This is a genomic window from Pseudoalteromonas sp. T1lg24, from assembly GCF_002964745.1.
GTDB classification, from domain to species: domain Bacteria; phylum Pseudomonadota; class Gammaproteobacteria; order Enterobacterales; family Alteromonadaceae; genus Pseudoalteromonas; species Pseudoalteromonas spongiae.
In genome coordinates, this window is record NZ_PQCB01000016.1 from 192,437 (window position 1) to 250,107 (window position 57,671).

Sequence of the window (57,671 nt, forward strand, 5' to 3'; positions counted from 1 at the left end):
AGGGAGTCATTATGTCTATGTACACAAGGAGTCCCTGTGAGTATTAAACATATCTTTTTAATCTTTGTAGCCTTTACTTGCTCAGCCTGTACAACGTCAGGGCAACTTTATTATGTTGATACTAAGGGTAATAAAAAACTTGGTTGTGATGTTGAGTTTATTGGAATGCCAAGTGTAGATAAATTTGCGGTTGAGTATGCTTTAAGCCTTTGTGCCAAAAGTATTGTAAGAAAAGGTGGTGTTGTTCAAGAACAAGATATCTATCTTCTAAAGGTTGATACCGCTATTCCTGCGGCACCTTGTGGTAAAGCTTGGAATCATGATTTAGCTAAGCAACAGTTTCAGTCTAAAGAATTATCTAAAAAAGAGTATGGTTATATTGTTGCCAATATTGATTTAGAGTTAGCAGAAATCAACAAATGCACATAACAAGCCAATTAGATTGATATCCTTATCGCACGCTTAAACTCATTAAGCACAATATTTTCACATCTTTTTTTAACTTCAATTCTCACATTTACTACGGGCTATAGATTACTTTTAATAACAAAGCGTCATAGCTAACCTGTTGTTTAATAATACGCGATATGTTGAGATGTATCGGTATTTATATCAATGTTGCTGGAGAGTTTATGAGTAATGACCTGTTTCAAAAAGTCCGTTTTGTAATTGCTAAAATCTTTGTGTTTATATTTTTAGGCATGGCGTTAGCTTTGTTGTACTCACTTGGAAAATCGACATTAAGCGGCATTTTGGCAGGTGAAGACGTTACCCAAATCTTCTTAAACGGCATTAATACAGGCATTATTGCGTTGGCAGTGTTTGAGCTAGCCTTAGTGATCCATAAAGAATACTCGGTGGCTGAAGAAAGTAACAATGCCATTGAGAGTTTGCGTGGCACAATTCCGCGTTTTATTGGTACTGTGAGTATCGCGCTTTCATTAGAGGGGCTGATTATGGTTATTAAATACAGCCAACTTGAACTAGCAGGTAACTTGTATTATCCCGTAGCCATTATTATTAGCACCGCGTTTTTACTAGCATCTTTAGGTGTGTTTTTATATTTAACGCGGGACACAACAAATAATAAAACGTAGCAATTTTGTGATAGCCCAAACATTTAAATAGTTGGGCTATTTTTTTGCAATAAGCTTATTACTTAGCGATAGAAAGCCAGCGAATTTGGCCTTTAAATTTTGGGCGAAAAGGACAACACGCACTAATAACTCATTAATATTTTTATACAATTTTGATTTGCTGAGTGTAATTAAGCAATAGATACTAAGCACCATCTAACGCTATGCAAAAACAGGGAACTTAATTGTGTTAACAGCAAAAATTGCGTCTGCGACTATAGGGCTTGCCTTATCTTTTAGTCTTAATGCTAAAGAACAGCCCACAACACAAACAACAAAAAGCGCTATCGAAAGCGTAATTAACAGTTACGTATCACATGGTGCATTTGAAGGAGTGTTACTGGTTTCTCAATCGGGCGAAAAAATATTTGAGCGGGCGTATGGCTTTGCCAATTATGACAATCGTACACCACTTAGCGTAAACAGTTCGTTTCAAATTGCATCGCTTAGTAAACCCATTACAGCCACATTAGTGCTTAAACTTAAAGAGCAAGGTAAACTAAAGCTTGAAAGTACATTAGCCGACTACTTTACTGAATTTGATAATGATATTGGCCGAAAAATCACATTACATCATTTATTGAATCATACATCGGGTATACCTAATCACTTTACGCTCAATAACTGGTTTAATCGTGACTTTCACAACGTAACCACTGAGCAGGCATTTGTTGATGTTATAGCCAATATGCCGTTAAGTGCTGAGCCTGGTGAAGAGCACAATTATTCAAACCCTGCGTACTTTCTGTTAGGTAAAATCATTGAAAAAGCCACAGGGCAATCATTTGCACAGAGTCTAAAAACCAATATTTTAGCACCACTTAATATGACGCATTCGGGTGTCGCCCCTGTTAATACACAAAGTGCTCACGTAATTAAAGCGCATCAATGGCAAGATGCTGGTGGCTATACACGTGAACCAGACAACAACTACAAATTATTTGGTGCAGGAGCCGCCATTTATAGTAGCGCCGATGATTTATATCGATTTGATTTAGCGCTTTATGGCACAGAACTAGTTAATGCACAAAGCAAGCGCCAATTGTTTAACCCTGATTTACCTTACAGTTGGCGAGTAGGTAAATTGCCAATTAGAGAGTCACGTAAAGTGAATGCCCATATGTATGATGGCAAAATAAAAGGCTACAGCAGCATGGTGCTGCGTCTTATAGATGATAAACACAGCGTTATTCTACTTAGCAATAATGGTATGAGTTATCAGTTGAAACGCCAACTAGTAGGGGATATTGCCAAGGTGCTTTATGGCGAGCAGGTACCAAATCGTGAAAATGATGTTGCGCTTGCATTAACCAAAGCGATTACCACTGGCACCTTTGAAAAGGTATTAACCGATATTAAAGCCAACAAATACACATTAGATGAAGGCATGATGACATCGTTTGCCTATGAGTTACTTTGGTCAAACCTAGCAAGTAAATCGTTACAGTTATTTGCTGTGATCGGTAACCATTTTAAACAATCGGAAGATGCGAAACATCATTTTGCAAAGGCGTGTAATCACAGATTAGTTAAGAATTTAGAAGAACGAAACTCTATTTGCGGTGCAACACTTTAAAGGCCTTTAATAATTAACAGGCGTTATGTGAACGAACTTAGGTGTAGGTAGCGTGTTTAGCGATGGCCTACATTTTTTTCGGTGTAGAACGTGAATTATAAGGGCTCTTTTAATCAAGCGGCTTAATGAAGTGATTTACATTAAGCGTTAATTGCACAAGGGTTAGTTAATAGTCGTTATACGTTAATAGCGGAACGCTCTCCGAAGTATTTCTTATTCTCTATTGTCGACAATCAACACCGCTTTAGTCTAATTTAATAAAATTAATTGCCAAAATTGTCGACAATCTGTTGATCTCTTCGTGAATCACTCCTATATTACTCCTAGTTATTGTCGACAATAGTTAGGTTTTAAATTGGAAAATGAAGTAAAAACAGCGTCAGATAAAGTTTTTGTCGACATTCGCCAAGCCATTGTGGAAGGCGAAATAGCGCAAGGCTCAAAAATTTCTGAGCCAGAACTCTCCAAAAAGCATCAAGTTAGTCGCGCAACCTTGCGTGAGGCGCTTAATCGTTTAGAAAGCTGTCATTTAATCGAGCGCAAAGCCAACGTGGGCTGCCGTGTAATTTCGCTTACCCCAGAAAAGTTAGATGAAATTTATCAAGTACGTAGCGCCCTTGAGGGCTTAGCGTGTCGTTTAGCAGCAACCAATATGACAAACGACGAAATCAATCAGGTAAAAGCGTTACTTGATGAGCATTTGTCGACACAACGGGTGCGCCAAGGAGAGTCTTACTACCAAGAAGAAGGTGACTTAGATTTTCACTACCGCATTATTAAAGGCAGTAAAAACAGCCACTTAATTAATCTATTGTGCAACGAATTATACCAATTAGTGCGAATGTACCGAGTGCAAATGGGCATGAATGGCCCACGTGTTAGTAAAGCATTTGATGAGCACTTGGCTATTATTAATGCCATTGCAGCGCGTGATGGCGAATTAGCCGAATTATTAATGAAAAGACATATCGCGGCGTCAGGTAACAATATTGAACGTAAGTTTCAGTAATGTGTGATGCCAATAAAAGTGTAAACAAATTTAGTTAGCGTAACGCTAGCGTACAAATATAAAAATACCGTTCAAAGGAGACATACATGTCAGCAGGTTTGAAGTTTCGCCAAGCATTAGCAGAGAACCAACCGCTTCAAGTGGTCGGCACTATCAATGCCTATACTGCAATGATGGCAGAGAAGGTAGGGCATAAAGCCATTTACTTATCAGGCGCAGGGGTTGCCAACGCAAGTTACGGTTTACCCGATTTAGGCATGACCAGCTTAGATAATGTGCTTGAAGATATTCGCCGTATTACCAGCGCATCTGATTTACCACTACTTGTAGATGCAGATACAGGCTGGGGTGGTGCATTTAATATTGCGCGTACAGTAAAAGAAATGACAAAAGCAGGGCAGCAGGTTTTCATATTGAAGATCAAGTCGCGCAAAAGCGTTGTGGCCACCGTCCAAACAAAGAAATCGTAAGTCAGCAAGAAATGGTTGACCGCATTAAGGCGGCGGTTGATGCAAAAACGGATGAGCATTTTTACATTATGGCGCGTACCGATGCGTTTCAAAAAGAAGGGTTAAATGCTGCAATCGACCGCGCAGCTGCGTGTATTGAAGCAGGTGCCGATGCAATCTTTGCAGAAGCAGTGCACGACCTTGCTGACTATAAAGCATTTAGCGATGCGCTTAATGTACCAATTCTTGCTAATATTACTGAATTTGGCCAAACACCAATTTATTCAAAAACACAATTAGAAGAAGTGGGTGTAGGCATGGTGCTTTACCCACTAAGTGCGTTTAGAGCAATGAATAAAGCGGCACTTAATGTGTACAACACTATTTTAAGTGAAGGCTCGCAAGCAAGCGCAATTGATTCAATGCAAACCCGCGCCGAGTTGTATGACTTCTTAGATTACCACTCGTTTGAAAACACACTTGATAAACTTTTTCAGAATAACAAATAAGGGGCAGGAAAATGGTAGATAAAGCATTAGGCGGAGCAGGATTACGTGGTCAAGTTGCTGGTGAAACAGCGTTATGTACAGTTGGTAAATCAGGCAGTGGTTTAACGTATTGTGGTTATGATATTTCAGAGCTTGCAGATAAAGTTGAATTTGAAGAAGTATCGTACCTTTTAAGCCGTGGCGAATTACCAAATCAATCACAACTTGATGAGTACAAGGCAAAACTAAAATCACTACGTGGTTTACCTGCGGCACTTAAAACCGTTCTAGAATCTATTCCTAAAACAGCGCACCCAATGGATGTAATGCGTACCGGTTGTTCAATGTTAGGTAACCTTGAAATGGAAACCGATTTTAACGATGTGAACGACCATATCGACCGTATGGTTGCGGTTTTCCCAAGTATTATTTGTTATTGGTATCGTTTCTCGCACGACGGTGTACGTGTTGATGTTGAAACTAATGACGATTCAATTGGTGCGCACTTCTTACATTTATTACACGACAAAGCACCAAGCGAGCTATTTGCTAAGGTAATGAATGTATCACTAATTTTATACGCAGAGCATGAATTTAACGCGTCAACTTTCACAGCGCGCGTATGTGCTTCAACGCTGTCTGATGTGCATTCATGTGTAACGGGTGCAATTGGTTCACTGCGTGGCCCACTGCATGGCGGTGCAAACGAAGCCGCAATGGAAATGATTGAAAACTTTACAAGTGCTGATCAAGCTGAAGAAGCACTGATGGGCATGCTTGAACGTAAAGAAAAAATCATGGGCTTTGGTCACGCAATTTACCGCGAGTCTGACCCGCGTAATGTGATCATCAAAAAGTGGTCTGAATTACTTGCAAAAGAAGTAGGCGATGACGTGCTTTATCCAGTATCTGTTCGCTGTGAAGAAGTAATGTGGCGTGAGAAAAAGCTATTTTGTAATGCTGATTTCTTCCATGCATCGGCATATCACTTTATGGGTATTCCAACAGCGTTATTTACGCCAATCTTTGTAATGAGCCGTGTAACAGGCTGGACAGCACACGTGAAAGAGCAACGTGCTAATAACCGTATTATTCGTCCAAGTGCTGATTACACAGGCCCTGAAGCACGCGAAGTACCACCTATTTCAGCGCGTTAATGTCGCGTTACATCAAGGCATGCCTAGCATGCCTTTACTCCGAGTTTGTTGTGGAGCCCATATGAATACCCAATACCGTCAAAAGCTAGGCAATACCGGCCTAGATTATTTTAATGTTGAAGCTGCGGTGAATGCCATTTCACCGGGTAGCTATCAACAATTACCTTATACCTCAAAAGTACTAGCTGAGAACCTCGTTCGCCGCTGCGAACCTGCAATGCTAACTGATTCGTTAAAACAACTTATTGAGCGCAAGCGCGACCTTGATTTTCCATGGTTTCCAGCACGCGTGGTGTGTCACGATATTTTAGGCCAAACCGCACTGGTTGATTTAGCAGGCCTTCGTGATGCTATCGCAGAGCAAGGCGGCGACCCATCACTAGTTAACCCTGTAGTACCTACACAGCTGATTGTTGACCACTCCCTTGCGGTAGAGCACGGTGGTTACGATAAAGACGCGTTTGAAAAAAACCGCGCGATTGAAGATCGCCGGAATGAAGACCGCTTCCATTTTATTAATTGGACTAAAACGGCATTTAAAAATATTGATGTGATCCCACCGGGTAACGGTATTTTGCACCAAATCAACCTTGAGAAGATGTCGCCGGTTGTACAAGCCCGTGATGGCGTTGCCTTCCCAGATACTTTAGTGGGCACAGACAGCCATACACCCCATGTAGATGCATTAGGTGTTATTGCCATTGGTGTTGGTGGCCTTGAAGCTGAAAGCGTAATGTTAGGTCGCGCATCGTATATGCGTTTACCTGACATTGTCGGGGTTGAAATTATCGGTGAGCGTAAGCCAGGTATTACAGCAACCGATATTGTGTTAGCAATTACCGAGTTTTTACGTAACGAAAAAGTGGTGTCTACTTACCTTGAATTCTTCGGTGAAGGTACGCAGCACTTAAATTTAGGTGATCGTGCAACCATTTCAAATATGACGCCAGAATACGGCGCAACAGCGGCCATGTTCTACATTGATGAAAAGACCATTGATTACTTAAAGCTAACAGGCCGTGAAGACAGTCAAATTAAGCTAGTAGAAGAATACGCAAAAACAACAGGCCTTTGGGCATCAGAAATGACTGAGGCGAAATACGAGCGTGTATTAACCTTTGATTTAAGTTCGGTTGGCCGTAATATCGCAGGGCCTTCAAACCCGCATCGCCGCGTAGCAACCAACGAGCTGAAAAACACCGACTTACTGGGTGATTATTCGCATACAGATACACAAATGCCAGATGGTGCGGTAATTGTGGCAGCTATCACTAGCTGTACCAATACATCAAACCCACGCAATATGATTGCAGCAGGTTTAATTGCGCGCAATGCCAATAAACTTGGTTTAACCCGTAAACCTTGGGTTAAATCTTCGCTTGCGCCGGGTTCTAAGGTGGTTAAAAGCTACTTGGAAGAAGCAAACTTACTACCAGAGCTTGAAAGCTTGGGTTTTGGTGTCGTGGGTTTTGCCTGTACATCGTGTAATGGTATGAGTGGTGCGCTAGACCCTGTTATTCAACAAGAAATTATTGAGCGCGATTTATACACGACGGCAGTACTTTCAGGTAACCGTAACTTTGACGGTCGTATTCACCCTCATGCTAATCAAGCGTTTTTAGCGTCGCCACCACTGGTTATTGCTTATGCAATCGCAGGAAGTATTCGTTTTGATATTGAAAACGATGTACTGGGTGTATCGGCTGAGGGTAAAGAAATTCGCTTAAATGATATTTGGCCAAGCGATGAAGAAATTGACGCGGTAATTGCAAAAAGCGTTAAGCCAGAGCAATTTAACGCGGTTTATACGCCAATGTTCGATTTAACCGTGGATTACGGCGAAGACAATAACCCACTATACGATTGGCGCGAAATGAGTACCTATATTCGCCGTCCGCCATATTGGGAAGGCGCACTTGCCAAACCACGCACTATGACAGGCATGCGTCCGCTTGCTGTACTTGGCGATAACATTACAACCGATCATTTATCACCGTCTAATGCTATTCAAGCAAGCAGTGCAGCAGGGGAATACCTAGCCAAAATGGGGTTACCAGAAGAAGACTTTAACTCGTATGCAACGCACCGAGGCGATCACTTAACGGCGCAGCGAGCTACTTTTGCCAACCCTAAGCTGTTTAATGAGATGGTGACAGAGAACGGCGAAGTAAAACAAGGGTCACTTGCGCGTATTGAGCCAGAAGGCAAAGTAACGCGTATGTGGGAAGCAATTGAAACCTATATGGAACGTAAACAACCGCTAATTATTATTGCCGGTGCTGATTACGGCCAAGGTTCATCACGTGACTGGGCGGCAAAAGGTGTGCGCTTGGCAGGGGTTGAAGCCATTGTGGCAGAGGGTTTTGAGCGTATTCACCGTACAAACTTAATTGGTATGGGTGTCATGCCGCTTGAATTTAAAGCTGGCACAACACGTAAAACACTGTCAATTGACGGTACTGAAACCTTTGATGTAAAAGGCGAGCCTGCGCCAGGGTGTGATTTAACGCTGATTATCAATCGCGCAAATGGCGAAGTAGTAGAGGTGCCGGTTACCTGTCGTTTAGATACAGCGGAAGAAGTCTCTATTTACAGTGCGGGTGGTGTATTACAACGCTTTGCACAAGACTTTTTAGCGGAGACAGCAGCGAGTTAATCGCTGCTATACCTCACTATGACAACAAAATACAAAGTCCCTGCAACTTATATGCGTGGCGGCACCAGTAAAGGGGTGTTTTTTAAGCTAAGCGACTTACCGCCTGAAGCACAGGAGCCAGGTGAATTTCGCGATAAGTTACTAATGCGTGCGATTGGCAGCCCAGATCCGTACGAGAAACAAATCGATGGTATGGGCGGTGCAACGTCCAGCACCAGTAAAACAGTAATTGTCGCTAAAAGTGATAAAGCGGATCACGACGTTGATTACTTATTTGGCCAAGTTGCAATCGATAAACCAAGTGTTGATTGGAGTGGTAACTGCGGTAACTTAACGGCCGCCGTGGGCGCATTTGCCATTAACAATGGTTTAGTAGGTGCTGCACGTATTCCGCAAAATGGCGATGTTGAAGTGCGTATTTGGCAAAAAAACATCGAAAAAACGCTGGTGGTGCAAGTACCCATAAAAGATGGTGAAGTTAACGAGGTTGGCGACTTTAAACTTGATGGCGTCGCATTTGCGAGCAGCGAAATTAAAGTACAATTCCTTGCGCCATCCCCAGTGGGCGAAAACATGTTCCCAACCGGGAATTTGGTCGATACGTTAACGGTTGAGGGCTTAGGGGATATTCCAGCCACCATGATTAATGCCGGTATTCCAACTATTTTTGTTAATAGTGATGATATTAACTACAGTGGTGTGGAGCTGCAAGAAGACATCAATGGTGATAGTGACAAACTGGCTTTTTTTGAAAAGCTAAGAATCGCAGGGGCGCTTAAAATGGGTCTAATTAGTGACCCAAGTGAAGCGAAAACGCGCCAGCATACACCTAAAATTGCGTTTGTTTCACCTTCACAAGATTACATTAGCTCAAGCGGTGATATGGTAAAAAGCGCTGACATTGATTTAAATGTGCGTGCGCTTTCTATGGGTAAACTGCACCATGCGATGATGGGCACAGCAGCAGTTGCGATTGCCTGCGCTGCTGTGACAAAAGGCACATTAGTAAATTTAGCTGCTGGTGGCGGTGATATTGCTGATGTGAACTTTGGTCATCCATCAGGCACCATGAAAGTCGGTGCAAAAACAGTTGAAACTGACGCTGGCTGGCAAGCAGAATTTGCTAGTATGAGCCGAAGTGCAAGGGTAATAATGGAAGGGGTGTTACACGTACCTTTGTAAATGTACTGTAAATCATTAATTTTAAAGGGAGCTGTGGCTTCCTTTTTTCGTTCTATAAGCGGGTATTTTGTCTTAAAGTCGTGTAAGAGATCTCTACAGTGCGAGATAATAAATAAACGCGATTGTAAATACGGTGTTAAATCTGATTAAAAAGTACTAAGTCTATGAATAGAAAGGGATACTGTTGACTTAATGTAAATGGCGCTATGGTTGTCCGTGATTCAATGCTTTCTATAATATCCACCGTCGAGAAAATTACTACACAAGGAAAGTAGCATGAAAAAAACATTATTAGCGAGTTTAGTTACGCTTACATCATTTGCAGCCTGTGCAAATGAATACCAGTCAATTTCAAATGCGTCATATGCAGATACGGACTACGATGAAATTGTAAGCATTGGTTCTGTATATTATTTTGATGCGCGTAAAGCACTTGGCCCATACAATGAATTTTCTTACATCAATACCAAGTCGAACATTGGTGCGTTTTATAACGACAATGATGATGTCGATACAATTGGTGTGCACGGTGAATATTTCTTCAATAACTTTGTAGCTGGTGGTAGCTACAGAAATTCAGATTCAAATTGGGGCGATATAGATTATTATGAGGCGTCATTTGGTTATTTATTTACACCTGATTTAATTGCACGTATTCACTACCGTGACTCTGACGCGCGAGGTATAGATGGCAGCTTTTATGCAACAGCACAGTATAATTTAAGCTTAAACACAACGGATTATGTTGGATTTACGGCATCTGTTGACGACGAGTTTGATTACTTAAGCCTAGATACAAAATATTATGCAGAGCTTGGGCAAGGCCGTTATCTAACTGTAAACCTTGATATTAATGCAGGTGATTTCGATCATTGGTTATTAGGCTCAAACTATTATTTCAATGAAGGTTTATCAGTATTTGCATCAGTTAATAAATCAGATGATATTCAAATTGGTGGACGTTATTACTTTAATACCAACTGGGCTTTATCGGGTAGTTATGGTACAAATCTAGATAGCGATTATGATTACGATATGTATCAAATCAACCTAACAGCGCAGTTCTAAAGAGCCGTTGATTGTAATCTTGTAAAAGGGAAGCATTCGCTTCCTTTTTTAATGTGAAAAGATTTTAGTTAACCTGAATGTGGGTTGAGAAACTAGCTAAGCATCTGAAATATAATAACCATCTTGTTTTATTCCTTCTGGAAAGTAATTTGTTATCCCTAGCTCAGGTTAATTAGTCATTCAGTCGTAGACATCACCTTGTTTAATAGCGATAATTTAGCCTAAAGCCAATTTATAAGTAAGGAATACTATGACCCGCGAATTAACCCTATTAGAAGGTCAAACCTTGTTTCAACAAGGCGACAAAGCAGAGCGTATGTATGTGATCCGCTCAGGTAAAATTAAGCTGGTCAAGTCAAAAATGGGACAATCCGTGGTATTAAGTTACTTAGGCGAGGGGGAGTTTTTAGGTGAGATGGCGATTATCACAAACTCATTGCGTAGTTGTTGTGCCATTGCTACGGAAGATACTGTATTGCAAGTATACGAGCGCGAACGCTTTGAAGAAATGTTAGCGAATAACGCGGGTATTGCCGCACGCATCATTGAAGGTTTAGCGCTCCGTTTAGAAAAAACCACAGAACGTTTAATGGAACCTGTCACCCTGTTAGAAGCGGAAGGCGAATAAACGTACAGTAAAGTCAAACTTTGCGTAAAATAGACTAGCACAACGCGTGAACCCATATTTCAAGGTTAATTACTTGTATGTTTAATCAGGTTAGCAAAAAGTGGTTGTTGTATAGCCTGTTATCGTCGTTAATAAGTGTGTGTTGTGTGTACGTTTTGTCAAAAAGTGATGCTTGGCAGCAACTTGAAAACACGGCATTTGATGCACAATCCAATATTATTCCCGCCACAGTCAGTAAAACTGACGTTGTAATTGTCGCAATCGACGAGCAAAGTTTTGCCCACTATCAATCTAGTTGGCCTTGGCCTGCAGGTTATTACACTAATTTACTAAAACGGTTAAATCAGGCAGGCGCACAAGCGGTTGTATTAAATCTACCTATAGATGCTTTACCTAATGAAAGTGAGAAAGAAGCTTCTAATTTGGCAAGCAGTATAACAGCTAGCAATTTACCTGTTTATCTTGCAAAGAGTCAAAGCGGGCAGGACGATTCTTTATTAAATTATTATCGAGATGCGGGTGCAAAAATTAAGTCTTTTGAATTGTCATCTGATCTTGATGGTGTGATAAGACATTTACCGCATAGTAGCAGTATAAGTTACGCGTTTAGCGCACAAAACCCCACAAATAATACCCGAATTCACTTTATTGGCGATACAAACAGCTTTGTAACGATACCTTTCGTCAAGGCTACAAGTGCAAATCTGTTACCCGATCATATTTTTAAAGACAAAATTGTATTAGTAGGCATCGATATTCTTGCCAATACGCGTTTTGGTGACACGGCCATTGACCGCTATCGTACGCCTTTTACTTGGTTATCTGGCAATACAATGTCGGGTGTAGAGGTGCATGCTAACGCGATTGTTAATGTACAAAACGGGTCAAGCATTTCAACGTTAACTGTATTGCAAACCGCATTTTTAGCTTTGTTGGTTGCATTGTTTGCAAGTTATCTATTTACTGCAGCGTCGTTGAAAAAATCACTACTAGGTTTGGCTAAGTTACTTGGTTTCATTGTGATTATTTCACTTTTTGCGTTTTATCATGGTGTTTCGCTGCGAGTAGTAAGTTTGTGTGCAATAGCAATCAGTAGTTATTTATTTTACTTTGTCCTTGGCTTTCGAAAACAGCAAAGACAGCAGCAGTTTATTACTAATGCGTTTTCACGTTATGTATCCGATCAGGTATTGCATGAGCTTAAAGACAACCCTACAACGTTAGAGCTTGGTGGTGAGCGTAAATTTTTAGCGATTTTATTTGCTGATTTAGCTGGGTTTACCAAGCTCGCAGAGCAAACTCAGGCTGAACAAGTTGCTGATATTTTGCATCAGGTGCTGACAGCGCATAGTCGCATTATCGTAAAACACGGGGGCACGCTTGATAAATATTTAGGCGATGCGGTAATGGCATTTTGGGGTGCACCGGTAGCCTGTGAAAACTCGGTTGAAAAAGCGGTTGCTGCGGCAATTGAAATGAATGCAACTTGCGTAAAACTCAGTGAAGAATTGCAACGCCAGGGGTTGCCTGAACTGAAACTGCGTATAGGTGTAAATTATGGCGAAGTTATCGTTGGTCATCTTGGCTCAGATATTTTATTCGATTACACCTGCATTGGCGATGCGGTAAACCAAGCGGCGCGCCTGGAAAGCGTTAATAGATTGTACGGCAGTGATTTATTGATTGGACAAGCTGTTTATGAGCAACTGAATGACAAATCCCACTTTACCTTAATTGATAAAGTTGTTTTAAAAGGTAAATCGCAGGCCATCAATATCTATTGTTATTTCGAAAGCCCATTGCACCAACAGAGATTAGCACAGGCATTTTCAGCGTATTGCGATAAGGATTGGCAAAAAGCGCACACCTACTATCAATCACTTTATTCTGAACCAGAGTTAATGGTTTTATCTACGTTGTTTCTTGAGCGTATCGAAGAATATAAACGGCAAGCACTCCCAGCATCATGGGGTGGTGAGTCATATTTAGATAACAAATGACAGGCTATAATACATTTATGCTAGCGCACCTGAGTACGAGGAAAGATTAGTGCGCTTCCTCACATTTATGGATTAATAAATATGGCGCTATTGTGACAATTAAAATGCACTAATTAGCACTTTTTACTGGTTTTAGTAATTGTTCATTAAATAAGCTTGTCAAACAGGGTTGCTTTCTTTATGTTCAAACAAAAAGGAGGATCGTAATGTCAAATATGGCAGAACACGCATTGTTCCATTGTCAAAAAAGCGAACAAGCACAAAGTGAAACGGAAGTGAGTTGCTTTGAGTGCACCAACTGTTTTCATCTTAGTAGCGAATGTTTAATTGATGTATGTCCGCATTGTGGCGAAGCATTAAAAGAGCGTAGTTTACGACCCAGTGAATTACTTGAAACACAAGAAAGTCACTGTAGTCGTAATGTATCAAAAGACGATGGTACAGTATTTTATGACGACTCAAAAATAGCTTAATACTCAGTAGTAAATAAGCGACCGTGTACCTTTATGGCGTATTCATCGGTCATTGATGAGATGTAATCGCAAAGTTGACGGTAGCCGGTTTCGCCGTTTTCGAGCGCCGCTTGGTAAATTGTTTGACGAGTATGAGGTAACAACCTTAGCGGATCGCTGGCAAACGCGGCAAATAAATCGGAAATAATTTTTTGTCCTTTAAATTCAATTTGCTGCATTTCTGGATGGCGAATTACGTTACGAAACACAAATTGCTTTAACCCTTCAAGTAAAATAAATAACTCTTTCTCTAAATATACCGAGTGGTTAAGCAATGGGCTGTCAAATACGCCAAGCTTTTTCACTTTTGCCTGTGTAATAAATAAATTAACTAGTTCACCAATTACTTCTTTTAAATCGGCTTCATCGCGTGAGAATAGTTGAGCAGAAATGCGTGGTAAATTGGTTTTAAGCCAACCATCTTCTAACTCACTCAAATGATTAGCTACAAACTCATGCCATTGATGCTGACTTACCATGCCTGTGGCAATCGCATCTTCTAAATCATGCACGCCATAGGCAATATCATCGGCTAATTCCATAATGGCACAGTCGAGTGATTTATATTGGGTGCGAGCAACGCCATTGGCATTTTCGGCAAATGATGTAAATATGCTTTTGTCTGTATCTGAAAGCGGTGCTAATACCCAATCAAACACCGCGCTTTCTTCGCAATAAAGCCCTTTTGCGGGAAGCCAACGAGTAGAGTTGATGAATTTATCTGTGCCATCATCATGCGGAATTTTCCACAACGATTTGATCAGCTGTGGGTATTTTATAAACCCTAATAAAGTGCGGCGTGTTAGATTCATACCGTAGCCTTTACTGTAAGGCTCTAGTTTAGCCACAATTCTCAGTGTTTGGGCGTTACCCTCAAAACCACCGTGCGCACGCATCATGTAATTGAGAGCTGTTTCACCTCCGTGACCAAAAGGCGGGTGACCAATGTCGTGTGCTAGTGATAACGTTTCGATAAGACTGCGACAAGGTAAGCATGCTGAAAATGATGCATTGCTCGGATTTGCTCTTAGTTGACCTAAAATACCACTGGCAATTTGTGCTACTTCGAGTGAATGGGTTAATCGGGTGCGATAAAAGTCATTTACGCCAATGCCCATAATTTGGGTTTTTGCTTGTAAACGCCTAAAAGCGGCTGCGTGAATAATGCGAGAGCGGTCTTTTTGATACGGGGAACGTTTATCGTCGGGACGATGTTTGTTTTCTTGATAACGTCTAGCAAGCCATTCTTCAGTCATAAATCCAGTTTAATCTACTTCTATCATAGTGTTATTTTAGACATAAATTGCAACAACTTAAAACACTATTAAGGTATAAGCTGTGCCATAGTTAAAGCTAGGGTGATATTTGGAGTGAGATTATGCCATTACCAATTTTGCTTGGCGTTTCAGCGGCCGCAGTGTTAGCAAATTCGTTTTATCGAAGTGAGATAGAAAAGCAAGATAAACAACGTAAGTTAGGTTTAAAGGCACGCAGTGCGGTCGGTCGCTATCCGTGCGATCATCTACCAAGTGAATTTAAAATAACGCCGGAAATTGGCAGTATAGTGTGCTGTGGAGTGTACAACGGGTTTATCCACACAGGCTTAGTAATTGACGATGATCTTGTGTTAGAGCTACACGGTTCTGGGTTATCGCGCGCCATTAGTTTTAAGCGCTTTTTACAAGACCGCAGTGGTCAGCATATTTTTGTTGCGACAGACGCGCTTGCCAACCCAATCATATTTGATTTTGACCAAGAACACGTTGCTCGTCAGGTGTTTGCTTATCACGATTATCATGTGAGTAAACGCAATTGTTATTCACATTCTTGGTACTGCTTAACGGGTAAAATGACGCCGTTTGCGAGTTTCGAATTATTTAATAAAGCACTCAGTTCATTAGTGGGTCACAGTATTTATTGGGATAGGGCAAAGATTAAAAAGCTTACGTCCTAGTATGCATTAGTGTAGAATTGTTCCTTTTTTTAGACATTTCTAAACTACTTAAATTTTATATGAAGTTATTATTAAAACTAATTATAGTGTGTTTGTTTGGTTACATGTTGGTCGCTCCTTGGCTCACTGACTCTGACAAACAAGCCGAATCTAAAGATAAAGCAACGCAAGTAAAAAAAGTGGTTGTTGAAAAGCCGCTGCATAATGTGAAATTACCCGATTTTGCGAAAATTCGTGATGTGAAAGCGCGTAAAAAAGCATTTTTTGATTTGTTGAAGCCACATGTAATCGCGGAAAACAAACGCATACTAAAGCAACGGGAAAAAATTGATTTAGCCTTAACCGAGCTAGAACTCGGCTTTGCCATTCCCGATGCACAAATCAAACCGTTAAAGAAAATTCTTGTTGAATATAAACTCGACGATACAGTTAACGAAGAAAACTTAACCCGTGCATTACGCCGTGTTGATATGATTCCACGCGCCATGGTGCTAACACAGGCGGCTAACGAGTCAGGATGGGGAACCTCGCGTTTTGCACGTATTGGCTTAAATTTCTTTGGCTTATGGTGTTTTAAAGAAGGTTGCGGCATGGTACCTAATAAGCGTAATGAAGGGCGTAGCCATGAAGTTGCGGCATTTAAAACACTTGAGCAAAGTGTGCGCGCCTATTTCAGAAACATTAATACGCACCCTGCATATCAACAACTTCGTGATCTAAGGCAAAGCAATCGCTACGACGAGCAGATTATACTAGCCGAGAAGTTATTGAATGGTCTTGGCAGCTACTCAGAACGCGGTCAGGCCTATATTGATGAACTAAATCACATGTTAATGACGAATCAAAGGTATTTCGGTGAATAAGATTTTAGTAGCGGCAGGCATTTTTGCATCAACACTTTCGTTAGCAGCAAATGCGTCTGAATTTGTTGTCTCGTATGATGGCTTTTATGACCGTTTAAAAGTGATGTCGAAAGGGGATTACGCAAGCGCAGATGTTGGTTTTTATTTGATTAACCAAAACGCCAATCCCTGTACGATTGAAAGCGGCAGTATTATTACTAAAACCAATGAGTATCCGCTTAATTATACGAAAACCAGTAAATTGCTGTTACCGTACGACGAAACGCTCGATAAAGACAAAGCACTTATCGTGGTACAGCCAAAATCGGGTGAGCAATGCCAGTTAAAATTGCAGATGGAATCAAGCCAAGATTATGGTGACAGTGTGTCGTTAAAACAAATGGCTAAGCTGCAAACTGAGTTTGATGATTTAATTGGCCGTTTGTCTGGCTTTTTTATGCGTACACTGTTCTCGTTTATGATGCCAGAAGTGAAAGGTGTCACCTTAGTGTTTGATAACACAGTAGCTGCACCAATGGGCGCGGGTGATGAAATTAAGTGTAAAGACAATCGCTGTACAATTGAATCGCTTGATGTGGAAGGGGAAGACAAGCGTTTAACGTTTTCACAACCAATTAAACAAGTGATCCCATATATCGCAAAATAATACCAATTCACTTAAGTAGCTGATCATCCTAGCGGACTAAATATCATGTTAACTGCGTTAGAATTTATCAATGTAGAACAACTACATAAGAAAAATTCAGCCTTGTTACCATTTCATTTATCCAGCGTTATTCTTAATCACATACTTAACAGAATTGGTATAAGCGATTTATTAATTGTTAAAAACAAAAAAACCAGTTCATTTGAACTGGTTTTTTTATATTAATTTCGGCTTAATCTACCGTAACTAACTTAAGTGTATTTGTTGCACCAACAGTTTCCATCGCATCGCCGTGGGTCAAAATTACTTTATCACCAGATTGTAAGTAGCCTTTGCTTACTAATGTCGCTAGTGCTTGTTTTACCAATGAACCTGAATCGTATTCTGTTGAATCGAAATACACCGGATAAACACCACGATAAAGTGCTGTTTGACCAAGAGTGCGGTTATGGCGAGATAGCGAATAAATTGGTAAACCAGAGCTAATACGCGACATTAATTTTGCCGTGCTACCCGATTCAGTTAGTGCAACTAGTGCTTTTACAGAATCTAAGTGGTTTGCTGCGTACATTGCTGATAGAGCGATTGTTTCAGATGTGTTTTCAAACATTGAATCTAAGCGGTGCTTAGAAATAGCAGTTTGTGGCTGAGACTCTGCACCTAAACAAACACGCGCCATAGTCTCAACTGTGATAGCAGGGTAGTCACCTGCTGCTGTTTCAGCTGATAGCATTACCGCATCGGTGCCATCAAGTACGGCGTTGGCAACGTCCATTACTTCTGCACGAGTTGGCATTGGGTTATCAATCATTGATTCCATCATCTGTGTCGCAGTGATAACAGTGCGGTTTAGCGTACGTGCGCGGCTGATAATTGCTTTTTGCTTACCAACAAGCGCCGCATCACCAATTTCAACACCTAAGTCACCACGGGCAACCATAACAGCGTCAGATGCTAATACGATATCGTCAATGGCTTCTTCCGTTTCAACGGCTTCTGCACGTTCAATTTTTGCAAGTAGTTGCGCTTTTGAACCGGCAGCTTCTGCAAGTGAACGTACATAACGCATATCATCGCCAGAACGAGGGAAAGAAACCGCAATGTAGTCAACGTCGATTTCAGTTGCAGTGATTAAATCTTCTTTGTCTTTGTCTGTAAACGCTGGCGCTGTTAGTCCGCCACCTAAACGGTTGATACCTTTGTTGTTTGATAACACACCACCAACAGTTACAGTGGTGTGCACTTTTTTACCAACAACTTCATCAACAGTTAATTGAATTAAGCCATCATTTAATAGCAATAAGTCACCCGATGACACATCTTGTGGTAACTCTTTATAATCAATACCTACACCATCGATGTCGCCTTGACCTTTTTCCATTTCAGCATCAAGAATAAACTTTGCGCCTACTGCTAAGTCAACTTTACCTTCTTTAAACGTTGAAACGCGGATTTTAGGGCCTTGTAAATCGGCAAGAATAGCGATGTGTGTATCTAATTTTTTAGCAATTTCACGTACTTTTGCTGCACGATCTTTATGATCTTGTGCGACGCCATGAGAGAAATTTAGGCGTACTACATTGGCACCTGCTTTTATTACTTTTTCTAAATTATCGTCTCTATCTGTAGCAGGACCGAGTGTGGCAACGATTTTGGTACGTCTTGGCATTTAGTAGCTCCCGTTGGCTATTTCTATATATTCTTTGTATTACACAACAACTAAGCTAAAGAGGCTAGCTTAATATACTTGCTTTTTGTGTGGTTAGTAGATTATGACACCGGTGTCATGTTGGCGTCAACTGATTGCACACTAGATTTAGTATGAATAATATTTATGTAAATTTTATTATACGCCTTTTAAATTATCTTAATAGCCCTCAAAAAGGACATAAGTCCGCTGAAATCGGTCGTTAGACGATTGATATTCGGTAGAGAATTGAACAAATCGAGTAAAATTAAGGCCTAGCAAAGAAATTATATTCTATAATTTTTTTAATAATAAAATTGCATGCTGGTCGAAAAGCCATATAATGCGCGCCATTACCGCTTAACTAATCTAAAAATCCAGTGTAAACATCGCACTGACTAAAATTTAGATTAGCAATGAATTCACACCTAACAGTTAGGAGATTTTATATGCAAGTCGCATTAGTTGGCTTAGGCGTTATGGGTAAGAACCTTGCCTTAAATTTAATTGAGAAAGGTTTAAATCTCGTCGCTTATGACAAAAACCCAGATGCAGGCGAAGATTTACTGAGCTTAGCGAAAAAAGAAGGGTTTGCCGAACGACTGCATATTGTAAGCGACTTATCCGATATGGTTCGTCGTCTTGAAACACCGCGTTCAATTTTACTTTTAGTACCAGCAGGCGAGTTGGTAGATAAAGTGTGTTCAGAATTAATCGAAGCGGGCGTTGATATTAACGATATTATTGTCGATTGCGGTAACAGTAATTATAAAGACGGTATTGCCCGTAAACTGAAATATCAAAATAAGTTTGAGTTTGCCACTATGGGTATTTCGGGCGGTGCTGAAGGAGCGCGTCATGGTCCGGCTATGATGGCATCGGGCTCTGAAGGCGGTTGGGAACGCATTATTCCTTTCTTTGAAAAAGTAGCGGCAAGTCATAATGGCGAATCGTGCTTTGCTCGTGTTGGTCAATCGGCATCAGGTCATTTTGTAAAAATGGTTCACAATGGCATTGAATATGCGTTAATGCAGTTAATTGCAGAAGTGTATCATTTACTGCGTTTAGGCTGCGGTAAATCAAATGATGAAATTGCAGCGCTTTTTGATACTTGGTCTGAAGGTGAACTAAACAGTTACCTACTGTCAATTTCAAGCCATATATTAAAGCTTAATTCGAGCGACAACACACCGATCGTTGATTTAATCGATAACAAAGTTGGTGCAAAAGGCACAGGCCTTTGGACTGCGCAAAATGCCCTTGAATTAGGTATTGCGGTACCGTCGTTAGTCGCAGCGGTTCAAGCTCGCCACTTAACCAATACGCAAGATACCCACGCAGCGTTAGAAATGACTTACGCAGCAAAGCAACCTGCGAAAGTAGACATTGATCTAGAAGAATTACGCAAAGCATTCCATTTAGCGAGCCTTTTATGTTACCGCCAAGGTTTAGCCTTGATTAAAGGTGCATCACGCTCACATCAGTGGAAGGTGGATTTAGCTAAAACGTTACAAACATGGCGTGCAGGCTGTATTATTCGTGCAGATTACTTAGATCAAATCGCAGAAGGTAACGGGTTTATTGATGGTTTAAATGATGAAGTGATCGCACTTCGTAACATTTCCGCTGACGCAGTAAGATCAGGCCTCGCGTTCCCAGTACTTGCAGCTACGCAAACTTACTATGCAACGCTTACAACACCAAGCAATGGTCATTTAGTGCAAGCACAACGCGATTACTTTGGTGAGCATGGTATTAAAACGCACGAAGGCGAAACTTGTCATTTAACTGACTTAACTCATATTTACGCAAAAGTACGATAATGGATAAAAAATGGCAAACACACCTTACCGACGCACAAAAGCATGTGTGCGTTGATGGGGGCACTGAATACCCATTTACGGGAGAATATAACGACTTCTTTGAGTCGGGTGATTATTATTGTGTTTGCTGTAATGCTTTGTTATTTAAATCGGAAGATAAATTTCAATCTGGTTGTGGTTGGCCAGCTTTTAGTTTCAGTGAAAAAGAAAGTATTCGTTACTTACGTGATAGCTCACATGGCATGGAACGCATTGAAGTGCGTTGTAAGCAGTGTGATGCGCATCTTGGTCACGTATTTAATGATGGTCCGCCGCCTACGGGTACGCGCTATTGTATTAACTCAGTGTGTTTAGATTTTAAAGCAAAGTAATTACAAGTTAGTTAACAAAAAAGCGCCGTAGGGCGCTTTTTTACTGGCATATTACATCTGCTCTAGCGAGAGAGCTCACCTTTTAGGTTGTCTTGCATTAAATGACGTACCGTTTCAACTTCTAAGTTTTGACTAAGTAAGTAATGTAGTTTTGTAAGACAGGCTTCTAATGTCATATCGTAACCGCTAATTACGCCCGCATTTAGTAGTGCGTTACCGGTTGCATAACCACCCATATTAACACTGCCTTGAATACATTGAGTAAGGTTGATAATTACTAACCCTGCTTGTGTTGCGCTACTAAATAATTCAAGCATTTCAGGGTTTTGAGGTGCATTACCTACACCGAAACTCAATAGTACAAGTGCTTTTAAAGAGTCTGTCATCATACTTTTAATCAGGTCGACAGAAATGCCTGGATACAAGTGCAATACGGCAATTTGCTGAGGCGTAATTTTAGTGACGTCCAGTTTATTGTTTAAACTTGGGCTTAATTGACCTGCAACTAACTCAATATTAATGCCTACCTTAGCAAGCGGCGACATGTTAGGTGAACCAAAAGCAGCAAAACCATCGGCATGCATTTTGGTTGCACGGTTACCACGGTAAAGTTGATTATTGAAATATAAACTTACTTCACCGATAGGGTAATTAGCCGCTAGATACATTGCGTTGAGTAAGTTAACTTGACCGTCTGAGCGCAATTGCGATAGTGGAATTTGCGACCCAGTAACAATCACCGGCTTGGTTAAATTTTCCAACATAAAGGAGAGGGCAGATGCGGTATAGGCCATGGTATCGGTACCGTGTAGTACGACAAAACCGTCGTACTCTGCGTATTTTGCTTTAATATCATCAGCGATTTGCTGCCAATGCATCGGGCTCATATCAGAAGAATCAATTAACGGGCAATACTCGTGAATATCAAATAATGGCATTTCTTCACGATTAAATTCAGCGCTGGCTTTAACTGTTTGAGTAAGAAATCCTTCAGCTGGAATATAGCCTTTGCTTGATTTCTTCATACCTATGGTACCGCCTGTGTAGGCGATATATATTTTCTTTCTTTTCATAAAAATAGCCCGGTAGTTGTACCGGGCTATTATAGTGTAAAAGTTAGGGTATAAGTAGCGTTTAGTAGCTAACTGTACACACTAAACATTTAGCATAAACGCCATTTGGGTCGTTAAACTGCTCTAAGCTTGATACCTGCTGTTTAAGACCATGAGCTGTTTGCATTATGCTGTTTTTAACTGGCGCGTAATCGTCTTTGCTAATGTACGCTTTAACAAATGCAGCCGCTTGAGATTCGCCAAAAATCTTTTGCACTAGCATTTCTTGCTCAGTTAATTGATGCTCAATAGTGATAACATCGTACATCGATAAGCTAGCAAGCTCAGCTGCGCGTTTAATTGCATCTTGCTTATTACCAAGAGCATCTACAAGACCAAGCTCTTTTGCTTTTGTACCGATCCAAACGCGACCTTGTGCTACTTTATCGACTTCCGCTTTATCCATGCCGCGTGCTTCAGATACAACCGTTAAGAAGCGGTCATACGCACTTTCTACAGACATTTGAATAACGTCAGCTAGTTTTGGCTCAAGTGGGCGCAACATAGAAAACGATGCCATATCGGTTGTTGCTACACCATCTGAATAAACACCTAACTTAGCGAGGGTCTTTTCAAATGTCATCATAGTACCGAATACACCGATTGAACCAGTGATAGTACTTGGCGCCGCCCAAATTTCATTAGCGTTTGCTGCAATCCAATAGCCGCCTGAGGCAGCAACAGAGCCCATTGATGCAATAACAGGTTTACCTGCGTCTTTTAACGCTAACACTTCTGCACGAATAATTTCAGATGCGAACATGCTACCGCCACCTGAATCAATACGCAGCACAACGGCTTTTACTTTGTCGTTTAAGCGAGCGCGACGCAGTAGTTTCGCTGTTGAATCACCACCAATTTCACCTGCTTTACGTTCGCCATCTACAATGTTCCCTTTTGCAACAACCACAGCAACTTTGTCCGTAATTGGGTTTTCAATTGGGAACGGAGGTTTTAACGTTTTTAAATATTTGTTAAATGAAATCTGTTTAAATGATTTACCTGATTCATTGCTGCCTACTTCTGCAATTAGCTTTTGGCGTAATGCCTCTTTGCTAACTAACTGGTCTACCCATTTATATTGCAATGCGAATTGACCTGAATGACCATTAACCTTGGCAAACTTTTCTTTGTACGTTTCCATATCTTCGTCAAAGTTTGTTATTTCAAAACCACGGTGTGCTGCAACGTCTGTTTTATATTCAAGCCAAAGCGCGTCTAGCCATGCTTTGTTTGCTTCTTTTGCAGCATCGGACATATTGCTGCGGATCAGTGGCTCAACAGCGGACTTAAATGTACCAACGCGGAAGATATGTTGTGAGATTTCCAGCTTATCAATCGCTTCTTTAAAGTAAAGCGGGTAAGTTGCGTAACCTGAAATATCAACAGCGCCATATGGGTGCATTAAGATTTCATCTGCTTTACTGGCAATGTAATACTGCGCTTGCGAATAATAGTCGCCGTATGCATATACTTTTTTGCCAGTCTCTTTGAACTTATCAAGCTGCGCTGCAATAGCTTTTAATTTATTGAGATGCGCGCCTTGCATTTTTTGTAGGTCGAGTAATAACAGCTTTATTTTTTTATCTTTTGCTGCGTACTTAATTGTCATCAAAATATCGTCAAGCAATACTTCAGGCGGCTCATCATTTGAACCCATAGAGTCATTAAGTGCAGCTTCTACAGGGTCAATGTATGTTTTCTCTTCAACAATATTGCCAGATAATGACAGAACTAGCGCAGAGTCTTGTTCAACAATAATTTCGTCTTCTGAACTCATAATTGATACAAACAGTGCAATTAGAATAAAGAAGAACAGAATGTTTAATACGAGGCGTCTTGAAAAATTTAGAATATTCCAAAAGCCTACAAATGCCTTTTTAACCAAAATCCTATCCTATATATAGATTTATCATCTATTACCATCTTAACTTACTTTTTAGGCAAACTTAAATGAAAAACGTAACTAAGTGTTTAGCAAAAAAGTTTAGGTAAAACATTATAGTTAGTGAGTAAGTTAAGAGATCACTTTGGACAAGCTTGAGTTAACTGGTTAAACCAGTTAAAGTGCTTGAGGTATGACCAGTAGAGTAAGTAGCAAGTATGTTAGAACAAGAATTAAAACTGAAAAACAATTCACTGCGAAATCGCCTTGTAATGGGCTCAATGCACACCGGTTTAGAAGAAGGTGTTTGGAACATAAAGCGCTTAAAAGCGTTTTATGAGGCACGCGCAAAAGGCGGTGTTGGTTTAATTATTACAGGGGGCTTCAGCCCAAACTTGGTTGGTAAATTAACGCCAATCTCGTCGTCATTTAATACGTTTTTTGATGTGTTAAAGCATCGCCCAGTAACCAAAGCGGTGCACGAACACGGTGGTAAAATTTGCTTGCAACTGCTTCATGCAGGACGATATGCCTATCACCCATTTAATCAAGCGCCAAGCGCAATTAAGGCGCCAATTAACCCATATAAGCCAAAAGAAATGTCGCTTAGCAATATTCAAAGCACGGTTAAGTCATTTGCTAAATCGGCTCGACTTGCAGAGCGTGCAGGCTATGATGGCGTCGAAATCATGGGTTCAGAAGGTTATTTAATTAATGAATTTATGGCTCCGCGTACCAACAAACGCACCGATAAATACGGTGGTTCGAACGAAAACCGTATGCGTCTTGCAAAAGAAATTGTTGAAGCTGTGCGCCGAGAAGTAAGCGATAAGTTTATTATTGTATTCCGAATTTCGGTAATGGATTTAGTGGAAGAAGGTTCAACCCAAGATGAAGTGATTGAACAAGCAAAAGTGTTAGAACAAGCGGGTGTTGATATTTTTAACACCGGTATTGGCTGGCATGAAGCGCGTGTCCCAACCATTGCCAGTATGGTACCGCAAGGTGCGTTTGTTGAAGCAACCGAAATGCTAAAACAGCATGTATCTATTCCATGTGTTGCGGTAAACCGTATCAATACGCCAGACCTTGCTAATTCAATCTTAACTAATAAATCTGCCGATTTAATCTCAATGGCAAGACCGTTACTGGCAGACCCAGATTTCTTTAATAAATACGTTGAAAACAAAAGCGACAACATTAATGTGTGTATTGCGTGTAACCAAGGGTGTTTAGATAACGTATTCAAAGGTAAACGCGCCACATGTCTTGTCAATCCGCGCGCAGGTTTTGAACTAGATTATTCATTAGAACCTACAGCTAATCCTAAAAATGTACTGGTTGTCGGTGGTGGGCCAGCAGGCTTAGCGGCAAGTTGCTATTTAGCTGAGAAAGGGCACAAAGTGACGTTAATTGAGCGCTCAAAGCACTTGGGTGGTCAGTTTAATTTAGCGATGCGTGTGCCGGGTAAAGAAGACTTTAACTATACCCTTGATTACTTTAAATCAGAGCTAGCTAAGTTAAAGGTAAATGTTCAGCTTGAAACTGCGTTTGACGATAGCATGTATGAAGAGTACGACAATCTGGTATTTGCTACAGGCGTTCGCCCGCGTGAAGCGTCATTTGCGTTAAAAGATGGCAGAACCTTGCTTGCGTATGATGAAGTTATCCGTGGCGAAGTAGAAATTGGCAAAGATGTCGTTATTTTAGGTGCCGGCGGTATTGGTTTTGATATGGTTGCGTTTTTAGCTGAAAAAGCGAATAAGTCAGTTGACGAATTCAAGCAGCAATGGGCAATTAATGTCGAAGGGCATCAACATCACATTCCACACAATATTACTATGTTAAAGCGTAGTCCAGGCCGTTTTGGTAGCGACCTAGGTAAAACGACTGGTTGGATCCATCGTGCGGTAGCGAAGCAACAAAATGTACAACAGATCAGTGGTTGTAATTATGTTGAATTGAATAAAGACGGCCTTGTTATCGAGGTAGATGGTAAACAACAAACCATTCCATGTGATTCGGTGATCACCTGTATTGGCCAAGTGTCTAATACCAATACCTTTGAATCACAACTCGAAAATGGAAAATATGCGTCTAAAATTGATGTGATCGGTGGCGCAAAATTAGCCTCAGCAATTGATGCAAAACGCGCAATTTTTGAAGCGCTGCAAGTTGCTCGAAAAATTTAGTGAATAAATAACTGTGTTTTACCGGTCTTTAATTTAGTTATAAAAATTAGAGGTCGGTATGACACTGCTTAATCACTATCAAACATTAATTCAAAAAAGCCAGATTTTCTCTGGTATTCCATTTTTACTGTTCCGCTTAATTCTCGCACCTGTAATGATCATTGCAGGTTACAGTAAGCTCGGTATGAGCGAAAACCCTGCTAGTTTTTTCGAAGCCATTACGGCGTTACCTAGTGTTGTTTCATGGTTTGGTAATAGCGAATGGGGATTAGGCTTACCAATGCCGGGGGTATTGGCATTTTTAGCTGGGTGGACAGAGTTTCTGGGTGGGTGGTTGATTTTAATTGGCTTATTTACCCGCGCCGTTGCGATTCCATTAGCGTTTACTATGGTTGTCGCGATTACCACGGTGCATTGGCACAATGGTTGGTTTTCAATTACCCCAACAAATAGTGAAACCAGTGCCGCAAAAGTACTGGATTGGCTAGCTATTCCTGGTGCAAAGGCCAGTTTAGAAAATTCCAAAGCAGCACAAGAGCGATTGAACAAGATGCGCGAGATCCTTGATGAACATGGATTTACAGAATACTTGTATGAAACCGGTAAACCCGTTGTGTTAAATAACGGTATTGAGTTTGGTTTTATTTATTTTGCCATGTTGTTGAGCTTATTTTTTAATGGCGGCGGCAGATACGTCAGCCTCGATTATTGGCTTGCGCGCAAGTTTTTGCGAAACACCCAGCAAGATAGCTAGCCCATCAGTGCGTTAAACTCTTTTCTTTTCAGTGCAGTTTGTTAAGCTTGGCAAAAAACTAACTTGTCAGCTTAATGAACGCATTAGAACTCTTATTAGAACGTCAATCAGACAGTAAACTTACTACTCCAGGCCCTACAACTGAGCAGTTGGACATTATTAAACAAGCAGCGCTTCGCGCGCCAGATCATGCAGCGCTTAAACCATGGCAGTTTATTCTTGTTGAAGGTGATGCCCGTGAGAAACTTGGCGAAATCTATTATCAAGCCGCATTGAACAACAACGCCGATGACACCGTGTTAGCGCGTGCCAAAGAGCTGCCTTTGCGTGCACCGCTTATTATTATTTGTATTGCTAAGTATAAGCCTCATGACAAGGTGCCAAGAATCGAGCAGGTACAATCAGCAGGGTGTGCGGTAATGGCTATGCAACAAGCGGCATTTGCGCAAGGGCTTGCCGGTGTATGGCGCACGGGTAGTTATGCACAAGACGACTATGTAAAACAAGCGCTTAATCTTGCTCCAGAAGATGAATTAGTTGGCTTTTTGTATCTTGGCAGCAAAGTAAACGATTTTAAAAAGTCGCGAAATATCGACGTTAATGATTTTTTCACAAGCTTGTAGGAGCATCATGCTAGGACCGATTACCACAGGCATTGATGATAAAACATTATCTCAAGAAGAGCTTGAACTATTAGCGCACCCATTAGTGGGCGGCGTTATTTTGTTTTCCCGTAACTTTGAAAATATCGAGCAACTGTGCGCGCTAACAAAACACATTAAAACCATTAATCCATCACTATTAATTTCAGTTGACCATGAAGGCGGTCGTGTACAGCGTTTTCGTGACGGGTTTACTGAATTGCCAAGTATGTCGGATGCATTTATGTTTGCTAATAGCGGCTTAAATGACATTGGCTGGACACTGGCTGCAGAGTTACTTGCCTGTCAAATTGATTTCTCGTACGCCCCTTGTGTTGACGTGAATGGTATTTCACAAGTTATTGGCAATCGTGCTTTCTCGTCTGAACCTATGGATGTAATTAATGGCGCTAAAACGCTGATTGGTGGTTTACATAGTGCGGGTATGAAATCGGTTATTAAGCATTTTCCGGGTCACGGCTCGGTCGGTCCAGATTCGCACATTGCGATGCCGAAAGATGATCGTAGCTTTAGAGAGATAAGTCAGTTTGATTTACTGCCGTTTAAAGCGTTAATTGATTTAGGCATTGCGGATGCAGTGATGCCTGCGCACGTGATCTACTCTGAAGTTGATGAAAATCCAGCGTGTTTTTCGCCATTTTGGTTGCAAAAGGTGTTACGACAGCAGCTTGGTTTTAACGGCCCTGTGATATCTGACGATATGGGAATGCAAGGCGCAGTGCAAGTGGGGGATTATGTCACCCGAGTGATAAAAGCCTTGCAAGCCGGGTGCGATAACATACTACTGTGTAATGAAAAAGAAGGACTTTATCAAGTACTTGATGGGCTTTCGATAGCAGATTTTCAAGAACACGGTTCACGTATGAAGGTGTTTCATCAAAAGCGTTATCCAAGCTGGGATGATGTGAAACGTGATGCACGATGGCAAAATTGCCAAAAACTGATAAAAAGTTAACCTACAAATAATATGAATAACAATAATAAACATATTTTGATTGGGGTTGTTTTGTGTCTGATTGCTTATTTAGCGTCACGATATTTATGGCTGCAACCCGATACCATTTCCTTTACCTTAGCAATTACCGTTATTACCGCTTATTTTTGGGTGACTGAGGCACTACCAATACCGCTTACGTCGGTCATACCAATTGGTTTGTTTCCATTTGTTGGCGTATTAACGCACCAGCAAGCAGCATCATCGCTAGGCTCACACGTTATTGTATTGTTGATGGGCGCGTTTATGTTAGCAGTGGGAATTGAAAAATCTGGCGTTCATCGGCGTATTGCATTTGCCATACTGAAAGTCATTGGTGGCGACAGCGCACTTCGCATTATTTTTGCCATTATGGCAACTAGCAGCATTTTGTCTATGTGGATTTCAAACACCGCGACAGTCGTTGCGTTGCTCCCTGTGGTGCTTGCGATTTGCGCATCAACCGATGATAATCGATTTAAAATCGCCTTATTGCTAGGGCTGGCATATTCGGCGTCGTTGGGTGGGGTAGGAACACTGATTGGTACGCCACCAAATGTGATTTTTGCGTCGGTTTATGAAGAGTTTGCTGGCGAGGAGTACGGTTTTATTCGCTGGATGAAAGTAACCGTGCCGATTATTGTGATTTCAATTCCATTAATGGCGCTATGGCTTGCCCGTGGCATTCGTTTATCGTCGGCTATTCATCTGCCTAAGTGCGATGCTTGGAGCATTGCAGAAAAACGCGTGTTAGTGATTTTTGCACTGGTTGCGCTACTTTGGGTATTTCGTAAAGAGCCGCTTGGCGGCTGGTCACAGATGCTTGATATTAATACCGTAGGTGATTCGTCGGTTGCCTTACTAGGCGTTCTTGCAATGGCAATAACCAGTAATGGCAAAGGGGGTCGTATTCTCGAATGGCAGGATGCGAAAGAAATCCCATGGGGCATGCTGCTGTTATTTGCCGGTGGTATTTGTATTGCTAAAGCGTTTGTTTCAAGCGGGTTAAGTGAGTTACTCGGTCAGTTTTTTGTGGCACTGGGTACGTTACCTGTACTACTTAGTTTGTTTGCATTAGCGATAGGGGTCTCCTTCTTAACGGAAATTACCTCTAATACGGCAACAGCGACGCTTATGATGCCAATTATCGCAAGTGCTGCCATTGCACTTAATTTACCAATTGAACTATTAATGATCCCTGTGGTGATTAGTTGCTCGTGTGCATTTTGTTTACCGGTTGCAACGGCACCTAATTCAATTGTTTTTGCTAGTGGCGAAGTGTCAATTAAAGATATGGCAAAACAAGGCGTTGCACTCAATGTTTTAGTTGCGTCAATCGTTGCGTTAGTGAGTTTTTATTTCTTGACATAAAGCTAAAATGGGCTATTTAAAAACTGTTCGTTTTTTGTTAAGGTGATGTATTAACAACCAATTTAATCCATCAAAATAATAAAAGGCGCAGTTATGAATAACTTGTTTTTGCGCGAAAAAGAAAGTTGGTCAATATGGCTTATGTGGGGAGTCGTTTCAGCGATTGCTGTGTATATAACAGCAACGCAAACAAATGATTTTAGTCATATTGTCTTTATTAAGCTTGGCGTTTTTTCGCTATTGACTTGGTATATGACGTATTTGAAACGGTTTTCGTTTTGGCGTGCGATGAAAATTTCGCTTGTGGTGTTTTCGATTGCAATAACACCGGTATTATTTTTTAATTTTGAAGCGGTTAGCTTATTAAAAAATGCAGATATTGCGATAAAAGTGGGGCTTTTATCACTGGTAACGGTTATTTTTAGCTTAGTTTGTTCGTTAATTGCGCGTCAGCCAAAAGAATATTACTAAATATTAAATTTTTACTTTACAACGTGATACGAACTCATTAATATGCGCCCCAACAACGGAGAGATGGCTGAGTGGTTGAAAGCACCGGTCTTGAAAACCGGCATAGGTTAATAGCCTATCTAGGGTTCAAATCCCTATCTCTCCGCCACCTCATTCCCAAAACCGCCTTTAGGCGGTTTTTTTCGTTTTGGAGTTTGATTATGAATAATAAAGCGAAGTCGATTTTTCTGGTGTTAGCATTTGCGGTTATTTATGCAGTAGTGCTGCAACAAGGCATTTTGTTGCTTACCGATTACTTGCAAGTTGGGGCGGACGCCTTGGTTAGCAAGTGGCAAACAGCATTGGGCTTATTTGTATTTAACTTGCTTGTCGCACAAACCACACGTAAGTACTTTAAAACGCATCAGCGTTTACTTTTCTCTTTAACAGTTGGATTTGCATCGGCACTTTTACCGACACTATTTGCTTATCAATTGGCGTTGATTTGGCCTTTGTTACTGGCTAATGTCGTGATTTCAATTTTGGCATTGTTAGCACAAAGTAAGTTAGAGTTGTTACACAGTAAAAGTCAGTAATTGCGGTAACAAGTGGGTGTTATCTATGTTAGACTGGCATTTTTATAACTTAAATAAAGTATAGAGATTATGTCAGATAAATTTAATTCAAATGCTGAAAAAGCAAGCTACGGTATCGGTCTACAAATGGGTGAGCAACTTAAGTCAAACCCATTTGAAGGTTTAAACCTAAACTCAGTATTTGAAGGCATGAAAGATGCTTACACTGGTGCTGACTTCCAAGTTGAGATCCCAGCTATTCAAGCAGCGTTTGAAGAAATTAATGCTGAAATCACAAAGCGTCGTGAAGAAGAAGCAAAAGTACTTGCAGCTGAAGGCGAATCTTTCCTTGCTGAAAACGCTAAGCGTGCTGAAGTAACGGTAACTGCATCAGGTCTACAGTATGAAGTACTAACAACAGGTGAAGGTGACAAGCCAACAGCTGAATCAACAGTACGTACTCATTACCACGGTACATTAATTAATGGTGATGTATTCGATAGTAGCTACGATCGCGGCCAGCCAGCTGAGTTCCCAGTAGGCGGTGTTATCAAAGGTTGGACTGAAGCATTACAAATGATGCCAGTTGGTTCAAAATGGCGTTTATACGTACCACACGACCTAGCTTATGGCGAGCGTGGTGCTGGTGCATCAATCGCACCTTTCTCAACACTTATCTTCGATGTTGAGTTATTAGATATCCTATAAGCATTTGCTTATTAATAAAAAAGCCAGCGTTAATGCTGGCTTTTTATTTGTGTAAACTAACCGACCAGGTTAAATGCAGCGCGCTGGTTTTGGTAACCCTGCAATTTTTGTAGCTTGCTTCGCCGGTCCCTTAGGGAATAATTTATATAAATACTTGCTGTTTCCTTTGTCTTCACCAAGTTTTTTTGCCATGGCTTTTACTAACATACGTATTGCTGGGCTGGTATTGAACTCAAGATAAAAATCTCGCACAAAATGCACAACTTCCCAATGATTATCACTGAGCGAGATGTTTTCCTGCTCAGCAATGATAGGGGCAAGCGCTTCGCTCCACTGGGTAAAATCCTTCAGATAACCCTCTTTATCAGTATCGATAGTTTTATCGTTTATGCAATAGCTCATGTTAATTACCAAGTAATATGTTGTTCGCTGTCAACAATGAGCTCTACCCACTGTTGATCAGAAATTGTGATGATCTTTTCGTTTGAGACAGCGCGTGCCTTCATATCCACATCAAGCGCGTATAGGGCGTTTTGACGAAATGCATCAATATAGCAATTAACGCTGTAGCAGGCGTCGGATAACAGTAAAAGCTTATCGTTGGGGGCAATAATAAGTTGTTGCTTTTGGTAATGCGATAAGGGCTTATTAAATATATGCAGCATTATACTGTTACCACCTGATGCTGTTGTTGAAGTAAAGCCTGTTTTTCTGAGATATCGAGCATAATGATGTCGTATGCAAACTGAGTAATATCTAATCCGCGTTGCTTCATTGAGTGTTCGCACACATAAATGTGCTCAATATCGTAAAGGCTCAGGGTACCAAAGGCTTTCAAGTAATTTTTAATCTCGAGTGACTCAATTGATTGGCCTTGAAGTAGGGCATAAAGTGCATCGCCTTGTAAAAGCAAGCTAACTTGCTGATCAATAGCGGCAAAAATTAGCGCCATATCAAGGCTTTCTTTGAGACTACCGTCATTAAAAGGAGAAGCATTACACACAATTAGGTAGTTTTTCATTTAATCTGCACCCATTTATCAGCTTTGCTAGCATCCATCGCGAATTCGGCAAGACCTGCAACTTCAAAGGGTTCACAGCGTGTAATATCGAGCCCACGTTTTTCGGCTGCAGTAACGCAAAGTGTCAGTTTAATACCTAAATCGGCCAGCGACTGCCAAATATCAGTTACTTGTAACTCATCTGACGGCAGTGAAAAATGATTACTGGCGTGAAACACTGCGTCTTGATAGAGAAAAATCCCAGATACAGTGTGTCCAAGCGAGAGTACGCTTTTAGTGAAACGTAGCAAATGTTGCAAACTGTCGTGTGCGGTAACACTTGCATGATAACTAATGATAATATTGGCCAAAATTTACCTATAAAAAAGCCCCGAAGAACGGGGCTTATTTTATTAAACTTTTAACGTTTAGTCATTATTTGCACCCAGTAGATGCAGGATAGACGTAAATAAGTTGTATACGTTTAAGTATAGGCTAACAGTTGCACGGATATAATTTGTTTCACCGCCGTTAATAATGCGGCTCGTGTCGAACAAAATTAAACCAGACATAATAAACACGATGGCAGCGTTCATCGCCATAAATACGATTGAGCTACCTACGAATAGGTTTACTAGGCTGACTAGTACAACAACAATTAAACCTACGAATAAAAAACCACCTAGGAAAGAGAAGTCTTTCTTAGTTGTCATTGCATAGGCTGATAAACCAAAAAATACCAGTGCTGTAGAACCCAGTGCTTGCATGATAAGCATCGGACCGTTTGGCATTGCAGCATAGTAATTTAACATTGGACCGAGTGCCGCCCCCATAAGACCTGTAAAAACAAATACCCATGGTAAGCCAGATGCACTGTCTGCTTTCTTATTAACTACAAATAAGGTGATCAGACCGCCGATACTAAATACAAGACCCATTAAGTAAGGTAATTGCATTGCCATTGAAATGCCTGCTGTAACAGCACTAAATAACAATGTCATACCTAAAAGCATATAGGTGTTGCGTAGTACTTTATTTGTTTCAAGTACCGACTGCGCCGATTTTGGCGAAGAGTACGTGTGATTAAAGCTCATAAATAACTCCTTAAATTGAAACGCATTCCTGTTAGGTTTCAGAACTGCGAACAGCATATCAATTAACATGTTAGGTAGCAATTCTATTCCTTTATTAGAACGGTGAAGTAGGGCGTTTAGTTCAATTTAATTTTAAAATTTGATTGCATAATGTACGGGTTGCATGTTTATTGCGCGGTTGACAAATAAATTGAAAAAAAAGCTTCACAAGTGAAATAGAATCCCCTAATATTCGCCCCGCTGCGGAGAGATGGCTGAGTGGTTGAAAGCACCGGTCTTGAAAACCGGCATAGGTTAATAGCCTATCTAGGGTTCAAATCCCTATCTCTCCGCCACTTTCTTTTTATGCGGAGAGATGGCTGAGTGGTTGAAAGCACCGGTCTTGAAAACCGGCATAGGTTAATAGCCTATCTAGGGTTCAAATCCCTATCTCTCCGCCACTTACTCCTATCTATATACTTAAGTCTACTGTTAATTATTTATCTATTTGCCATGCTTATCGTGTGTTTAACGCATTTGGCGCGATTATGGATAAAAAAATTGTACTTAAGGGTGTTGCCTACTCGTTGTTTTCTCCCTTTCTGATTGGTTGTTTAATCGGTATTTATTATGTTGCAGTATTAGATGGCGCGACAACTAAACTATTTTTGTCGATTGTTTTAAGTGCGGTTGCAAATGCACATATAGTAGGGTTAACCATGGCGATATGTGTTGTACCTGTTTACATGTATTTGCAAAAGCGAAATAAATCAAATAACACTGCAATGATAATGGCAGCGATATTTGGTGGTGCGTTATTTAGTTTTATGTTTAATGTCGCGTCAGGGCAAGTATTTGTTGTAAATACGTTAATGGCAACGCTCGCAGCAGGCATATTTATTTTTACATTAAAACAGCAAAAATAAATTTCAGAGTCGAATAATTAGTAAACAATTAAGTGAATATTTAGCGATATTCACTTTTTTTAGCTTAAAAAGGTTTCATTTGTTGTTATGAAAGAGTACCTTTAAGCTTTGTGAATATTGAATTGTTAACTTTTCTACGTAATGAATAAAGAAAGCTTATATCAAAGTCTGAACAACCAAGTAGTTGCTTTGATTGAAGACGAAACCAACCTGATAGCGAACCTTGCAAATGTAAGTGCTTTGTTAAATCTTTCACTTGAAGATATTAACTGGGTGGGGTTTTATTTACTGGAAAACGACACATTAGTTTTGGGACCGTTTCAAGGTAATCCAGCGTGTGTTCGTATCCCTGTTGGTAAAGGCGTATGTGGTACAGCATTTGCCGAAAAACAAACACAGCGCATTGACAATGTTCACGACTTTGAAGGGCACATTGCATGTGATGCCGCATCAAATTCAGAAGTCGTTATTCCACTTATTAAAGACGGCAATTATATTGGCGTGCTTGATATTGATAGCCCAAGCCTAAGTCGTTTTGATAGTGATGATCAAACTGGCCTAGAGCGAATTATGGCGTCATTGGCAGAGCATCTTTAATATGAAGGACTGGCTTAGCGTACAAGATTATTTGTTTGGTATAGATCAGGTAGGTGATTGGGAAGGGCAAGAAGAAACCGTTGCGGAAAACTTGAATGAACTGATTCATGTTGCATGGCAACAACTGCCTGACGAAACAGACGCAGATACGATTGACAAAATTATTGAAGGTATTTGGCAACATTTACGTGGTGATACTGCAATTTTGGAAGCCGAACACGAAGAATTAATCGATTGGGTGTTACATTACGTGACAAACCAATTGGAAAACAACTTAGACGAAGAGATTTAAAACTTAAGGTTAAACACATGGACTCTACTAACAAGCTAAAAGACATCAAAGAGGTATTAAATTACCTTTTCACAGAGTTTCCAGCCTGCTTCAAAGAGAAAGACGGCATCAAGCCGTTGAAGGTTGGTATCTTTAAAGATATTGCTGAGCGCATCGAAAACGATGAGCGCGTAAGCAAAACACAGGTTCGCCAAGCGCTTCGCAAATATACGTCTAACTGGCGTTATTTGGAATCTGTTACAAAACACGAGTTCCGTATTGACCTTGATGGTAACGATGCAGAAAAAGTTGAGCAAGAGCATGTAGAGCATGCAAATAAAGCACTAGAAGAAAGCCGTGCTAAACTTGCTAAACGTAAGAAACCTGCGCCGCGTAACGCTGGTGAAAAGAAATCTTACAAAAAGAAAGGCAATTTTGCTGATAAAAATGCTGCGAAAGGAACTAAATTTAGTTCTAACAACACTAATAAAGACAAACCTGCGCGTCGTTCTAATAAAGTAGAAGCGCTACCTTCAGGTGATATTAAAGTGGATGCTGAGGTAAAGGTTAAACTTGGCCAAGCTTTAGTAAAAGGTACTATCACCGAAGTGAACAAGGAAGACATTCATGTAGTGCTTGTAACAGGCATGCAGGTGAAAACGAAAGCAGAGAGTCTATTTATCGTATAAGGAGACAGTGTATGAGTGAGAAGTTTAGGCTTATTCCACTGGCGGCAGCGCTATTTTCAGCAAATTTATTTGCTTCTGCCGATAATATTAGCATCGAAAACTTACCTGAGTTAAAACAGGAAATTCAGCATATTGCTGCAACCAAGCGAATAACCAATTTATTTACTCGCTCGCACTACAAACTTATTCGATTAGACGATGACTTATCGAGCCAAATCTACGACCGTTTTATTGAGTCGATTGATAGTAACAAAAGCTTGTTCATGCAATCAGATTTGGCTAAATTCGAGCATTTCAAGTATGAAATTGATAATGCATTAATTAAAGGCGATATGTCTTTTGCATTTGAAATTTTTAACTTGAATATGCGTCGTCGTTTTGAACGCTTTGAATATTCGCTTTCTTTACTTGATAAAGAAATGAAATTTGACGTTAAGACAATTACTTTTTTGATCGCGAAGATGCAAAAATTCCAACCACGATGGCGGAATTGCATGAAATCTGGCGCCAACGCGTCAAGTACGACGCGCTTCGCTTAAAGCTTACTGGCAAAGAATGGCCTGAAATCCAAGAGATTCTGAAAAAACGTTACCGTTACACGCTAAAACGTATTTCACAAACAAATAGCGAAGATGCTTACCAAATTGCAATGAATTCATTTGCAAGAAGCATCGAAGCACACACTTCTTATCTATCGCCACGCCGCGCTGAACAGTTTAAGCAAGATATGCAGCTTGAATTAGAAGGTATTGGCGCAGTGTTAGGTGTTGATGAAGATTACACTGTGATCCGCTCACTTGTCCCAGGTGGTCCAGCATCTAAAACCGAAAAACTAAAATCTGATGATCGCATTATTGCTGTTGCACAAGGTCAAGAAAGCTTTGTTGATGTAATCGGTTGGCGCTTAGATGACGTAGTTGATCTAATCAAAGGGCCGAAGGGCACCAAAGTAAGGTTACAGTATCTAAAAGGTTCTGATTCGCACGGTACGCCGCATGAAGTGGAAATTATCCGTGATAAAATTCGCCTTGAAGATAAAGCAGCTAAATCAAGTGTATTTGAACCAGTTTACTCAGAACTTGATACCAAAATCGGTGTCATTGAGATCCCAGGTTTTTATAACAACTTGTCTAAAGACGTTAAAAAAGAGCTAGCTAAATTACAAGAACAGAACGTAGACGGTATTGTGATCGACCTGCGTGGTAATGGCGGTGGTTCGTTATATGAAGCGACACAATTATCTGGTTTGTTCTTCGACAAAGGCCCAGTTGTTCAAATACACAACATTAACGGCAAAGTTGAAAAACAAAAAGATCGCGACGGCGTTACCTATTACGACGGCCCGTTAACCGTATTAGTGGACCGTTACAGTGCATCAGCTTCTGAAATTTTTGCTGCGGCAATGCAAGACTATGGTCGCGCGGTTATTATTGGTGAGCAAACCTTTGGTAAAGGTACAGTGCAACAGCACCGTAGCTTAACAAAAGCATTTGATTTATTTGAAAATCCGCTTGGCAGCGTGCAGTACACAATTGCTAAGTTCTACCGTATTAATGGTGGCAGTACGCAGCATAAAGGCGTGATCCCAGATATCACATACCCATCGCCAATTGATCCCGCTGAGTGGGGTGAAAGCCAAGAAGACAATGCATTACCTTGGGATCACATTCGTAAAGCGAATTATTCAAAACTTGACGATTTAACGCCAGCGATTACGTTTTTGACTGATAAACATAAAGAGCGTATTGCAGGCGAGCCTGAGTTTATCTATCTCAATGATGACATTGCCTTGTATCAAAAAGAGAAAGACCGTGCATCAGTGACGCTTGTTAAGGCGAAACGAGAGAAACAACGTGAAGAAGACAAGCAAAAATCACTCGCTCGAGCGAATGAAAGGTTAAAACGTCTAGGGCTTGATGCAATTGCATCACTAGACGATGCACCAGACGTACTTGATGAAATCGACCCGGGACTTGAAGAAGCGGTTCATATAACATCAGATTTTATTAAGTATGGCCGTTACGCAAAACATTAATTTATAACTAATGTAGTAAGCGCCGATTTTCACAAAGTCGGCGCTTTTTTATGTAAAACTAAAAATAATAAAACTCAACGCTTCGTGCTTATACAGAAGTCAGTTGATAAATAATGACAACAATTTGAGGTATCTTTGTGAAGCAAGTAAAACAAGCGACCTTTTTAGACGCGTTAATTCCAATTAGCGTTTTAGTGCTACTGCTTGGCACATCCGTTTATCTATATAGCGACGATTCGTCGTATGGCCCAAACCAAATAGCCTTACTATTTTCAGCCGCAATAGCAGTGATCATTGGTCTTAAAAATGGTTTTAAATGGGCCGAACTAGAAGAGGCGATGATTAAAGGTATCACCATTTCTCTTGGCGCGGTATTAATCTTACTTATGGTAGGGGCATTAATAGGTACTTGGTTATTATCGGGCACAGTACCTTCGCTAATTTATTTTGGCTTGCAGCTGATAAACCCGCATTGGTTCTATGCCGCAAGTTGCATATTGTGCGCTATTGTTGCCTTGAGTATTGGTAGCTCATGGACGACAGCCGCAACAATCGGTGTTGCCTTGCTCGGCGTATCAACGGGTCTTGGCCTTGATCAAGTTGTCACTGCGGGCGCGGTTATTTCGGGTGCTTACTTTGGTGATAAATTAAGCCCATTGTCGGAAACGACAAACTTAGCACCGGCTGTTGCTGGCAGTAATCTATTTGATCATATCCATCATATGCTTTGGACTACAGTGCCGAGCTTTGTTATCGCACTGATTATTTTCTTAGTAATGGGTTTTAATGCTGAAGGCGTACCAAATGAAGGACGCATAGAAGAGATTTCTAATATTCTACTGCAGAATTTTAATATTGGTATTGAGATGTTAGTGCCTTTAGTTGTGTTACTGACATTAGCAATTAAAAAAATGCCCGCATTCCCAGCAGTTGCCATTGGTGCGCTATTTGGCGCGGTTTGGGCGATTATCTTTCAACAAGACTTAATTGCAGGGCAGATTGAGTCGGGTGTATCTCACTTTGTTGGTACGTTTAAATTGGTATGGGCTGCGCTATTTGATGGTTTTAGCATTACAACTGGTGATGCGAAAATGGATAGCTTATTAAGTGGTGGCGGTATGTCAGGCATGCTTAATACGACTTGGTTAATTATTTGTGCGTTAATGTTTGGTGCTGTAATGGAAAAAGTGGGCCTACTAAAAGTCTTCGTTTCTAGCATTTTAAAAATCGCAAAAAGTACCGGCTCATTAATTGCGTCGACCATTGCTACCTGTATTGGCACTAACCTAATCGCGGCAGATCAATATATGGCAATCGTAATGCCTGGACGCATGTACAAAGAAGAGTATGAAAAACGCGGGCTTGCTAACGTTAACTTGTCACGAACATTAGAAGACGGCGGTACTATCACAAGTCCTCTTATCCCATGGAATACCTGTGGTGCGTATATGCAAAGCGTACTACTCATTAACCCGCTTGATTATGCGATGTATGCATTCTTTAATTTAATTAATCCATTATTGGCAATTATTTACGCCTACTTAGGCATTAAAGTTTTAAAAATTACGCCAAAGCATTTACAGACAAGCGATGAATAATTTTGTGGAGCAAACGTTATGACAACACAAGAAAAATCAACTAACCAAGCTAAGTTCAGAACTGATTATAAAGCACCGGATTACACGGTTTCGTCACTGTATTTAGAATTTGACTTAAAAGCGACGCAAACCCGTGTATTACAAAAAGCGCAGTATCACCGTGTCGGCGCGAATAATGAGTTATGGCTAGATGGCGTTAATCAAACACTATTGTGCATTAACGTAAATGGCTTACCGTTTAGCGATTATGAAATGTCTGAGCTAGGTTTGACGCTGAAAAACTTGCCAGCAGAGTTTGAACTACATATCGAAACTGAAATTGACCCACAAAACAATACGTCACTTGAAGGGTTATATTTATCCGATGGTGCTTACTGTACACAATGTGAAGCTGAAGGGTTTCGCAAGATCACTTATTTTCAAGACCGTCCCGACGTATTAACCAAATATACAGTAAAGGTCATTGCAGATAAGGCGTTTACCCATTTATTGTCTAATGGTAACAAAATTGAGTCTGGCGAGTTGGCTGATGGGCGTCACTTTAGCACTTGGCAAGACCCTTACAACAAACCGAGCTATTTGTTTGCATTAGTGGCAGGTGATTTTGATGTATTACATGATAACTTTAAAACACGCTCTGGCCGCGATGTAAAACTCGAGCTATTTGTTGATAAAGGTAATCTTGATAAAGCTGATCACGCGATGGCTTCGTTAAAGCGTGCAATGAAGTGGGATGAAGAGCGTTTTAACCTTGAATACGATCTTGATATATACATGATTGTTGCGGTTGATTTCTTCAATATGGGGGCAATGGAAAACAAAGGGTTAAATGTATTTAACTCAAAATGTGTATTGGCAAACCAAGCTACCGCGACCGATCGAGATTATCACACCATTGAAAGCATTGTGGGTCATGAATATTTTCACAATTGGACAGGTAACCGAGTAACGTGTCAGGATTGGTTCCAATTATCGTTAAAAGAAGGTTTAACGGTATTTCGCGACCAAGAATTTAGCTCAGACATTGGCTCACGTGCATTAAATAGAATTGATGCAGTAAAAGTGATGCGTGGACCGCAGTTTAGTGAAGATGCAGGCCCGATGGCACACCCAATCCGCCCTGAAAAAGTTATAGAAATGAATAACTTTTATACTGTTACTGTATATGACAAGGGTTCAGAAGTGATCCGTATGATGCATACAATTTTGGGGGAAGAAAACTTCCAAAAAGGCATGCAATTGTATATTGAACGCCATGATGGCACAGCGGCGACATGCGATGACTTTGTTAAAAGTATGCAAGACGCATCGAACATTGATCTTTCGCTTTTCTCGAAATGGTATAGTCAGTCAGGTACACCAGAACTTGCGGTAGAGCGAGAATTTAATGAAGCCGACAATACACTAACCCTGACTGTGTCGCAGTTTACACCAGCCACGCAAGATCAAAGCGATAAATCGCCATTGCATATTCCAATCGCACTAGAACTTATTTCACCTGAAGGCAAATCACAACCTTTAGTTATTGACGGCACTAAGGTTGAACGCGTTATTAACCTAACAGATGCACGTCAGCAATTTATATTTGAAAATATTGCAAAAGACACTGCGGTCGTCTTTTTAGAAGATTTCTCAGCGCCATGTAAAGTGAAGTTTGAACAATCTCTTGCTGAACTAATCACGATTGTTAAATATGCGCGCAGCGATTTTTCGAAGTGGGATGCGATGCAGCGTATAATGGTTGACGCGCTAAAAGCAGGCATCGATAACGGCAAGCAACTTGATAAAGAAATAGTGGCGTTGTTTCGCTATTTACTTACCTCAAACGTTAAGGACCTCGCGTTATTAAGCGAGCTTTTAACACTGCCGAGTTTCGATACGGTTGCAAGTGATTATCACCCAATTCCTGTTGATGCCATTACTGAACAATTGCATGCAGTAAAATCATTTTTAGCGACTACATTGTTAAGTGATATTGCGGCGCGTTATCAAGCACTAAACGAAAACGGTGATTTAGATGCAACTAGTATTGCAACGCGTGCATTAAAAGGTCGCTTACTAGATTATCTTGCAGCGGCAGATTGGCAAGATGTAGAGAGTGAGCTTGAGACGCAGTTTATCAGCGATAACATGACAAATAGCTTAAACGCACTGTCAGCATCATGTGAAAATAAACTAACCAGCCACGAAAGCTTACTCGAACGCTTCAAAGATAAATGGCGTCACGATGTACTGGTATTGGATAAATGGCTTGCGCTGAAAGGTCGATTGAAAGGTGACAATACAACAAATGTGATCCGCGCCATGTTTGAAAGTGGTGAAGTTGATATTACTAACCCAAATCGCGTGCGTGCTTTGCTAATGAGTTATTGTATGTTTAACCCGCAATCATTCCATGCGCGAAATGGTGAAGGGTATCGTTTGCTGACGGATTTATTGATTAAACTCGATAAAATTAATCCACAAAACGCAGCACGTTTAATTACGCCGCTGTTAAGCTTTAAGCGTCATACCGATGAACGTCAATTGCACGTTAAAGCGCAATTAAAACGCCTTGCTGATTTACCAGACCTAAGCCCTGATTTGTTTGAAAAAGTGAGTAACGCGTTAAATGGAGCGTAAAACCTACTACTTTTCAATTAATTTAAACTATCAAGAGTGTATGGCCTACTATAAAGGCCACTACACCAGCATTCAGGTACTAAGTGATTGTGGTAAAACAATTCGCTTCGCCGCAGAAAAATTACGACCTTTTATGTCATCAATTGGCATAAAAGGGCGTTTTCGCATCCATTTAACCACCGAAAATAAATTTATTTCAATAGAAAAAATAAATTAAAATCATATGTTTGCGTGTTGTTTTTGGGGTGTTGTTAGAACTTTTTCAAGTTCTTTTCATTAAGCACTTTTCATTTCGATTGTTTAACTGGTAAGATGTCTTACCTATGTGATTAGAAAGTAGAATATCAAATAACAAGAGCGAATATGTAATCGAATTAATAGATTACGCTATATCTCATGTTTTACTTGTAATTTTATGAATTGCTTTCTATCGTTACAAGCATACTAAAAACAATAACTTGATAACAAAACAGCCCGCCATAGGGGGAATATATATGATAAAAAGTCCTCTTTTTGTCAAAAATAAACTGGCTTTAGGTGTTACAGCCGCGTGTATGGCACTTGCAAGCCAAAGTGCTTTAGCTGCATCATTTGAAGTTGGTGGTTTTGAAGTACAATTTGACTCTACTTTTTCTTACGGTACGAGCTACCGTGTAGAAGACCGTGATTTCGATTCTCAAATCGGTAAATCTAATCACCCTCAATTTGATTGGACTGGTTATCACCCAGCACTTAACCCAATCTACACATCAGACCAAATCTGGGCAGAACAAGGCATTTACTCAAATAATGGTGATGCCGGTAACCTTAACTTTGATAGCGGTGAAGCATTTTCACAGTTATTAAAAGGCACCCATGAATTAGAAATACGCAAAGACAACTTCGGTTTCTTTACGCGTTTTATGTATTTCTATGATTTTGCTCTTAATGATAAAGATTTAGCATACAAAAACCCGACATCAGGTCAGGGTGTTGACCCATGTGCTAGTAAAGAGTCAGAAGAGCTTGTGTGTAAAGATCTTCGTTTACTTGACGCGTTTGTGTATGCAGATTTTGATCTGAATGATGGCTACAACCCATTATCAGTTCGTTTAGGTCAGCAAGTAATTAACTGGGGTGAAAGTGCTTTAATTTCACATGGTATTAATATTAACCCAGTTGATATTGACCGTTTAAAAGCACCAGGTGCGGAAGTTAAAGAAGCCTTTATTCCTGTAGGTATGTTGTGGGCATCATTAGGTATTACAGAAAATGTTTCTGCGGAAATGTTTTATCAATACCAATGGCACGAAACACGTCTTCCAGTTGCCGGTACGTATTTATCTACAAATGATTTTGCGGCAGTAAACGGTAACGCGAACAATGTTCAACTAGGTTTTACATCGAACCCAGACATTGATTTAGCATACTTAACAAACTCGCTAAACAGCATGTATGGTCAGTGGGGCCAGGTTGTTGCTGCACAAGGTATGGATCCATCAAGCGCTGAAGCGCAATCGCTACTTGCTAGCATGTATTTAGCTCACCCAACTAAAGTTGCGATTAAAGCTAATGGTGAAAAGGCGATGAAAGAGCCTAAAGATTCAGGCCAATATGGTTTGAAACTTGGTTGGTTCGTGCCTGAGCTAAACGAGACGGAATTTGGTTTATACTATGTAAACTATCACAGCCGTCGTCCGCTTATCTCTGGTAAAGCATCAAACTTTACTGCTGCCGCAATTGGTCACGATTTAGGATATATCGCCGACAATACAATTAACGCTGATAATATCACTGATCTAAAAGCATTCACCGAAGCACAACTTGAATATCCAGAAGATATCAAGATGTATGCATTAAGCTGGAACACCGCCATTGGCGAAACAGCGTTTGCGGGTGAAGTGACGTATCGTCAAGACGAACCGTTACAAATTGATGACGTAGAATTGTTATATGCCGGTATGGCTGAGCAGTTGGCAAACCCAGGTGTACCAGATGCGGTACGTCAGGACATGTTTGCAGGCATCTCACAAGTAGAAACGGTATCGCCTGGTCAAGTTGCACAAGGTTATATCTTACGCGATACAGCACAACTCCAATTTAGCTTAACTCACTTATTTGGCCCATCTTTAGGTGCCGATAGTTGGGCGGTATTAGGTGAAGTAGGTGGTGTACATGTTCTTGATATGCCAGCGTATGATGAACTTCGTTTGAATGCGCCAGGTACAGGCCGTAGTGGTATTATGCAAGGCCCAGCTGATGATTACACAGCACTTCACTTGCTATTATCTAACGGTCCTGAAACGGAGCAGTTTGCCTCAGCAACATCATGGGGTTATCGCCTAGTTGCTAAAGGTGAATACAACAACTTATTCGCAGGTGTGAACTTCTCACCTCGTGTTGTGTTCTCACATGATGTAAATGGTACAACGCCTGATCCAATGTTCTTATTTGTTGAAGATCGTATGTCTGCGTCTGTAAACCTTAACTTTAACTATCAAAACCAGTGGTCATTTGACTTTGGTTACAATAGTTTCTGGGGTGGCGGCACAGCCAATGGCTTAGCAGACCGCGATTATGTTTCATTTAATATTAAGTATTCTATTTAAGGGTAACAATATGATTAAAAAACCTACCCTAGTGGCTCTAGCATTGTGTAGCGTATTTAGCGCTTCACAAGCTTTAGCTAAAATTTCACCAGAACAAGTTGCTCGTTTAGGTCAAGATTTAACACCACTTGGTGCTGAAAAAGCGGGTAATGCGGATGGCTCAATTCCATCATGGGAAGGTGGTATTACAAAAGCACCTGACAACTATAAAGTAGGTGATCACCACCCAGATCCATTTGCTGACGATAAAGTATTATTCACTATCGATAAGTCGAATGTTGAACAGTACAAAGAGATGCTTTCTCCTGGTCAGGTAGCGATGTTTGAAGCTTATCCAGATAGCTTCAAAATGAATATTTACCAAACGCGTCGTAGTGCGTCATACCCACAGTTCATCTATGATGCAACGAAAAAGTATGCAACAACAGCAGAGCTTGTTGAAGAAGGTAATGGTATTAAGAATACTGCAATCGGTATTCCTTTCCCGATTCCTGAAACAGGTCTAGAAGCAATTTGGAACCATATTTTACGTTACCGTGGTCTTTCAATTAAGCGTTACGGTGGTCAAGCGGCTCCAACGGCAAGCGGTTCATACAATATTGTTGGCTTTGATGAAAAACTACTGGTTAAGTATTCAGAGCAAGATGCAACGCCTGAGTCTCTGCAAAAGTCGAATATCTTGTTTAAGTTTAAGCAAGAAGTAACTGAACCAGCGCGTTTAGCGGGTACGGCATTACTTGTTCACGAAACAATGGACCAAGTATTAACACCACGTCAGGCTTGGACTTATAACACAGGTCAACGCCGCGTTCGTCGTGCACCAAACGTTGCATATGATGCACCGGGAACGGCGTCGGATAGCTTACGTACAACTGATGATTTCGATATGTTTAACGGTTCACCAAACCGTTACGACTGGAAGTTATTAGGCAAAAAAGAAATGTACATTCCATATAACAGTTACAAGCTACATAGCAATGAGCTGAAATATGATGACATTTTGAAGCCTGGTCACATCAACCCAGAACACGTACGTTATGAAAAACACCGTGTTTGGGTGGTCGAAGCGAATCTTAAAGACGGTACGCGTCATATTTATAAGAAGCGTGTATTCTTTATTGACGAAGATAGCTGGCAAATTCATGTTGCAGATCTTTATGATAACCGCGACCAGTTATACCGTGTAGCAATGGCGCATGGTGTGAACTACTACGAAGTACCAACTCATTGGAGTACTTTGGATGTTTATCACGATCTTAACTCACGTCGTTACTTAGCAATTGGCTTAGATAACGAAGAGAAGATGTATGACTTCCAAGAAATGTTCAAAGACACCGAGTTTACTTCAAACGCATTACGTCGCTCTGGTCGACGCTAAATAATAATACGGCCCGCGAGGGCCGTTTTTCTCACAACGCTACCTATATGAAAAAATATCTATTTTTAATCGGCTCTCTATTGACGACTAGCGCAATTGCGCAAGTAACACCACAGGCGGCAATTCCAGCTAAACTTGCGGCTAAAAATCTATTAACCGATATTACCCGTGTCGGCAGCCAAACTTTGGCAGTTGGTAAGTGGGGAAACATTGTTTATAGCAATGACAACCAAGAATGGCTACAAGCAAACTCTCCAGTACAAAGCTTGCTAACGGGTGTTTATTTTATAAATGCAAATGTTGGTTGGGCGGTAGGCCACGACGCAACGATTTTGCATACTAAAGACGGCGGAAAAAATTGGACAATTCAGCAGTTTTTACCTGAATTAGATAAGCCGTTACTTGATATTCTGTTTTTTGATGCCAACCACGGATTAGCAATTGGCGCGTATGGCTTAAGTTATCGCACAACTGATGGTGGTAAAACATGGCAAAAAGAATTTTATGATTCGCTGTTGTATGAAGAAGACCGTGCATATCTGAATGACCTAAAAGAATCCGATCCAGAAGGGTACAAAATAGAAACCCAAGCGATTCTACCGCATTTTAATAAAATATTTTTAGATGGCGAAACACTGTGGCTAGTGGGTGAGCTCGGTTTAATGGCAACCAGTAGCGATATGGGTAAAACATGGCAACGCTTAGATGAAATCTATGCCGGTTCATTTTTCTCATTCAATAAATTAGATAATCAATACTTAGTCGGTGGCTTGCGCGGTACTGCGTTTTCTAGCACTGATGGTGTTGAGTGGACACAATTAGAAACTGACACCACAGCATCAATAAATAATATTGAAATTGTCGGTAATAAAGCGGTGCTTTTAGCAAATAGTGGTGTGTGGTTTACCTACAGTGATAACCAGTTAGTTAAATTTGTTACAAAAGACGGCAAATCACTTTTGGCGGGTGCGAAGAATAATAATGAATTAATCGTCGCATCAGAAGCGGGAATACATAAACTTAGCGTGCAGTAATTATGAATTCATTATTAACAAAAATAGAAACAAGTCTTTTTAGACACCGCTTAGCAGTATTGTTTATCTTTATTGCGGCCACTGTATTTTTAGGTTTCCAAGCTACTCAAATTAAACTCGATGCGTCGTTTAATAAGAATATTCCGTTAAACCACGAGTACATGAAAACCTACCTTAAGCACGAAAAGCAATTTGGCGGTGCTAATGGTATTTTAATTTCAGTGTGTGATACACGTGGTGACATTTTTAATGAAGAGTTCTTTACCCAGCTTAAAAATGTGCACGATCAGTTATTCTTTATTCCGGGTGTTAATCGACCGCTTGTAAGTTCGATATTTGCACCGAGCGCGCGCTTTGTTGAAGTAGTTGAAGACGGCTTCGCCGGTGGACCAATTATTCCAGCAGATTTCAAAGCTGATGCGCGCGGTCTAGCAACTGTTAAATCAAACATTGAAAAAGCAAAAGTTGTTGGCCGTATGGTAGCGAACGATTATTCGTGCGCTATGGTAACAGCTCAGTTAATGGAAACGGATCCAAAGACGCAAGAAAAACTGGATACCTTAGTATTTGCTGAAAAGCTTGAATCGGAAATTCGTAACAAATTTACCACTGATAACGTATCTATTCACATTATCGGTTTCGCTAAAATGGCAGGTGATGTTGCCGATGGCGCTAAAGACGTTGTGTTGTTTTTCTTAATTGCGATTTTGATTACTACGGTGATGGTATGGCTTTTCTGTAAGAGTATGAAGCTAACCGTGTTACCAATTGTGTGCTCACTTATCGCCGTAATTTGGCAACTTGGCTTATTAAATTTAGTTGGCTTTGGTCTTGATCCAATGTCAATTTTAGTACCATTTTTGGTATTTGCTATCGGTGTAAGCCATGGTGTGCAGATGATCAACAGTATTGGTCAGAAAGTGGCTAAGGGCTTGTCTAATAAGGTTGCCGCGCAATCTAGTTTTGCTGCATTGCTTGTTCCTGGTGGTATCGCATTATTGTCTGACACTGTTGGTTTTATCACATTATTATCAATCGACATTGGTATTATTCGTGAGCTTGCGATTACAGCGAGCCTTGGTGTAGCAGTAATTATCTTTACCAACCTTGTATTACTACCCGTGATTGCCTCTTACCTTGATTACACCAAAATGAAGCGTGTTGATGATGGTAATGGCGAGACGCACGACGCATTTGCGGGTATTCGTGAAATGCTTGTTAAAGCCACTGAGCCAAAAGCGAGCAAGGCGATTTTATTTATTGCTGCTGCTCTTTTTGTATTTGGTTTTATCAAATCAAACGAAATGCAAATTGGTGACTTACATGCAGGTGCGCCGTCGCTTCATGAAGATGCCCGTTATAACCAAGATACATTCCTTATCACCGATAAATATTCGATCTCGGTAGATATTTTAAAAGTGATTGTTGAGGCAGAGCCTGAAGCGTGTACTTTCCACGACACCATGGAGCGAATCGATCGTTTCCAATGGAAATTACAAAACGTTGACGGTGTGCAATCGGCTGTATCTCTTAGCAGTATCGCACAGCAGGTTAACGCTGGTTACAACGAAGGTAATTTAAAGTGGCAGACTCTGCCGCGCAACACGGCGTCACTTGTTCAAGCGTCTAGCCGCGTTGAAACAAGCTCAGGTTTATTGAACAGCGATTGCTCTGTGATGCCAATTGTTGCCTTTATTGAAGACCATAAAGCGAAAACGATTAATCACGTTGTCGATGCGGTTAAGCAATTTGCACAAGAAGAGGGCACAGACACACTTAAATTTAAGTTAGCGTCGGGTCCTGTTGGCGTTATGGCTGCGACAAACGAGTCAGTAAGTGAAGCGCAATTGCCGATGATGATTTACGTTTACGGTGCGGTAATTTTACTTTGCTTAATCAGTTTCCGTTCGTTACGTGCCACCATTGCTGTAGTGTTACCGCTTTATGTGGTGTCAACACTTGCACAAGCACTGATGGTGTCGCTAGAAATTGGTTTAACAGTAAGTACATTACCGGTAATTGCACTGGGTGTTGGTATTGGTGTTGACTATGGTATTTACATTCTGTCGTCAATGAGTGGGTTATTGCGTCAAGGCGTACCATTAACAGAAGCATATCGCCGTGCGTTGATTGAGCGTGGCAGTGCGGTACTGTTTACCGGTATTACCTTAGCTGTTGGTGTAAGCACTTGGGTATTTTCTGCACTTAAGTTCCAAATGGACATGGGAATTCTGCTAACCTTTATGTTTTTGGTCAACATGTTAGGTGCTGTACTCCTCCTACCAGCGCTAGGTACACTACTGTGGCGCAAAAAAACTTCTGAATAAATGTGTACTGAAATGGCCAGAAATGGCCATTTCTATCTATATTTTGTGAATAGTAAGCCAACTGGTTGAAATATGTACTGGTTTGCTACAAAAAATGCTATTTATATCTATGCTAAAAGAGTTAGAATTCACCTGACTCCATTGCAGTTTGTTAGACTGCAAATAGTTACCGTTCACAGGTAGGTATAGATAAGGAACACATAATGACTCAACAAGAAGGCCAAACCTCAGTTTTACTTGAAAACGTATCGTCTTTGATCCGTAGTAAGGTAAAAGCCACAAATGTGTCGCTTGTCGAAAAGTTTGCTAAAACACTCTACAGTAATATGTCGACTGAAGACTTAGCAAGCCGTAATGACAGTGACTTATATGGCGCAGCGCTTAGCTTATGGAATAGCTTGGAAAAACACACTGATGATACAGCGCTTATCCGTGTATTTAATCCAGAACTCGCTAATAATGGTTGGCAATCCTCTCACACAATCGTAGAAATAATCGCAAAAGACATGCCGTTTTTAGTGGACTCTGTTCGCATGGCTTTGGCGCGTGAAAATATTGTTTCACACTTATTACTTCACTCTCCGTTAAAAATTAAGCGCGACAAAGATGGTTTAATCTCTGCATTGTCTGGTATGAAGACAGAGCAAGAGTCTGACTCAAACAAAACCGTGTTCTTTATTGAAATCGACCGTCAGTCTGATAAGTCGGTTATTGCATCTATTAAAAAAGAGTTAGAGTCAGTGTTGGCAGATGTGTCGGTAGCCGTTGAAGACTGGTTAGCGATTAAAGATAAACTTGTGTCTATCAGCAAAGCGCTACCAAAACGTAAAGGCATTAAAAATAAAACTGAAGTTAAAGAAACAGTTGAGTTCTTAGATTGGTTAGCAAAAGATAACTTCACACTTATGGGCTATCGCCAATACGACTTATCACCGATTAAAGGTGACTATCAGTTAACAGGTGTGGCTGATACAAGCTTAGGTATGATGAAGTTATCAGATGAGACTAAATCTCGTCGCCTTTCTGATTTACCAGAAGTTGCACGTAAAGAAGCACACAGTGATAACTTGCTTATCCTTACCAAAACAAACTCACTTTCACGCGTTCATCGTCCAGCTTATATTGATTACATCGGCATTAAACGTTTCGATGACGAAGGCAATGTAATTGGTGAAGATCGCTTTATTGGTTTGTTCTCTTCAAGCTTCTATAACAACAGTGCAGCAGACGTACCGGTACTAAAAAGTAAGATCAAGCGCGTACTTGATATGACAGACTTTGCGCCGGGCACGCATGCATACAAAGCGGTACTTAATATTTTAGAAACGTACCCACGTGATGAGTTATTACAAGCACGCGAAAAAGAATTATTAGAAGTTGCTCTTGGCGTTCACCATATGCAAGAACGTGATATGTCACGTGTATTTGTACGCCAAGATACCTATGGTCGTTTCTTCTCGTGCATGGTCTATGTACCAAGAGAGCGCTATAACACGGCATTGCGTCGTGAAACGCAAAACATTCTTGCGAATGCGTTTGGCTCAAACGAAAAAGTTGAGTTTACCACCTTCTTCTCAGAATCAATGCTAGCACGTACGCATTATACGGTACGTGGTTGCGACCAAAATGTTGAATATACAGTGAAACAAATCGAAAGAAACCTAATTGAAGCGGCCCGTACATGGGAAGATAAACTTCACAGTGCATTACTAGAGCGTGCAGGCGAATCGCGCGGCAATGAACTTGCTCGTAAGTATTCTAAAGCCTTTGCTAGTGCCTACCGTGAACAAGTACTGCCAAGTGCTGCTGTTGTTGATATTGAAAAGCTAGAAAGCTTGTCAGACGAAAACAAGCTTGCAATGCTGTTTTACCGTCCACAAGAAAGTGCCAATACAAATCAGGTACGTTTAAGTCTATATCACAAAAACGAACCAATTCACTTATCAGATGTAATGCCAATTATTGAGAATTTTGGTCTTCGTGTTATTGGTGAAACACCGTATTCAGTGAAGACCGAAGATGGTCAAGTAAACTGGATTATGGATTTCAGCATGCTAATGAGCAACGATGACCTTGACGATTTCTCGAAGGTGTCGGAGCGTTTCCAACTTGCATTGCTTAATGTATGGAACAACAAGCTTGAAGATGATGGTTTCAACAAACTTGTTCTTGCGGCAAGCCTAAAAGGACGCGAAGCGTCGATCATTCGTGCCTACGCAAAATACATGCGTCAAATTGGTGTGACGTTCTCACAAAGCTACATCGAAAGCACATTTGAAAACTACCCACATATTGCACAGTTACTTGTAAAATTATTCGATAAGAAGTTCTCACCTAAGTCTAAGTTTACTGAAAAAGGCTATGAGAAAATCGTTAACGATATTATTGCTGAACTTGATAACGTTGCGAACTTAGATGATGACCGAATTATTCGACTTTACGTTGATATGATTGGTGCAACACTGCGTACTAACTTCTATCAAAAAGATAAAGACGGCATCAACAAGTCTTACATTTCATTTAAGGTTCAACCAAGCCTAATTCCTGAAATGCCATTACCACTGCCTGCGTTTGAGATTTTTGTTTACTCGCCGCGTGTTGAAGGTGTTCACTTACGTGGTGGCAAGGTTGCTCGTGGTGGTTTACGTTGGTCAGACCGCCGTGAAGATTTCCGTACAGAAGTACTAGGTCTTGTTAAAGCGCAGCAAGTTAAAAACACCGTAATTGTACCTGTAGGTTCAAAAGGTGGTTTTGTTTGTAAACAGCTGCCAACTGATCGCGAAGCCTTCTTTAAAGAAGGTCAAGAGTGTTACAAACTATTCATCCGTGGTTTATTAGATATCACAGATAACATTCACCACGGTGAAATTGTACCGCCTGTGGATGTTGTACGTCATGACGAAGACGACCCATACCTAGTAGTTGCAGCCGACAAAGGCACCGCGACTTTCTCGGATATTGCAAATGGCATTTCTGAAGAATACGGTTTCTGGTTAGGTGATGCATTTGCATCAGGCGGTTCAATTGGTTACGACCACAAAGCTATGGGTATCACAGCGAAAGGTGCGTGGGAATCAGTTAAACGTCATTTCCGCGAAATCGGCATTGATTGTCAGACGACTGACTTTACCTGTGTTGCCATTGGTGACATGGCTGGTGACGTATTCGGTAACGGTATGCTGTTATCTAAGCATATTCGTCTGCAAGCTGCATTTAACCACATGCATATCTTTATCGACCCGAATCCAGATGCAGCGTCTTCTTACCTAGAGCGCAAGCGTATGTTTGAATTACCACGTTCATCGTGGGAAGACTATAACAAAGATCTAATTTCTCAAGGCGGTGGTATTTTCTCACGTAGTGCGAAATCAATTACACTGACGCCTGAAATTAAGAAAATGCTAGGTACTAAGAAAGCAACAATGACACCAAATGAGTTGTTACGTGCAATCTTAATGATGCAGGTAGATCTAATTTGGAACGGTGGTATTGGTACTTACATTAAAGCGAAATCTGAAACCCATGCTGATGTGGGCGACCGTGCAAACGACGCGCTACGTGTTAATGGTGAAGAGCTGAACGCGAAGATCTTCGGTGAAGGCGGCAACTTAGGTGCAACGCAATTAGGTCGTATCGAATTCACTGCTAACGGTGGTCGCATGAACACAGACTTCATCGATAACGTGGGTGGTGTTGCGTGTTCAGATAACGAAGTAAACATTAAGATTTTATTAAATGGTCTGGTTTCTGAAGGTGATTTAACTAAGAAACAGCGTGACGAATTACTTTATTCAATGACGGATGAAGTATCAGAGATGGTATTAAAAGACTGTTACCGTCAAACGCACACAATTTCTGTAACACAGTTAAAAGGTCCACAAACGCTTAAAGAGCAAATTCGCTTTATTCACGCGCTTGAAAAAGATGGCAAACTTAACCGTGATATCGAATTCTTACCGTCAGACGAAGAGTTAGCAGAACGTCAAGCAGCAGGTAAGGGCTTAACGCGTCCAGAGCTTTCTGTACTTGTTTCATACGCTAAAATGGTGCTTAAAGAGCAGCTTGTAATCGAAGAAATCACTGATAATCCGTATTACAGAAGCTTGTTAGTTGATGCATTCCCAGCACCGCTGCGCGAACGTTTCAACAATGCGATGGATAACCACCCACTGCGCGGTGAAATCATTGCAACTAAACTAGCAAACCAAATCGTTAATGATATGGGTCTGAACTTTATCGTTCGTATGAGCGAAGAGACAGGTGCACCAGTAAGCGAAATTGTACTTTGTTACTCAATGGCTAAAGCAGTCTTTGAATTGGGTAATGCATGGCAAGATATCTCTGCACTTGATAACCAGATCCCGTCAATTGTACAAACAGAAATGTTGTATCAATTACGCCGTACTGTACGTCGCGCGACACGTTGGTTCTTACGTCACCGCAACAAAGCACTCAACATTGAACAAACAATCGAGTTCTTTGCACCTGCGTTTAATGACTTAAGTGAAAACATCACGTCGTATATGGTTGACGAAGAAGCTGAAAAACTGAATACAGAAATTAACTTATTGGCAAAAGAAGGTGTACCAAGTGCACTGGCTAAGCGCATTGCACAACTTTCAAGCTTGTTCTCAGTGATGGACTTAGCGCAAGTAGCAGATGCATCAAGTAAACCAATTTCACAAGTTTCTGAAACTTACTTCAAGCTTGGTGCGGGCATGGGTCTACACTGGTTCTTAGATCAAATTACTAAGCAACCGGTTGCCAACCACTGGCAAGCACTTGCACGTGCATCGTACCGTGAAGAGCTAGATTGGCAGCAGCGTTCTCTTTCACAAGTTGTGCTTAATAATTGTGAAACAGCGGGTTGTGATGTTGATACCATCATTGAAAGCTGGATGAACGAGCACCAAGTACTGCTTGAGCGTTGGCAGCATATGTTGGCTGAGTTTAAAACGTCGCAAACACACGACTTTGCAAAATTCTCGGTGGCATTACGCGAATTAATGCTACTAAGCCACAATTGCGATACTGCGCAATAACAAAAATTTAGATACAATACCCCGGAATTTTCCGGGGTATTTTTTTATTAAGAGGTCAACACAATTATGTTTTATGATTTAGCGCGTCGTTTTATGTTTAGTAAAGATGCTGAATGGTCGCATGACTTTGCTTTATCAAACCTAAAGCGATTTGCCAATACACCGTTATCGATGTGCTGGTCTCAATCGGTTGCAAGTAAACCAACCACGTTTTTAGGTTTAGAATTGCCAAATCCAGTTGGTCTTGCTGCGGGTCTTGATAAAAATGCCGAATGCATCGATGCCTTTTCACAAATGGGCTTTGGCTTTATTGAAGTAGGTACGGTGACACCACGCCCACAGGCAGGTAACGACAAACCGCGTATTTTCCGTTTACCTCAGGCTAATGCGGTGATTAACCGTATGGGCTTTAATAATAAAGGTGTTGATTACTTACTAGAGAACGTAAAAAATTCGCAATTCAAAGGCATATTAGGCATTAACATTGGTAAGAACAAAGACACGCCTAATGAGCAAGGTAAAGACGACTACATTCACTGTATGCGTAAAGTATTTACCAGTGCATCTTATATTACGGTGAATATTTCATCACCTAATACCCCTGGACTACGTGACTTACAATATGGTGAGGCGCTAGATGATTTACTTGGTTCACTTAAGAATGAGCAGCTTGATTTAGCAGCAAAACACGGTAAACAAGTACCTATGTTAGTTAAAATTGCACCGGATCTTGATCAAATTCAAGTTCAGCAAGTATCCGAATCATTGATCAATAATAAAATTGACGGCGTGATTGCAACTAACACGACGCTTGATCGCAGCGCAGTAGAAGGCATGCAACATGCGAATGAAGCAGGGGGCTTATCGGGTCATCCAGTTCGTCAGAAATCTACAGAAATAGTTAAAGAAATTAAACGCTTAACTAACGGTGAGTTGCCAATTATCGGTGTTGGCGGTATTGATTCAGCCGAATCAGCGAAAGAAAAATTCGCCGCTGGCGCTGATTTAGTGCAAGTCTACACTGGTTTTATTTACCAAGGACCACCTATGATCAAAAAGATCATAAACGCCTTATAAGGATCAGTTATTTAACATTATGATCCTATTGAAAATATTCTAAAAAATAGTTTATTTTTAGTACCATAGCTCTATAATCCTCAAGATGTCATGTTTTGGGGATTTTTTGATATTATGTTGCAAGCAGGGAAAGATTGGCGTTGGCTAACGTGTAAAGAGCGAAACCGTTTAGTGTTGTATGTCGAATCAACACGCGAAGAGCTTGTTATGCCATATAAAACGCGTCAACTTACGCAAGCAGCAATCGAGGGCAGTTGCTTTAGCCTCGAAGATGCCGCCCTGTACGAGCAAATTTGTCATTATCTTTCAGCTTTTAGCATTTGGAGTGAAGGTGAAATAGCCGTTATTGCACTACATGCGACAGCAGCCAAACTACACCTTAAACCAGTTCTTGCGAAAAGTTGGTTTTTCAAACCTTATCAAGGTCACACCCCAAGTACCGAAGCGATTATTACCCTGAATTCACAGAAGCAAAGCGGTCAGTTTTTGATTATTGAATGCGGTAATGATGCCAGTGTGTGCATGTTTTTAGAGCATCAAATGCAACTAGACGATAATTTTGCATTAAGTCGTTTTGAAACCATTAAAGTGCTTAACGATCGTGTAAATCCTATCTTAATCAACCAATCACAGCTAAAACGCGCCTAGGCTTTATCGCTACTCGAATTTAAAACTGTTATACTTCAGCCAGATTTTTTAACTGGGTTTTTTGCTTTGAGCAATTCGCTTTCTTTTATTGCACTAACGTCGATTGGTGTTGAAAATTTACTCGCTACTGAAATTCAAGCGACTGGCGCTGAAATTACTAAACAGAGTATCGGTTCTATTCGTTTTAACGCATCCAATAAACAAGCACAAACACTGTGTTTAGCGAGTCGCTATGCGACACGGGTTATGATGTTGTTGACCGAATCGGATACTGTTAATACCAAAGATGATTTATACGCGCTTGCTAAAGGGTTTGATTGGCAAGAGTACTTTGGACCAACACAAACGTTTGCAATTGATTTTAGCGGTACTAACCGTGAACTGAAAAATACTCAGTTTTCAACACTGGTAGTAAAAGATGCAATTGTTGATTCTTTCTTTGCAAGCCACCAACAACGTCCTAGCATCTCTAAAACATCACCTAATGTGCGTATTGTTGGTCGTTTAAATAAAGAAAAATGTGCTTTATATATCGACTTTTCAGGCCCTGGCCTTTCGAAACGTGGTTATCGTCCTCATCAAGGCGATGCACCGATCAAAGAACACTTAGCGGCGGCGTTAGTGAGTCGTTCAGGTTGGCTAAATGATACCTCGCGCCCGTTGTTTGACCCTTGTTGTGGTTCAGCAACGCTATTAATTGAAGCGGCGATGATGGCGTGGAATATTGCACCGGGTTTATATCGCAAACATTTTGCGTTCGAATCACTTCCGGGGTTTCGCGCGGCAAAATTCAAAGAACTAAAGCAAGAACTTAAAGAGCAACAAACCGATCAAAAGTTGTATTTAATTGGTAATGATATTGATGAACGCGTATTACAA

At 40.8% G+C, this 57,671-nt stretch carries 48 protein-coding genes, 3 tRNA genes and 2 pseudogenes (1 of these 53 cut by a window edge); 44 read left to right on the forward strand and 9 right to left on the reverse strand.

The annotated features are described in order from the left end of the window. The first annotated feature begins 36 nt into the window (after positions 1 to 36). The 12 genes and pseudogenes from C2M30_RS08240 (at position 37) to C2M30_RS08295 (ending at position 13,822) form a co-directional block, all read left to right on the forward strand. A complete protein-coding gene (locus tag C2M30_RS08240) occupies positions 37 to 429 on the forward strand; it encodes a hypothetical protein (protein WP_105171297.1) in 393 nt (130 codons plus the stop codon). Positions 430 to 632: 203 nt separating this feature from the next. Further along, positions 633 to 1,097 (forward strand): hypothetical protein, encoded by a 465-nt coding sequence (locus C2M30_RS08245; protein ID WP_010559975.1) that lies wholly within the window; start codon positions 633 to 635, stop codon positions 1,095 to 1,097. A 226-nt stretch (positions 1,098 to 1,323) separates the two neighbouring features. Next, complete coding sequence (locus C2M30_RS08250) at positions 1,324 to 2,712, forward strand: serine hydrolase domain-containing protein (protein ID WP_158683353.1); 1,389 nt, start codon at positions 1,324 to 1,326, stop codon at positions 2,710 to 2,712. Between the two features lie 355 nt (positions 2,713 to 3,067). Continuing rightward, the gene (locus C2M30_RS08255) at positions 3,068 to 3,721 is read left to right on the forward strand and encodes a GntR family transcriptional regulator (RefSeq protein ID WP_105171299.1); all 654 of its coding nucleotides are present in this window, start codon (positions 3,068 to 3,070) and stop codon (positions 3,719 to 3,721) included. A gap of 86 nt (positions 3,722 to 3,807) precedes the next feature. Further along, positions 3,808 to 4,679: pseudogene (prpB, locus tag C2M30_RS08260) on the forward strand (methylisocitrate lyase). A gap of 11 nt (positions 4,680 to 4,690) precedes the next feature. Further along, positions 4,691 to 5,815, forward strand: a complete 1,125-nt coding sequence (gene prpC / locus C2M30_RS08265) for a bifunctional 2-methylcitrate synthase/citrate synthase (RefSeq protein ID WP_105171300.1) — start codon at positions 4,691 to 4,693, stop codon at positions 5,813 to 5,815. Between the two features lie 61 nt (positions 5,816 to 5,876). Beyond that, on the forward strand, positions 5,877 to 8,471 hold the full coding sequence (gene acnD, locus C2M30_RS08270) for a Fe/S-dependent 2-methylisocitrate dehydratase AcnD (protein ID WP_105171301.1): 2,595 nt from the start codon (positions 5,877 to 5,879) through the stop codon (positions 8,469 to 8,471). 18 nt (positions 8,472 to 8,489) lie between these two features. After that, positions 8,490 to 9,653 (forward strand): 2-methylaconitate cis-trans isomerase PrpF, encoded by a 1,164-nt coding sequence (gene prpF, locus C2M30_RS08275; RefSeq protein ID WP_105171302.1) that lies wholly within the window; start codon positions 8,490 to 8,492, stop codon positions 9,651 to 9,653. A 276-nt stretch (positions 9,654 to 9,929) separates the two neighbouring features. Further along, entirely contained in the window at positions 9,930 to 10,721 is a 792-nt protein-coding gene (locus C2M30_RS08280) for a putative porin (RefSeq protein WP_105171303.1), read from the forward strand. Between the two features lie 250 nt (positions 10,722 to 10,971). After that, positions 10,972 to 11,349 carry a Crp/Fnr family transcriptional regulator gene (locus C2M30_RS08285; protein WP_105171304.1) on the forward strand — a complete coding sequence of 126 codons (378 nt, stop codon included), beginning with the start codon at positions 10,972 to 10,974 and terminating at the stop codon, positions 11,347 to 11,349. Between the two features lie 77 nt (positions 11,350 to 11,426). Then, entirely contained in the window at positions 11,427 to 13,349 is a 1,923-nt protein-coding gene (locus tag C2M30_RS08290) for an adenylate/guanylate cyclase domain-containing protein (protein WP_105171305.1), read from the forward strand. A gap of 206 nt (positions 13,350 to 13,555) precedes the next feature. Further along, positions 13,556 to 13,822 (forward strand): DUF1272 domain-containing protein, encoded by a 267-nt coding sequence (locus C2M30_RS08295; protein ID WP_010559985.1) that lies wholly within the window; start codon positions 13,556 to 13,558, stop codon positions 13,820 to 13,822. Here the strand turns inward: C2M30_RS08295 and C2M30_RS08300 are convergent. Then, complete coding sequence (locus C2M30_RS08300) at positions 13,819 to 15,117, reverse strand: anti-phage deoxyguanosine triphosphatase (protein WP_105171306.1); 1,299 nt, start codon at positions 15,115 to 15,117, stop codon at positions 13,819 to 13,821. The genes C2M30_RS08295 and C2M30_RS08300 overlap by 4 nt on opposite strands. Positions 15,118 to 15,239: 122 nt before the next feature. Here C2M30_RS08300 and C2M30_RS08305 point away from each other — a divergent pair, with 122 nt between their 5' ends. Genes C2M30_RS08305 through C2M30_RS08315 form a run of 3 tightly spaced genes read left to right on the forward strand, consistent with a single transcriptional unit; the run spans position 15,240 to position 17,324 of the window. Then, entirely contained in the window at positions 15,240 to 15,815 is a 576-nt protein-coding gene (locus C2M30_RS08305; protein WP_105171307.1) for a hypothetical protein, read from the forward strand. Positions 15,816 to 15,874: 59 nt separating this feature from the next. Further along, a complete protein-coding gene (locus C2M30_RS08310) occupies positions 15,875 to 16,678 on the forward strand; it encodes a glucosaminidase domain-containing protein (protein WP_105171308.1) in 804 nt (267 codons plus the stop codon). Beyond that, positions 16,671 to 17,324 carry a DUF2987 domain-containing protein gene (locus C2M30_RS08315; RefSeq protein WP_158683354.1) on the forward strand — a complete coding sequence of 218 codons (654 nt, stop codon included), beginning with the start codon at positions 16,671 to 16,673 and terminating at the stop codon, positions 17,322 to 17,324. The genes C2M30_RS08310 and C2M30_RS08315 overlap by 8 nt, the downstream gene beginning before the upstream one ends. Before the next feature lie 232 nt (positions 17,325 to 17,556). On the opposite strand, the gene pyk is transcribed toward C2M30_RS08315, so the two are convergent. Next, a complete protein-coding gene (gene pyk, locus C2M30_RS08325; protein WP_100913456.1) occupies positions 17,557 to 18,993 on the reverse strand; it encodes a pyruvate kinase in 1,437 nt (478 codons plus the stop codon). Positions 18,994 to 19,460: 467 nt separating this feature from the next. On the opposite strand from pyk, the gene gndA reads away from it, so the two are divergent. Together gndA and msrB are read left to right on the forward strand one after the other, a co-directional pair. Continuing rightward, a complete protein-coding gene (gndA, locus tag C2M30_RS08330; RefSeq protein ID WP_105171311.1) occupies positions 19,461 to 20,834 on the forward strand; it encodes an NADP-dependent phosphogluconate dehydrogenase in 1,374 nt (457 codons plus the stop codon). Continuing rightward, a complete protein-coding gene (gene msrB, locus C2M30_RS08335) occupies positions 20,834 to 21,205 on the forward strand; it encodes a peptide-methionine (R)-S-oxide reductase MsrB (RefSeq protein ID WP_100913455.1) in 372 nt (123 codons plus the stop codon). Before gndA ends, msrB begins: the two co-directional genes overlap by 1 nt. A 62-nt stretch (positions 21,206 to 21,267) precedes the next feature. On the opposite strand, the gene ansA is transcribed toward msrB, so the two are convergent. Together ansA and sppA are read right to left on the reverse strand one after the other, a co-directional pair. Continuing rightward, on the reverse strand, positions 21,268 to 22,278 hold the full coding sequence (ansA, locus tag C2M30_RS08340; RefSeq protein WP_105171312.1) for an asparaginase: 1,011 nt from the start codon (positions 22,276 to 22,278) through the stop codon (positions 21,268 to 21,270). Positions 22,279 to 22,339: 61 nt separating this feature from the next. Continuing rightward, positions 22,340 to 24,205, reverse strand: a complete 1,866-nt coding sequence (gene sppA, locus C2M30_RS08345; protein WP_105171313.1) for a signal peptide peptidase SppA — start codon at positions 24,203 to 24,205, stop codon at positions 22,340 to 22,342. Between the two features lie 215 nt (positions 24,206 to 24,420). Between sppA and C2M30_RS08350 the strand changes: the two genes are divergently transcribed. From C2M30_RS08350 to C2M30_RS08390, 9 genes are all read left to right on the forward strand, one after another. Further along, a complete protein-coding gene (locus C2M30_RS08350; protein WP_105171314.1) occupies positions 24,421 to 26,394 on the forward strand; it encodes an FAD-dependent oxidoreductase in 1,974 nt (657 codons plus the stop codon). A gap of 58 nt (positions 26,395 to 26,452) precedes the next feature. Beyond that, a complete protein-coding gene (locus C2M30_RS08355) occupies positions 26,453 to 27,148 on the forward strand; it encodes an HvfX family Cu-binding RiPP maturation protein (protein ID WP_105171315.1) in 696 nt (231 codons plus the stop codon). Positions 27,149 to 27,222: 74 nt separating this feature from the next. Continuing rightward, positions 27,223 to 27,771 (forward strand): NAD(P)H nitroreductase, encoded by a 549-nt coding sequence (locus C2M30_RS08360; RefSeq protein WP_105171316.1) that lies wholly within the window; start codon positions 27,223 to 27,225, stop codon positions 27,769 to 27,771. 7 nt (positions 27,772 to 27,778) lie between these two features. Next, positions 27,779 to 28,765, forward strand: a complete 987-nt coding sequence (gene nagZ / locus C2M30_RS08365) for a beta-N-acetylhexosaminidase (protein ID WP_105171317.1) — start codon at positions 27,779 to 27,781, stop codon at positions 28,763 to 28,765. A 12-nt stretch (positions 28,766 to 28,777) separates the two neighbouring features. Beyond that, entirely contained in the window at positions 28,778 to 30,154 is a 1,377-nt protein-coding gene (locus tag C2M30_RS08370; protein WP_105171318.1) for an SLC13 family permease, read from the forward strand. A gap of 93 nt (positions 30,155 to 30,247) precedes the next feature. Continuing rightward, positions 30,248 to 30,625 carry a hypothetical protein gene (locus C2M30_RS08375; protein WP_010560000.1) on the forward strand — a complete coding sequence of 126 codons (378 nt, stop codon included), beginning with the start codon at positions 30,248 to 30,250 and terminating at the stop codon, positions 30,623 to 30,625. A 57-nt stretch (positions 30,626 to 30,682) separates the two neighbouring features. Next, positions 30,683 to 30,773 (forward strand) — tRNA-Ser (locus C2M30_RS08380). Between the two features lie 52 nt (positions 30,774 to 30,825). Continuing rightward, positions 30,826 to 31,200, forward strand: a complete 375-nt coding sequence (locus C2M30_RS08385; RefSeq protein ID WP_010560001.1) for a hypothetical protein — start codon at positions 30,826 to 30,828, stop codon at positions 31,198 to 31,200. Positions 31,201 to 31,269: 69 nt separating this feature from the next. Further along, on the forward strand, positions 31,270 to 31,887 hold the full coding sequence (locus C2M30_RS08390) for an FKBP-type peptidyl-prolyl cis-trans isomerase (protein ID WP_010560002.1): 618 nt from the start codon (positions 31,270 to 31,272) through the stop codon (positions 31,885 to 31,887). 69 nt (positions 31,888 to 31,956) lie between these two features. Here the strand turns inward: C2M30_RS08390 and tusE are convergent, their stop codons facing one another. The 5 genes from tusE to C2M30_RS08415 are packed head-to-tail and all read right to left on the reverse strand — an operon-like array spanning position 31,957 to position 33,981. Next, positions 31,957 to 32,289 (reverse strand): sulfurtransferase TusE, encoded by a 333-nt coding sequence (tusE, locus tag C2M30_RS08395; protein ID WP_100913447.1) that lies wholly within the window; start codon positions 32,287 to 32,289, stop codon positions 31,957 to 31,959. A gap of 5 nt (positions 32,290 to 32,294) precedes the next feature. After that, positions 32,295 to 32,552 (reverse strand): DsrH/TusB family sulfur relay protein, encoded by a 258-nt coding sequence (locus C2M30_RS08400; protein WP_105171319.1) that lies wholly within the window; start codon positions 32,550 to 32,552, stop codon positions 32,295 to 32,297. Beyond that, a complete protein-coding gene (tusC, locus tag C2M30_RS08405) occupies positions 32,552 to 32,908 on the reverse strand; it encodes a sulfurtransferase complex subunit TusC (protein WP_105171320.1) in 357 nt (118 codons plus the stop codon). The genes C2M30_RS08400 and tusC overlap by 1 nt, the downstream gene beginning before the upstream one ends. Continuing rightward, a complete protein-coding gene (locus C2M30_RS08410; protein WP_105171321.1) occupies positions 32,905 to 33,258 on the reverse strand; it encodes a DsrE family protein in 354 nt (117 codons plus the stop codon). The genes tusC and C2M30_RS08410 overlap by 4 nt, the downstream gene beginning before the upstream one ends. Before the next feature lie 57 nt (positions 33,259 to 33,315). Continuing rightward, entirely contained in the window at positions 33,316 to 33,981 is a 666-nt protein-coding gene (locus C2M30_RS08415) for a Bax inhibitor-1/YccA family protein (RefSeq protein WP_054981590.1), read from the reverse strand. A gap of 244 nt (positions 33,982 to 34,225) precedes the next feature. Here C2M30_RS08415 and C2M30_RS08420 point away from each other — a divergent pair. From C2M30_RS08420 to rlmKL, 18 genes and pseudogenes are all read left to right on the forward strand, one after another. Beyond that, positions 34,226 to 34,316: transfer RNA gene (locus C2M30_RS08420), tRNA-Ser, on the forward strand. A 14-nt stretch (positions 34,317 to 34,330) separates the two neighbouring features. After that, a tRNA-Ser gene (locus C2M30_RS08425) sits at positions 34,331 to 34,421 on the forward strand. A gap of 87 nt (positions 34,422 to 34,508) precedes the next feature. Beyond that, a complete protein-coding gene (locus tag C2M30_RS08430; protein ID WP_100913444.1) occupies positions 34,509 to 34,886 on the forward strand; it encodes a hypothetical protein in 378 nt (125 codons plus the stop codon). Between the two features lie 141 nt (positions 34,887 to 35,027). After that, positions 35,028 to 35,483, forward strand: coding sequence for a GAF domain-containing protein (locus tag C2M30_RS08435; RefSeq protein WP_105171322.1), 456 nt, complete (start codon positions 35,028 to 35,030; stop codon positions 35,481 to 35,483). 1 nt (position 35,484) lies between these two features. Further along, complete coding sequence (locus tag C2M30_RS08440) at positions 35,485 to 35,775, forward strand: hypothetical protein (protein WP_010560010.1); 291 nt, start codon at positions 35,485 to 35,487, stop codon at positions 35,773 to 35,775. 17 nt (positions 35,776 to 35,792) lie between these two features. Beyond that, positions 35,793 to 36,443, forward strand: a complete 651-nt coding sequence (proQ, locus tag C2M30_RS08445; RefSeq protein WP_105171323.1) for an RNA chaperone ProQ — start codon at positions 35,793 to 35,795, stop codon at positions 36,441 to 36,443. Positions 36,444 to 36,454: 11 nt separating this feature from the next. Continuing rightward, positions 36,455 to 38,478 (forward strand): annotated as a pseudogene (gene prc / locus C2M30_RS08450) (carboxy terminal-processing peptidase). A gap of 137 nt (positions 38,479 to 38,615) precedes the next feature. After that, positions 38,616 to 40,076 carry a Na+/H+ antiporter NhaC gene (gene nhaC, locus C2M30_RS08455; RefSeq protein ID WP_105171324.1) on the forward strand — a complete coding sequence of 487 codons (1,461 nt, stop codon included), beginning with the start codon at positions 38,616 to 38,618 and terminating at the stop codon, positions 40,074 to 40,076. A gap of 18 nt (positions 40,077 to 40,094) precedes the next feature. Beyond that, positions 40,095 to 42,698, forward strand: coding sequence for an aminopeptidase N (gene pepN / locus C2M30_RS08460; protein ID WP_105171325.1), 2,604 nt, complete (start codon positions 40,095 to 40,097; stop codon positions 42,696 to 42,698). Next, positions 42,688 to 42,915 (forward strand): DUF2835 domain-containing protein, encoded by a 228-nt coding sequence (locus tag C2M30_RS08465; protein ID WP_100913439.1) that lies wholly within the window; start codon positions 42,688 to 42,690, stop codon positions 42,913 to 42,915. The genes pepN and C2M30_RS08465 overlap by 11 nt, the downstream gene beginning before the upstream one ends. Before the next feature lie 277 nt (positions 42,916 to 43,192). Next, a complete protein-coding gene (locus tag C2M30_RS08470) occupies positions 43,193 to 45,286 on the forward strand; it encodes a DUF1302 domain-containing protein (protein WP_105171326.1) in 2,094 nt (697 codons plus the stop codon). A 10-nt stretch (positions 45,287 to 45,296) separates the two neighbouring features. Continuing rightward, positions 45,297 to 46,664: a DUF1329 domain-containing protein gene (locus C2M30_RS08475; RefSeq protein WP_100914523.1), complete on the forward strand. Its 1,368-nt coding sequence runs from the start codon at positions 45,297 to 45,299 to the stop codon at positions 46,662 to 46,664. Positions 46,665 to 46,711: 47 nt separating this feature from the next. Further along, positions 46,712 to 47,698 (forward strand): WD40/YVTN/BNR-like repeat-containing protein, encoded by a 987-nt coding sequence (locus C2M30_RS08480; RefSeq protein ID WP_010560018.1) that lies wholly within the window; start codon positions 46,712 to 46,714, stop codon positions 47,696 to 47,698. Positions 47,699 to 47,700: 2 nt separating this feature from the next. Beyond that, a complete protein-coding gene (locus C2M30_RS08485; protein WP_105171327.1) occupies positions 47,701 to 50,025 on the forward strand; it encodes an efflux RND transporter permease subunit in 2,325 nt (774 codons plus the stop codon). 203 nt (positions 50,026 to 50,228) lie between these two features. Next, entirely contained in the window at positions 50,229 to 55,067 is a 4,839-nt protein-coding gene (locus C2M30_RS08490; protein WP_105171328.1) for an NAD-glutamate dehydrogenase, read from the forward strand. A gap of 66 nt (positions 55,068 to 55,133) precedes the next feature. Continuing rightward, a complete protein-coding gene (gene pyrD / locus C2M30_RS08495; protein WP_105171329.1) occupies positions 55,134 to 56,144 on the forward strand; it encodes a quinone-dependent dihydroorotate dehydrogenase in 1,011 nt (336 codons plus the stop codon). Between the two features lie 114 nt (positions 56,145 to 56,258). Next, positions 56,259 to 56,792, forward strand: a complete 534-nt coding sequence (locus tag C2M30_RS08500; RefSeq protein WP_105171330.1) for a cell division protein ZapC domain-containing protein — start codon at positions 56,259 to 56,261, stop codon at positions 56,790 to 56,792. A gap of 66 nt (positions 56,793 to 56,858) precedes the next feature. Next, a protein-coding gene (gene rlmKL, locus C2M30_RS08505) for a bifunctional 23S rRNA (guanine(2069)-N(7))-methyltransferase RlmK/23S rRNA (guanine(2445)-N(2))-methyltransferase RlmL (protein ID WP_105171331.1) crosses the window boundary here: on the forward strand, positions 56,859 to 57,671 show its start. 1,320 nt of this gene lie beyond the right edge of the window; only the first 813 of its 2,133 coding nucleotides appear in the window; it begins with the start codon at positions 56,859 to 56,861; the stop codon falls past the right edge of the window.

Bases quoted from the DNA above. Each gene is read 5' to 3' on its own strand.
- proQ (WP_105171323.1), top strand. From the start codon at position 35,793: ATGGACTCTACTAACAAGCTAAAAGACATCAAAGAGGTATTAAATTAC.
- ansA (WP_105171312.1), bottom strand. From the start codon at position 22,278: ATGAAAAGAAAGAAAATATATATCGCCTACACAGGCGGTACCATAGGT.
- nagZ (WP_105171317.1), top strand. From the start codon at position 27,779: ATGCTAGGACCGATTACCACAGGCATTGATGATAAAACATTATCTCAA.
- C2M30_RS08475 (WP_100914523.1), top strand. From the start codon at position 45,297: ATGATTAAAAAACCTACCCTAGTGGCTCTAGCATTGTGTAGCGTATTT.
- C2M30_RS08245 (WP_010559975.1), top strand. From the start codon at position 633: ATGAGTAATGACCTGTTTCAAAAAGTCCGTTTTGTAATTGCTAAAATC.
- C2M30_RS08390 (WP_010560002.1), top strand. From the start codon at position 31,270: ATGTCAGATAAATTTAATTCAAATGCTGAAAAAGCAAGCTACGGTATC.
- C2M30_RS08280 (WP_105171303.1), top strand. From the start codon at position 9,930: ATGAAAAAAACATTATTAGCGAGTTTAGTTACGCTTACATCATTTGCA.
- C2M30_RS08300 (WP_105171306.1), bottom strand. From the start codon at position 15,117: ATGACTGAAGAATGGCTTGCTAGACGTTATCAAGAAAACAAACATCGT.
- prpC (WP_105171300.1), top strand. From the start codon at position 4,691: ATGGTAGATAAAGCATTAGGCGGAGCAGGATTACGTGGTCAAGTTGCT.
- C2M30_RS08470 (WP_105171326.1), top strand. From the start codon at position 43,193: ATGATAAAAAGTCCTCTTTTTGTCAAAAATAAACTGGCTTTAGGTGTT.
- C2M30_RS08465 (WP_100913439.1), top strand. From the start codon at position 42,688: ATGGAGCGTAAAACCTACTACTTTTCAATTAATTTAAACTATCAAGAG.
- C2M30_RS08430 (WP_100913444.1), top strand. From the start codon at position 34,509: ATGGATAAAAAAATTGTACTTAAGGGTGTTGCCTACTCGTTGTTTTCT.
- C2M30_RS08310 (WP_105171308.1), top strand. From the start codon at position 15,875: ATGAAGTTATTATTAAAACTAATTATAGTGTGTTTGTTTGGTTACATG.
- C2M30_RS08500 (WP_105171330.1), top strand. From the start codon at position 56,259: ATGTTGCAAGCAGGGAAAGATTGGCGTTGGCTAACGTGTAAAGAGCGA.
- C2M30_RS08385 (WP_010560001.1), top strand. From the start codon at position 30,826: ATGAATAATAAAGCGAAGTCGATTTTTCTGGTGTTAGCATTTGCGGTT.
- C2M30_RS08490 (WP_105171328.1), top strand. From the start codon at position 50,229: ATGACTCAACAAGAAGGCCAAACCTCAGTTTTACTTGAAAACGTATCG.
- C2M30_RS08305 (WP_105171307.1), top strand. From the start codon at position 15,240: ATGCCATTACCAATTTTGCTTGGCGTTTCAGCGGCCGCAGTGTTAGCA.
- C2M30_RS08350 (WP_105171314.1), top strand. From the start codon at position 24,421: ATGTTAGAACAAGAATTAAAACTGAAAAACAATTCACTGCGAAATCGC.
- pyrD (WP_105171329.1), top strand. From the start codon at position 55,134: ATGTTTTATGATTTAGCGCGTCGTTTTATGTTTAGTAAAGATGCTGAA.
- gndA (WP_105171311.1), top strand. From the start codon at position 19,461: ATGCAAGTCGCATTAGTTGGCTTAGGCGTTATGGGTAAGAACCTTGCC.
- acnD (WP_105171301.1), top strand. From the start codon at position 5,877: ATGAATACCCAATACCGTCAAAAGCTAGGCAATACCGGCCTAGATTAT.
- C2M30_RS08285 (WP_105171304.1), top strand. From the start codon at position 10,972: ATGACCCGCGAATTAACCCTATTAGAAGGTCAAACCTTGTTTCAACAA.
- pyk (WP_100913456.1), bottom strand. From the start codon at position 18,993: ATGCCAAGACGTACCAAAATCGTTGCCACACTCGGTCCTGCTACAGAT.
- C2M30_RS08400 (WP_105171319.1), bottom strand. From the start codon at position 32,552: ATGCTGCATATATTTAATAAGCCCTTATCGCATTACCAAAAGCAACAA.
- msrB (WP_100913455.1), top strand. From the start codon at position 20,834: ATGGATAAAAAATGGCAAACACACCTTACCGACGCACAAAAGCATGTG.
- C2M30_RS08355 (WP_105171315.1), top strand. From the start codon at position 26,453: ATGACACTGCTTAATCACTATCAAACATTAATTCAAAAAAGCCAGATT.
- tusE (WP_100913447.1), bottom strand. From the start codon at position 32,289: ATGAGCTATTGCATAAACGATAAAACTATCGATACTGATAAAGAGGGT.
- C2M30_RS08360 (WP_105171316.1), top strand. From the start codon at position 27,223: ATGAACGCATTAGAACTCTTATTAGAACGTCAATCAGACAGTAAACTT.
- C2M30_RS08295 (WP_010559985.1), top strand. From the start codon at position 13,556: ATGTCAAATATGGCAGAACACGCATTGTTCCATTGTCAAAAAAGCGAA.
- C2M30_RS08440 (WP_010560010.1), top strand. From the start codon at position 35,485: ATGAAGGACTGGCTTAGCGTACAAGATTATTTGTTTGGTATAGATCAG.
- C2M30_RS08370 (WP_105171318.1), top strand. From the start codon at position 28,778: ATGAATAACAATAATAAACATATTTTGATTGGGGTTGTTTTGTGTCTG.
- pepN (WP_105171325.1), top strand. From the start codon at position 40,095: ATGACAACACAAGAAAAATCAACTAACCAAGCTAAGTTCAGAACTGAT.
- C2M30_RS08480 (WP_010560018.1), top strand. From the start codon at position 46,712: ATGAAAAAATATCTATTTTTAATCGGCTCTCTATTGACGACTAGCGCA.
- C2M30_RS08435 (WP_105171322.1), top strand. From the start codon at position 35,028: ATGAATAAAGAAAGCTTATATCAAAGTCTGAACAACCAAGTAGTTGCT.
- C2M30_RS08375 (WP_010560000.1), top strand. From the start codon at position 30,248: ATGAATAACTTGTTTTTGCGCGAAAAAGAAAGTTGGTCAATATGGCTT.
- tusC (WP_105171320.1), bottom strand. From the start codon at position 32,908: ATGAAAAACTACCTAATTGTGTGTAATGCTTCTCCTTTTAATGACGGT.
- C2M30_RS08290 (WP_105171305.1), top strand. From the start codon at position 11,427: ATGTTTAATCAGGTTAGCAAAAAGTGGTTGTTGTATAGCCTGTTATCG.
- C2M30_RS08415 (WP_054981590.1), bottom strand. From the start codon at position 33,981: ATGAGCTTTAATCACACGTACTCTTCGCCAAAATCGGCGCAGTCGGTA.
- C2M30_RS08485 (WP_105171327.1), top strand. From the start codon at position 47,701: ATGAATTCATTATTAACAAAAATAGAAACAAGTCTTTTTAGACACCGC.
- prpF (WP_105171302.1), top strand. From the start codon at position 8,490: ATGACAACAAAATACAAAGTCCCTGCAACTTATATGCGTGGCGGCACC.